The organism is Roseivirga sp. YIW32, from assembly GCF_057219245.1.
Window position 1 is genome coordinate 346029 of the sequence record NZ_JBXVVG010000002.1, and the last position, 57671, is coordinate 403699.

General features: G+C 43.7%; 56 protein-coding genes (2 of these 56 cut by a window edge). 21 read left to right on the forward strand and 35 right to left on the reverse strand.

Annotation, left to right across the window (positions count from 1 at the left end; genetic code table 11):
• A protein-coding gene (locus tag AC2D6U_RS10355; RefSeq protein ID WP_484720909.1) for a FeoA family protein crosses the window boundary here: on the forward strand, positions 1-178 show its 3' portion. The gene continues 44 nt to the left of window position 1, outside the view; the window shows 178 of its 222 coding nt (coding positions 45-222); the start codon falls outside the window, past its left edge; it ends in the stop codon at positions 176-178.
• 10 nt (positions 179-188) lie between these two features.
• A complete protein-coding gene (gene feoB / locus AC2D6U_RS10360) occupies positions 189-2288 on the forward strand; it encodes a ferrous iron transport protein B (protein WP_484720910.1) in 2100 nt (699 codons plus the stop codon).
• On the opposite strand, the gene AC2D6U_RS10365 is transcribed toward feoB, so the two are convergent.
• From AC2D6U_RS10365 to AC2D6U_RS10375, 3 genes are read right to left on the reverse strand one after another with little or no spacing between them, the layout of a single operon-like run.
• Positions 2279-3751, reverse strand: a complete 1473-nt coding sequence (locus tag AC2D6U_RS10365; protein WP_484720911.1) for a carboxypeptidase-like regulatory domain-containing protein — start codon at positions 3749-3751, stop codon at positions 2279-2281. The two genes, feoB and AC2D6U_RS10365, sit on opposite strands and share 10 nt — an antisense overlap.
• Before the next feature lie 8 nt (positions 3752-3759).
• Positions 3760-4731, reverse strand: coding sequence for a FecR family protein (locus AC2D6U_RS10370; protein ID WP_484720912.1), 972 nt, complete (start codon positions 4729-4731; stop codon positions 3760-3762).
• 50 nt (positions 4732-4781) lie between these two features.
• Positions 4782-5354: an RNA polymerase sigma-70 factor gene (locus tag AC2D6U_RS10375; RefSeq protein ID WP_484720913.1), complete on the reverse strand. Its 573-nt coding sequence runs from the start codon at positions 5352-5354 to the stop codon at positions 4782-4784.
• 116 nt (positions 5355-5470) lie between these two features.
• Here AC2D6U_RS10375 and AC2D6U_RS10380 point away from each other — a divergent pair, with 116 nt between their 5' ends.
• The 3 genes from AC2D6U_RS10380 to purE are packed head-to-tail and all read left to right on the forward strand — an operon-like array spanning position 5471 to position 8951.
• Positions 5471-7270 carry a MutS-related protein gene (locus AC2D6U_RS10380; protein ID WP_484720914.1) on the forward strand — a complete coding sequence of 600 codons (1800 nt, stop codon included), beginning with the start codon at positions 5471-5473 and terminating at the stop codon, positions 7268-7270.
• Positions 7271-7314: 44 nt separating this feature from the next.
• On the forward strand, positions 7315-8451 hold the full coding sequence (locus AC2D6U_RS10385) for a 5-(carboxyamino)imidazole ribonucleotide synthase (RefSeq protein WP_484721765.1): 1137 nt from the start codon (positions 7315-7317) through the stop codon (positions 8449-8451).
• Positions 8448-8951 (forward strand): 5-(carboxyamino)imidazole ribonucleotide mutase, encoded by a 504-nt coding sequence (gene purE / locus AC2D6U_RS10390; protein WP_484720915.1) that lies wholly within the window; start codon positions 8448-8450, stop codon positions 8949-8951. The genes AC2D6U_RS10385 and purE overlap by 4 nt, the downstream gene beginning before the upstream one ends.
• Here purE and AC2D6U_RS10395 read toward each other — a convergent pair whose 3' ends face one another.
• The 5 genes from AC2D6U_RS10395 to AC2D6U_RS10415 form a co-directional block, all read right to left on the reverse strand.
• Entirely contained in the window at positions 8952-9182 is a 231-nt protein-coding gene (locus AC2D6U_RS10395) for a hypothetical protein (protein WP_484720916.1), read from the reverse strand.
• 59 nt (positions 9183-9241) lie between these two features.
• The gene (locus AC2D6U_RS10400; RefSeq protein WP_484720917.1) at positions 9242-10639 is read right to left on the reverse strand and encodes a hypothetical protein; all 1398 of its coding nucleotides are present in this window, start codon (positions 10637-10639) and stop codon (positions 9242-9244) included.
• A 29-nt stretch (positions 10640-10668) separates the two neighbouring features.
• Positions 10669-11034 carry a hypothetical protein gene (locus tag AC2D6U_RS10405; RefSeq protein ID WP_484720918.1) on the reverse strand — a complete coding sequence of 122 codons (366 nt, stop codon included), beginning with the start codon at positions 11032-11034 and terminating at the stop codon, positions 10669-10671.
• Positions 11035-11106: 72 nt separating this feature from the next.
• On the reverse strand, positions 11107-11970 hold the full coding sequence (locus tag AC2D6U_RS10410; protein WP_484720919.1) for an AsmA family protein: 864 nt from the start codon (positions 11968-11970) through the stop codon (positions 11107-11109).
• 50 nt (positions 11971-12020) lie between these two features.
• The gene (locus AC2D6U_RS10415) at positions 12021-12554 is read right to left on the reverse strand and encodes a PepSY domain-containing protein (RefSeq protein WP_484720920.1); all 534 of its coding nucleotides are present in this window, start codon (positions 12552-12554) and stop codon (positions 12021-12023) included.
• Positions 12555-12758: 204 nt separating this feature from the next.
• Between AC2D6U_RS10415 and AC2D6U_RS10420 the strand changes: the two genes are divergently transcribed.
• The gene (locus tag AC2D6U_RS10420) at positions 12759-13628 is read left to right on the forward strand and encodes a hypothetical protein (protein WP_484720921.1); all 870 of its coding nucleotides are present in this window, start codon (positions 12759-12761) and stop codon (positions 13626-13628) included.
• On the opposite strand, the gene AC2D6U_RS10425 is transcribed toward AC2D6U_RS10420, so the two are convergent.
• From AC2D6U_RS10425 to tpiA, 8 genes are all read right to left on the reverse strand, one after another.
• A complete protein-coding gene (locus tag AC2D6U_RS10425; RefSeq protein WP_484720922.1) occupies positions 13609-15234 on the reverse strand; it encodes an OmpA family protein in 1626 nt (541 codons plus the stop codon). The genes AC2D6U_RS10420 and AC2D6U_RS10425 overlap by 20 nt on opposite strands.
• Positions 15235-15843 carry a hypothetical protein gene (locus AC2D6U_RS10430; RefSeq protein WP_484720923.1) on the reverse strand — a complete coding sequence of 203 codons (609 nt, stop codon included), beginning with the start codon at positions 15841-15843 and terminating at the stop codon, positions 15235-15237.
• Between the two features lie 90 nt (positions 15844-15933).
• Positions 15934-17217, reverse strand: a complete 1284-nt coding sequence (locus AC2D6U_RS10435; RefSeq protein ID WP_484720924.1) for a peptidoglycan DD-metalloendopeptidase family protein — start codon at positions 17215-17217, stop codon at positions 15934-15936.
• A 68-nt stretch (positions 17218-17285) separates the two neighbouring features.
• Positions 17286-19304 carry a protein-disulfide reductase DsbD family protein gene (locus AC2D6U_RS10440; protein ID WP_484720925.1) on the reverse strand — a complete coding sequence of 673 codons (2019 nt, stop codon included), beginning with the start codon at positions 19302-19304 and terminating at the stop codon, positions 17286-17288.
• 42 nt (positions 19305-19346) lie between these two features.
• Complete coding sequence (locus AC2D6U_RS10445; RefSeq protein WP_484720926.1) at positions 19347-20735, reverse strand: dipeptidase; 1389 nt, start codon at positions 20733-20735, stop codon at positions 19347-19349.
• A gap of 72 nt (positions 20736-20807) precedes the next feature.
• Complete coding sequence (locus tag AC2D6U_RS10450) at positions 20808-25451, reverse strand: hypothetical protein (protein ID WP_484720927.1); 4644 nt, start codon at positions 25449-25451, stop codon at positions 20808-20810.
• Between the two features lie 39 nt (positions 25452-25490).
• Positions 25491-26324, reverse strand: coding sequence for a 50S ribosomal protein L11 methyltransferase (prmA, locus tag AC2D6U_RS10455; protein ID WP_484720928.1), 834 nt, complete (start codon positions 26322-26324; stop codon positions 25491-25493).
• Positions 26324-27085: a triose-phosphate isomerase gene (gene tpiA, locus AC2D6U_RS10460; protein WP_484720929.1), complete on the reverse strand. Its 762-nt coding sequence runs from the start codon at positions 27083-27085 to the stop codon at positions 26324-26326. Before tpiA ends, prmA begins: the two co-directional genes overlap by 1 nt.
• Before the next feature lie 99 nt (positions 27086-27184).
• On the opposite strand from tpiA, the gene AC2D6U_RS10465 reads away from it, so the two are divergent.
• Positions 27185-27682, forward strand: coding sequence for a regulatory protein RecX (locus AC2D6U_RS10465; RefSeq protein ID WP_484720930.1), 498 nt, complete (start codon positions 27185-27187; stop codon positions 27680-27682).
• A 68-nt stretch (positions 27683-27750) separates the two neighbouring features.
• Here the strand turns inward: AC2D6U_RS10465 and AC2D6U_RS10470 are convergent, their stop codons facing one another.
• Positions 27751-28929, reverse strand: coding sequence for a lipoprotein N-acyltransferase Lnb domain-containing protein (locus AC2D6U_RS10470; RefSeq protein ID WP_484720931.1), 1179 nt, complete (start codon positions 28927-28929; stop codon positions 27751-27753).
• Between the two features lie 74 nt (positions 28930-29003).
• On the opposite strand from AC2D6U_RS10470, the gene AC2D6U_RS10475 reads away from it, so the two are divergent.
• Positions 29004-30026: an SPASM domain-containing protein gene (locus AC2D6U_RS10475; RefSeq protein ID WP_484720932.1), complete on the forward strand. Its 1023-nt coding sequence runs from the start codon at positions 29004-29006 to the stop codon at positions 30024-30026.
• Here the strand turns inward: AC2D6U_RS10475 and AC2D6U_RS10480 are convergent.
• From AC2D6U_RS10480 to AC2D6U_RS10535, 12 genes are all read right to left on the reverse strand, one after another.
• A complete protein-coding gene (locus tag AC2D6U_RS10480; RefSeq protein WP_484720933.1) occupies positions 30023-30190 on the reverse strand; it encodes a FeoB-associated Cys-rich membrane protein in 168 nt (55 codons plus the stop codon). The two genes, AC2D6U_RS10475 and AC2D6U_RS10480, sit on opposite strands and share 4 nt — an antisense overlap.
• A 74-nt stretch (positions 30191-30264) precedes the next feature.
• A complete protein-coding gene (locus AC2D6U_RS10485) occupies positions 30265-31050 on the reverse strand; it encodes an inositol monophosphatase family protein (protein ID WP_484720934.1) in 786 nt (261 codons plus the stop codon).
• Between the two features lie 13 nt (positions 31051-31063).
• A complete protein-coding gene (rsmI, locus tag AC2D6U_RS10490) occupies positions 31064-31738 on the reverse strand; it encodes a 16S rRNA (cytidine(1402)-2'-O)-methyltransferase (protein WP_484720935.1) in 675 nt (224 codons plus the stop codon).
• A complete protein-coding gene (locus tag AC2D6U_RS10495) occupies positions 31738-31968 on the reverse strand; it encodes a 4a-hydroxytetrahydrobiopterin dehydratase (RefSeq protein ID WP_484720936.1) in 231 nt (76 codons plus the stop codon). The genes rsmI and AC2D6U_RS10495 overlap by 1 nt, the downstream gene beginning before the upstream one ends.
• A gap of 2 nt (positions 31969-31970) precedes the next feature.
• Positions 31971-32642, reverse strand: a complete 672-nt coding sequence (locus AC2D6U_RS10500; protein WP_484720937.1) for a class I SAM-dependent methyltransferase — start codon at positions 32640-32642, stop codon at positions 31971-31973.
• Positions 32639-32902 carry a DUF493 domain-containing protein gene (locus AC2D6U_RS10505; RefSeq protein ID WP_484720938.1) on the reverse strand — a complete coding sequence of 88 codons (264 nt, stop codon included), beginning with the start codon at positions 32900-32902 and terminating at the stop codon, positions 32639-32641. Before AC2D6U_RS10505 ends, AC2D6U_RS10500 begins: the two co-directional genes overlap by 4 nt.
• A 55-nt stretch (positions 32903-32957) precedes the next feature.
• On the reverse strand, positions 32958-35060 hold the full coding sequence (locus AC2D6U_RS10510; RefSeq protein WP_484720939.1) for a peptidylprolyl isomerase: 2103 nt from the start codon (positions 35058-35060) through the stop codon (positions 32958-32960).
• Between the two features lie 82 nt (positions 35061-35142).
• On the reverse strand, positions 35143-36426 hold the full coding sequence (locus AC2D6U_RS10515) for a hemolysin family protein (protein WP_484720940.1): 1284 nt from the start codon (positions 36424-36426) through the stop codon (positions 35143-35145).
• A gap of 201 nt (positions 36427-36627) precedes the next feature.
• Positions 36628-37173, reverse strand: coding sequence for an LPS export ABC transporter periplasmic protein LptC (gene lptC, locus AC2D6U_RS10520; RefSeq protein WP_484720941.1), 546 nt, complete (start codon positions 37171-37173; stop codon positions 36628-36630).
• Between the two features lie 57 nt (positions 37174-37230).
• Positions 37231-38565, reverse strand: coding sequence for a tetratricopeptide repeat protein (locus AC2D6U_RS10525; RefSeq protein WP_484720942.1), 1335 nt, complete (start codon positions 38563-38565; stop codon positions 37231-37233).
• Between the two features lie 13 nt (positions 38566-38578).
• Entirely contained in the window at positions 38579-39856 is a 1278-nt protein-coding gene (bamG, locus tag AC2D6U_RS10530) for a BamG family beta-barrel-assembly machinery protein (RefSeq protein WP_484720943.1), read from the reverse strand.
• Entirely contained in the window at positions 39849-40559 is a 711-nt protein-coding gene (locus tag AC2D6U_RS10535; RefSeq protein WP_484720944.1) for a type III pantothenate kinase, read from the reverse strand. Before AC2D6U_RS10535 ends, bamG begins: the two co-directional genes overlap by 8 nt.
• Positions 40560-40576: 17 nt before the next feature.
• Between AC2D6U_RS10535 and AC2D6U_RS10540 the strand changes: the two genes are divergently transcribed.
• The 3 genes from AC2D6U_RS10540 (at position 40577) to AC2D6U_RS10550 (ending at position 43556) form a co-directional block, all read left to right on the forward strand.
• Entirely contained in the window at positions 40577-41653 is a 1077-nt protein-coding gene (locus AC2D6U_RS10540) for an anhydro-N-acetylmuramic acid kinase (RefSeq protein WP_484720945.1), read from the forward strand.
• Positions 41654-41794: 141 nt separating this feature from the next.
• A complete protein-coding gene (locus AC2D6U_RS10545) occupies positions 41795-43309 on the forward strand; it encodes a sodium:proton antiporter (protein ID WP_484720946.1) in 1515 nt (504 codons plus the stop codon).
• Between the two features lie 37 nt (positions 43310-43346).
• Positions 43347-43556, forward strand: coding sequence for a hypothetical protein (locus tag AC2D6U_RS10550; protein ID WP_484720947.1), 210 nt, complete (start codon positions 43347-43349; stop codon positions 43554-43556).
• Here AC2D6U_RS10550 and AC2D6U_RS10555 read toward each other — a convergent pair.
• The gene (locus AC2D6U_RS10555) at positions 43553-44059 is read right to left on the reverse strand and encodes a Fur family transcriptional regulator (protein WP_484720948.1); all 507 of its coding nucleotides are present in this window, start codon (positions 44057-44059) and stop codon (positions 43553-43555) included. The genes AC2D6U_RS10550 and AC2D6U_RS10555 overlap by 4 nt on opposite strands.
• Positions 44022-44357: a DUF6787 family protein gene (locus AC2D6U_RS10560; protein ID WP_484720949.1), complete on the reverse strand. Its 336-nt coding sequence runs from the start codon at positions 44355-44357 to the stop codon at positions 44022-44024. The genes AC2D6U_RS10555 and AC2D6U_RS10560 overlap by 38 nt, the downstream gene beginning before the upstream one ends.
• Before the next feature lie 139 nt (positions 44358-44496).
• Between AC2D6U_RS10560 and AC2D6U_RS10565 the strand changes: the two genes are divergently transcribed.
• Positions 44497-45423 carry a universal stress protein gene (locus tag AC2D6U_RS10565; protein WP_484720950.1) on the forward strand — a complete coding sequence of 309 codons (927 nt, stop codon included), beginning with the start codon at positions 44497-44499 and terminating at the stop codon, positions 45421-45423.
• Here AC2D6U_RS10565 and AC2D6U_RS10570 read toward each other — a convergent pair.
• Together AC2D6U_RS10570 and gpmI are read right to left on the reverse strand one after the other, a co-directional pair.
• The gene (locus AC2D6U_RS10570; protein WP_484720951.1) at positions 45420-46004 is read right to left on the reverse strand and encodes a hypothetical protein; all 585 of its coding nucleotides are present in this window, start codon (positions 46002-46004) and stop codon (positions 45420-45422) included. The genes AC2D6U_RS10565 and AC2D6U_RS10570 overlap by 4 nt on opposite strands.
• Complete coding sequence (gene gpmI / locus AC2D6U_RS10575) at positions 46001-47518, reverse strand: 2,3-bisphosphoglycerate-independent phosphoglycerate mutase (protein WP_484720952.1); 1518 nt, start codon at positions 47516-47518, stop codon at positions 46001-46003. Before gpmI ends, AC2D6U_RS10570 begins: the two co-directional genes overlap by 4 nt.
• 127 nt (positions 47519-47645) lie before the next feature.
• On the opposite strand from gpmI, the gene AC2D6U_RS10580 reads away from it, so the two are divergent.
• The 3 genes from AC2D6U_RS10580 (at position 47646) to AC2D6U_RS10590 (ending at position 49538) form a co-directional block, all read left to right on the forward strand.
• Positions 47646-48062, forward strand: coding sequence for a DUF4783 domain-containing protein (locus AC2D6U_RS10580; protein WP_484720953.1), 417 nt, complete (start codon positions 47646-47648; stop codon positions 48060-48062).
• A 34-nt stretch (positions 48063-48096) separates the two neighbouring features.
• Complete coding sequence (gene nadC, locus AC2D6U_RS10585; RefSeq protein WP_484720954.1) at positions 48097-48957, forward strand: carboxylating nicotinate-nucleotide diphosphorylase; 861 nt, start codon at positions 48097-48099, stop codon at positions 48955-48957.
• Between the two features lie 104 nt (positions 48958-49061).
• Entirely contained in the window at positions 49062-49538 is a 477-nt protein-coding gene (locus AC2D6U_RS10590; protein WP_484720955.1) for a YcxB family protein, read from the forward strand.
• Between the two features lie 32 nt (positions 49539-49570).
• Here the strand turns inward: AC2D6U_RS10590 and AC2D6U_RS10595 are convergent, their stop codons facing one another.
• Complete coding sequence (locus AC2D6U_RS10595) at positions 49571-50074, reverse strand: hypothetical protein (RefSeq protein ID WP_484720956.1); 504 nt, start codon at positions 50072-50074, stop codon at positions 49571-49573.
• A 40-nt stretch (positions 50075-50114) separates the two neighbouring features.
• Between AC2D6U_RS10595 and AC2D6U_RS10600 the strand changes: the two genes are divergently transcribed.
• A complete protein-coding gene (locus AC2D6U_RS10600) occupies positions 50115-50972 on the forward strand; it encodes a DMT family transporter (protein WP_484720957.1) in 858 nt (285 codons plus the stop codon).
• A 93-nt stretch (positions 50973-51065) separates the two neighbouring features.
• Here AC2D6U_RS10600 and uvrA read toward each other — a convergent pair whose 3' ends face one another.
• A complete protein-coding gene (gene uvrA / locus AC2D6U_RS10605) occupies positions 51066-53885 on the reverse strand; it encodes an excinuclease ABC subunit UvrA (RefSeq protein WP_484720958.1) in 2820 nt (939 codons plus the stop codon).
• A 275-nt stretch (positions 53886-54160) separates the two neighbouring features.
• On the opposite strand from uvrA, the gene AC2D6U_RS10610 reads away from it, so the two are divergent.
• The 5 genes from AC2D6U_RS10610 to AC2D6U_RS10630 form a co-directional block, all read left to right on the forward strand.
• Complete coding sequence (locus AC2D6U_RS10610) at positions 54161-54760, forward strand: RNA polymerase sigma factor (protein ID WP_484720959.1); 600 nt, start codon at positions 54161-54163, stop codon at positions 54758-54760.
• Entirely contained in the window at positions 54735-54968 is a 234-nt protein-coding gene (locus AC2D6U_RS10615) for a hypothetical protein (RefSeq protein WP_484720960.1), read from the forward strand. The genes AC2D6U_RS10610 and AC2D6U_RS10615 overlap by 26 nt, the downstream gene beginning before the upstream one ends.
• A gap of 165 nt (positions 54969-55133) precedes the next feature.
• Positions 55134-56171 (forward strand): fatty acid desaturase, encoded by a 1038-nt coding sequence (locus AC2D6U_RS10620; protein ID WP_484720961.1) that lies wholly within the window; start codon positions 55134-55136, stop codon positions 56169-56171.
• A 48-nt stretch (positions 56172-56219) separates the two neighbouring features.
• A complete protein-coding gene (nth, locus tag AC2D6U_RS10625; RefSeq protein WP_484720962.1) occupies positions 56220-56864 on the forward strand; it encodes an endonuclease III in 645 nt (214 codons plus the stop codon).
• Positions 56865-56874: 10 nt separating this feature from the next.
• A protein-coding gene (locus AC2D6U_RS10630) for a glycosyltransferase family 4 protein (protein WP_484720963.1) crosses the window boundary here: on the forward strand, positions 56875-57671 show its 5' portion. It continues 433 nt past the right edge of the window; only the first 797 of its 1230 coding nucleotides appear in the window; it begins with the start codon at positions 56875-56877; the stop codon falls past the right edge of the window.

Genomic DNA, 57671 nt, shown 5'->3' on the forward strand with positions numbered 1-57671 from the left:
CAAAGACTTTCTGGACAAAGACCTTTCCGTAAAGTTAATTGAGATGGGCTGTTTACCGGGAACTGAAATAAAAATCAGACTCATTGCGCCATTCGGCGATCCAATCGCTGTGAATGTAGCTGACTACTGCCTCTCCATTCGGAAGAGAGATGCCCGAAATGTTTTACTAGAAGACTAAAACCACAGTTTTGGCCGATCTTACCGTAGCGCTTGTTGGTAATCCAAATTCTGGTAAAACAACCATTTTCAATCTCCTGACAGGGTTAACACAGAAAACCGGTAATTTCCCCGGTGTTACTGTTGACAAGAAATCCGGTTCCTTCAAATTGGACGACGGAAGAAAGGTGGAATTGGTTGACCTTCCTGGATGTTACAGCATTTACCCAAAAACCTTGGACGAACAGGTCGTTCAAGAAGTGATCTTAAATGAAGATCACCCTCAGCATCCCGACCTTATTTTGGTCGTAGCCGACACAACCAACTTAAAAAGAAACCTTCTGCTCTTTACCCAAGTTCGAGACCTAGGCATTCCCTGTATCTTGATCTTAAACATGATCGATGTTGCGGAAAACCGCGGCTTACGAATTGATCTACGCAACCTACAAATTGACCTTGGGGTACAAATCATTACTGCAAATTCAAGAACAAAGGCAGGTGTAAAAAGCATCAAGGCGGCCATTGCTGAAGGAGGAAAAACGTCAAAGTCATTTTTCTATGACCCGACCGTTACGCACGGTGATCTTCTGAACGAAGTCATAGGCCTAGCAGATGAGCAAAATAGCTACAAAGCGCTTCAGTCAGTTCAACATTTAGACTACAGCTCCTACCTACCCGCGGCAAAGAAAAGCAACATCCAACAATTGGTTGAAAAACACTCATTCGATCGCAACGAAGCACAAAAAGAAGAAGCAAGCGCACGCTACACCAAGATCGAAAAGATCATCGAACGCAACCTGAAGGCTGACAAACCACGTGAAATGATCAATGAGCGATTGGATAAAGTACTCACTCATCCAATTGTGGGCTATCTAATCTTTTCGGTCATTATTATTTTGATCTTTCAAGCCATTTTTGCCTGGGCAGAATGGCCCATGACGCTCATTGAAAATGGGTTTGCAGACTTTGCCGATTGGACCAGGAAGACACTGCCCGATGGTGTTCTTAACGACCTCATCACGGATGGAATCATTGCCGGCCTAGCCGGAGTACTCGTGTTCATTCCCCAAATCGCTATTCTTTTTGCCTTTATTTCTCTTCTGGAAGAGACGGGCTACATGTCAAGAGCCGTATTTCTGATGGACAGGATCATGCGCAGTTTTGGACTGAGTGGAAAGAGTGTTGTGCCCTTAGTTTCCGGAATGGCCTGTGCCATACCTGCCATCATGTCCACTCGATCTATTGAGAGTTGGAAGGATAGGCTCATCACCATTTTCGTGACTCCCTTTATGTCTTGTTCGGCTCGGCTCCCGGTTTACACCATTCTGATTGGGCTAATTATCGAAGAAGATGCCAAGTTTGGCCCATTCAATATGCAAGGATTAGCCCTCACGGGCATGTATTTGCTTGGTTTTTTAGCGGCCATTGGCTCTGCGGCCTTTTTAAGGTTACTCATCAAAGCCAAACACAGCAATTACTTTGTCATGGAGTTGCCAGACTACAAATGGCCAAGTTTGAAAAACGTAGGACTTACCATTTATGATAAGACCTTAACCTTTGTCGTGGAAGCCGGAAAAGTGATCATTGCCATCTCCATCATCCTGTGGGCCATGGCTTCCTATGGTTTCAACGATAACTTTCAGAATGCGGATCGTATCGTAGAACAGCAGATGCCCCCTAATTACACCGAAGCGGACTATGAGAATCAGCTGGCTTCCTTTAAGCTGGAATACTCTTTGGCTGGTACTTTTGGTAAAAGTATTGAACCCTTGATCAAGCCTTTAGGCTATGATTGGAAAATTGGTATCGCACTGATCACCTCATTCGCCGCCAGAGAAGTCTTCGTCGGAACCATCAGCACAATCTATAGTATTGGTGCAAATGAGGAAGATGAGCTGACCATTCGGGAAAGGCTCAGAAATGAAGTGAATCCGGAAACTGGCGGCCCTGTGTATACACGGGCCGTGGGTATGTCGCTACTGGTCTTTTATGCCTTTGCAATGCAATGCATGAGTACACTTGCAGTGGTATACCGTGAAACGAAAGGTTGGAAATGGCCCTTATTACAATTGGCATATATGACCTTGGTTGCCTATGGTGCCGCCTATTTGGTCTATCAACTTTACTCTTGATCGGGGGCGTAATTTAATGGCACCATGTCTGAGAATGCACCCCAGCGCCACCAGCCACCAATGTAATAAGCACTGCCATCGGTAAACTGACCCGGGTAGAGGATCTTTAGCTCCTTCTTCTCAAAAAAGAGGATGGATTTCTGAAAGAGCTCCACTTCATCCAAGTCCAAACCCATCACCTGATAACTATTCACACTTTGGTTGCCAATAGCGATCTGCGACCGAGACTTCTTATCGGTATACTTGTAATTCCCGCTTTTAGAAGCGCTCCGATAAAGCTTTTTATACTTGTCGTCCTCATAGGCTTTTGTATAAGTAATTTCTATATCCGATGTCGTCTTAAAAAGGTAAACGAACGGATCTTCAGTAGGTGTAACCGAAATGATTGCATTCACTGGTGGCGGGTTCAACGGAGTGGTGTATTCTGAGGTAACGGAATCGTATTGAATCACGTTAACAAGAAACCCTTCCTGTTCTAGCTGTCCTTCTATCAAGGAATTTAAAAAGTGTTGCAGCGAACCATTATAGGCCTGCTCGCGGGCTTCTTTCCATCGCCGAAACTGCCTGCGAGAACCGGGTTCCATTTCCTCGAATTTAGCGTTACCAACCAACATCTTTTGTCCGTTGACGAAGCGAAATTCATCAAGCAAATAACCGATGCGATAGCCCAAGGCATTATTTTCTACATAAAGGATGTCCTCCGCAGTTACATAGTAATTGGAGGAGGAATCCAGCATCTGGACTTCGAGTACTTGAGGATTCACAATCAAACAATCATCGGCATTATCAGATCTGCCGATGAATTCATCTTTAAAGTTTCGAAACGACTGCCTCTCCTCACGAGACAGCCTTTTTCTGTTCTTTCCAACGACCTGAATGCTCTCCAAGGCAATGGCGTCCAGTTCGAGTTCTATGACCACTTCAGAGGTTCTCAGACCTTCCTCATAATCTACCCTGATCGATTTACTCTTATAACCCACGTATGACACCACCACCTCAACAGAACTATTGGGTACATTCTCTAGCATGAATTGACCGGCAGTATCCGTCGCATCACCAAGCGTGGAATTGTCAATAAAAACATTGGCAAAGGGCAGTGGTTCCTTGTTGTTACTATCGATCACCCGCCCCGTGATGGTACGGTCGCTGAATTCCTCTTTTAGAACAAAAATGGTGTTTCTAAACTCACGATAATAGAGATCTACTCCATCAAAAATATCATCAAGAATTTCCCTCACTGCCTTGTCGACATAGGCTTTGGTGAGCTTCCCATCCTTCGGAATCACTTTACTGTTGTAGGAAAAGCTGATCTTCGATTGCCTATTAAGTTGTCTTAATGCGGTAGGCAAATTGGCGTTGGTAAAATCAATAGTGATCTTTTTGTCTAAGACAGATGAGCTGTCTTGGGCGAATAGATAGAAGCAATTGACACAAAAAATGGAAATCAGAAATTTCCTCAGCATGTACCAATTTAATTCTTACACGCGGTTCCTTCTAATTTTATGAAAGAATCTTTGATCTCAATTTTCTCGATGTTCGGAAAGATGGTTTTAATTGCTTCAAGCGCCTCCGTTAAGGTGTAATTTTCCAAGATTGCTCCATAGATACAATTGGCAAGCGCTTGCTCGTATTGAATTTCTACATTGTAGGCCTTTTCTAAATCTGCAAACACTTCATTCAATGCGGCATCCTCGAAAACAAGTCGCCTAGTCCACCAAGCGGCATAGTTCTTATTTTTTTGAGCCGTCTTTGTCAGCACTTTACCGTCTGCTGTCAAAATGCCTCGATCGCCAGCTTCAAACAAATCTTGTTTTGCTGTGGTCTTTGAAGCAAATTTTACTTTTCCTTCGGCAACGTTCAATTCAATATCTTCTTGCGGATAGGCATTCACTTCGAACACCGTCCCCAACACTTCAACACTTCCGTTATGGGCGTTGATGACGAAGGGTAAAGAGGCATCTTTAGTCACTTCGAAATTGGCTGCACCCATAAGATTCACTTCTCGATTGCTAAGACCGAAACCCTCTGCCAATTCAAGCCTTGAATTGGAATTCAATCGAACTTGTGTTCCGTCACTCAATTGGAATACGTCGATTTGAGAAGTGGTCGAGTAGACGACCTCCTGCCCTTGACTGGATTGATTGACTGTTCTACTGATAAAATAACCAGCAGTCAATACAATGAGCAATGTGGCTGCAATTTTTAAAAAGCTAAAGTTTCTTTTTGGCGTCATTTCAACCACTTTAGTGGAAAGACTTGGCTCAATTCGTTTGAAGGCTTCTTTGGAATTAAAATCTGGCCCCTCGGAGGTTCGATTGAGTAGTTCTATTTGAGCAAATACCTCATTTTGAAGCGCAGCGTCCTCTACCAAAAAACGTTCGAAATCGAGTCTTTCGGTCTTACCCATCTCATTCGCCAAATAACTGGCTATCTTCTCATGCATTACTTTTGCCTTAACTTCTGTAAAATTAACAACCTACATACCTAAAACCCTTACAGCCAATAAAGGAATAAGAGAAATATCGATAAATAATCACTCAAAGAAGCCCTCAAGAGTTTGAGTGCTTTCCCCATGTGCACCTCCACGGTCTTCTTTGATATCCCCAATTCGTCTGCGATCTCGTGGTATTTTAATCCTTCCTCTCTGCTCATTTTAAACACGCGCTGGCATTGGGGAGGCAATTCTTCTAGCGCGTTTTTAATTCGTTTTTCCAATTCAAAATCAGGTTGACGACTGACGTAGCTCTCCTGGCTCACCGCAAAATTCTCTTGCTTCTTGTTCACATAATTCGCAACTACCTTCTGATGCTTTAGGTAATTCAATGCGGTATTATACGCTGATCTAAAGAGGTATGATTTGAAGGAAATCTCCTCATTGATCATTTCCCTTTTTTCCCAAATATTCACGAAGGTTGTTTGTACGATCTCTTCTGTTGTGTCGGTATCCTTTACCAATCGAATGACATAGCGGCACGCCTCTGCATAATGCAGATCAAAAAGTTTCCCGAAGGCTTCCCTATCCCCCTTTAAGAAATTCGCCAGTAACTTAGCTTCGATATCTATCACAAAACAAAAATCAGCCTATGTCGAAAGATATTAAAGATTATCCAAATTGCATGCTTCGGCGAAATGACTAGTTTCGCATTAGATCAAAAACAAGTCTAGTCCTAATTACCTTTTCATTGAAAGATATCTCCCGCCTTTTTGAGGAAAAAAGCGCTTACTATCAGCAGCGTGTTGAAGAGTTGAAGGCTTTATCAAAAAAACTGAGTCTTGTTCGAATTGTGAGCTTTTTGACAGCGTGCATTTTGATCATTCAATTAGCAAACAACAGACAAGGAAGTGTTGTAGGGCTTGTTGTTGTGTTGTTCTTGGTGATCTTCGTTTGGCTACTCAAATGGCACAATAGGGTACGCAACAACTTGAAAGAACAGCTTGCCTTACGTGACATCAATCAGGAGGAGTTACAGCGCTTGTCGCTGGATTTGTCTGGGCTGCCGGCCGGCGAAGCCTTTTATCAGGCCCAACACGCCTACCACGAAGACTTGGATGTATTCGGCAAACACTCGTTGTTTCAATTGATTGACCGCTCAAGTACGGAAGACGGGAAAAAAAGACTAGCCCTGTGGCTGAGTGTAGCGGCCTCTGAAGAAGTCATCATCAAACGACAACAGGCCGTCAAGGAGTTGAGCCAAAAAGTAGATTTTCGGCAAGCCTTTCAAGCGACCGGTCGAATACACAACGAGAAGGAAGGGAACAAGGAAGTCTTCATCCATTGGTTGGCAAGCGAATCACGCTTGCGAAAAAAGCGTATCCTTCAGTTGGCTTTGGTCACCTTACCATTACTGACGCTGGGCACCATGCTGGGAAGTAGCTTTGGCCCACTGGAAACAGGCTGGCCCCTTCTGGTCGTTGTGATCAATATGGCGATATTGGCCATGGCCTTTAAGCCTTTGGATGAGATCTGCAAACAAACTGAAAATGGTTACAAATCACTTGGTTCTCTTAAGGCGCTTCTTTTGCTCACTGAAGCAGAAGAATTTGAAAATACGCACCTCAAAGAACTGAAAGACAGAATTCATCAAGGCTCGAAAACGGCGGCTTCCACACTGTCTCAGCTTAAATTTCTGCTAGACACGATTCATAACCGATCGAATCTGATGTACATCGTTTTTGATTTACTCTTCATTTTAGACGTTTACTGGTTGCTCCGAATCGATCGATGGAAAGAAGCAAACAAGCTAGAGCTACAGCATTGGTTCGAAGTCATGGCAGAATTCGATGCCCTTAATTCGCTTGCAGGTCATGCTTTTGCCAACCCTGAATACAGCTTCCCTAAAATCTCCCAGACTCCATTCACCATAGAAGCAACGTCCTTGGGACACCCTCTGATCAACCGTGGCCATCGAGTAAGCAATGATTTCATCTTTCGTGGCCGAGGGGGTATTTGTTTAATCACAGGGTCAAACATGAGTGGCAAAAGCACTTTTTTGAGAACGCTTGGGATCAATATGGTCCTTGCTCAGGCAGGCGCTCCAGTTTGTGCCGCATCGATGACCTTTAGCCTATCGCAGGTGTTTACCAGTATGCGCACAAAGGATGAGTTAGAAGAAAAAGTTTCTTCTTTCTATGCCGAACTGAAAAGATTAAAAAAACTACTGGAACAAATCGACGAGAACAGACCGACATTATTCATGATTGACGAAGTCTTAAAAGGGACGAACTCTGAGGATCGACACAAAGGAGCAATCGCACTGATCAAACAGCTGAATGCAGCAAATGCATTTGGGTTGGTCTCTACACACGACCTTGTTTTAGGTTCATTGGCCAACCAACTTCAAGGAGTTAAAAACTATAGTTTCAACAGCACCATTAAGGGAGACGAGATCATCTTTGACTATACCCTCACGGAAGGAATCTGCAAAAGCTTTAATGCAACCAAGCTCATGCAAAACATGGGGATTGACATCCCCGAGGAGTGATGCATTTGAGAGAAAGTCCTACCTTTGGCGCAAGAAAAAGACTTATGGCCTTTGATTCAACGATTCGAATAGGAGTATTGGGCGGTGGGCAGCTAGGAAGAATGCTCATACAATCGGCAATTGATTTTAATCTAGACGTTCATTGTCTTGACCCAGACCCGAACGCTCCTTGTAAAGACATTTCCAGTTCCTTTACCGTCGGTCAATTGACAGACTACGAAACCGTAAAAGCCTTTGGCCAAGACAAGGACGTCATCACCATAGAGATCGAAAACGTTAACACTACCGCTTTAAAAGAGCTAGCGGCAGAAGGAAAACGGGTTTTTCCTCAACCCCACATCATTGAGCTTATTCAGAACAAATTACATCAAAAGCAATTCTATTTGGCCAATGGAATTCCTACAGCTGCATTTGAAGAAACTCAAAATGCCAAGGAAGTTCAAGAGAAAGTCACTTTCTTACCTTTTGTCAACAAGTTGGCCACCGAAGGTTACGACGGCAGAGGAGTTCAAGTGATGAGAACAGCAGCTGATTTGTCAAAGGCCTTTGATAAACCGGGGTTTGTTGAAAAACTCATTGACTTCGAAAAAGAACTAGCGGTCATTGTAGCTAAAAATGAAAACGGTGAAATTGTGACATTTCCTACTGTGGAGATGGTCTTTCATCCGGTTCATAATCTTGTAGAATATTTGATATCTCCAGCAAATATTTCACCGGATATAGAAGAAAAAGCGCAACAACTGGCAAAAGACGTGATCACCAAACTGGATATGGTCGGTTTACTCGCCATTGAAATGTTCTTGACAAAAGACGGCAATGTTTTGGTGAACGAGATAGCTCCTCGAACACACAACAGTGGGCACCAGACCATTGAGGGAAATATTACTTCTCAATTTGAGCAACACCTGCGTGCCCTATTGAACTGGCCACTCGGAGAGACATCAACGATTCGACCTGCCGCCATGGTCAACCTCCTCGGCGAAGAAGGCTTTACAGGCGAGGCTAAATACGAAGGAATGGATGAAGTGCTAGCCAAAGGAGGTGTCCATGTGCACCTTTATGGGAAGAAGCTCACCAAGCCCTTCCGAAAAATGGGACATGTTACCATCAGCGACACGAATATTGACCAGTTGAAAGAAAAAATTAAATTCGTTAAAGACACCTTAAAGATCAAAGCATGAGCAGTGCACAAGTAGGCATCATAATGGGTAGCAAATCTGATCTTCCGATCATGAAGCAAGCTGCCGAAGTTCTGGAAGAATTAGGAGTCTCGTGTGAAGTGACCATTGTTTCTGCACACCGCACCCCTGAACGAATGTTTAACTATGCCAAGGAAGCTAAAGCCAAAGGAATCAAAGTGATCATTGCGGGTGCAGGAGGTGCTGCGCACCTACCAGGAATGGTTGCCTCATTGACGCCCTTGCCAGTCATTGGCGTTCCGGTAAAATCAAGAAACTCTATTGATGGGTGGGATTCTGTGCTCTCGATCCTTCAAATGCCGGGGGGAGTTCCCGTTGCCACCGTAGCCTTGGATGGGGCACAGAATGCTGGCATCTTAGCCGCACAGATCATTGGTGCATTTGACGAAACCATTGGCGCCAACGTCAGTTCTTACAAATCGAGATTAAAAGACAAGGTGCTTGATGCAGTGGAAGACCTTGAGCAAAACGGCTGGAAATAATTAGAGCCCAAAATCCGGGTCTTGTCTTTCAGAACCTTGCCCGAAAAAATCGAACCAATATTCATATTCGCTGTATTGTATGGCATCATCAACCCGGCCCTCTTGGGTACGCAATGATATCAACGAGGTAGACGGTAGCCAAGACCGGATTTTTATCGCCTGATCAAACGGTAATTTGGACAACTGAACATAGCCGGTCTCAAGATCAATGTGTGGATTTACTTTCATCATTTCATATCAAAGGTATTGAGAAGACGAAGGAGAAGCCAGCTTGTTCTTTTAAGGATAGATTAATTTTTTATTGTGTCGTTCTTCTTTTTGTTTTTCCGTTTCAACAAGCCCTTTAACACATCTTTGGCCTTTTGCTTTACCTCCGAAACGGTTGAATCTTTGGCTGCCTTGCCGCCTAATTTTTCCAACAGCTCGTTCGTAAGACTATCGGTTTTGTTTTCGATCAATGAATCCAATTGCACTTCTCCCTGGGTAATTTTTTGATTAACCAGGGTATTGAGCGAGTCTTCGGCTTTTTTCATTTCTTCTTTGGCAACAGCCTCCAACTCCGCTTTTTTCGCCTGAATCTCCTCTTCTATTTTCTTAGTGACAAGATCGCCGGTAGAAACGCCATCTTTAGTCATGACGCTTTCCAGCTTGAACACAGGTTTTGCATAGTTACCCGTCATCGAAACATCAAATACGTAATCACTGCCACTTATTAATTGGTTTCCTAAAAACTGCTTGGCTAAATTATTCACTTGCTGTGTGATCCCTTTTGCCGGAACCGTAATCAGTAAGGTGTAATCAATCGATCCATCAATGCCTGTGCTCCCCCCTATGGTCGTACTGTAATTACCAAGTCTCGTATCGAATGGCTTAATGAAAAGGCGTCCATCTAATACATCCGCGCGCATCCTGACATTATCGATTACAGGATTTTCGATCTTAGCCACTTTCAAAGTAGAAGAAAGTCCTTGTGTTATTTCTGACCTTTCAAAACCTGCTTTGATCACTTGAATTAATCCTGCGCCTGAAAGAGAGGTATAATCCGGCATCATATCCTCACCAATAATTCCCGACAAGCTAAAATCGAAGCCTACATTACCCGTCATATTTTTGGCTACTGGCGCGAATTTTTGAACTGCAGTAAATTGGTCAAAACTCTTTGGTATTGAAACAGACTCTACTTTAAGGTCCATATTAAATAACGGCTCCTCCGGTCTAGAGTCATAAGATCCTTTTGCACTAAAAGAACCTTCAACCGCCTTAAAGCCTGAACGAGAAATCAGGAGCTGACCGTCAATCATTTCCATTTCCCCTTGTACGTCGTTAAGAATCAGCCCATCGTAGTCCAATTGGCCGAGCGCTGCTGCCATTTTGAATGAAATATTCCTTGGAATACGAACAACTTCCATGACTTGATTGCTGGAATCAACAGAGCTGTTTTCCTCTTGTTCCGTGCCTGCTTCGGGCATCCATTCTGAATAGATCAATTGATCTGCGGTAATGTTCAGCTCTCCTTTTAATGTTTCATTGCTCAATGCATAAGGAACAAAATCTTCAAGGCTTCCGGTCACTTGGAAAGAAGAGCTTCCTGCCTTTCCCTGAAATTGGGTAATGGCGATCCGGTCAGTTGAAAAGTCGGCATTGAGTTGTGAAATACTTAACCCTTGTGGAAACTCTTCTGTGATCAATTGAAAATTAGTAAGCGCTAAGTCTCCATTTACTGGCAGTGATCCATATTGTCCTGCTTCAAGAGCTTTCTGCCGGAAGAAGTAAAGTTGGTTTCAAGCTGTCCATTTAATGGATAAGAAGAGGGAATGAGTTGTGAAAGAGAATAGAGGTCAAGACTGCCCTTTGCTTGGAGCGTCCATTCAGGAGACTCAAAATTGGCGATGTCCATACGAGCACTAAAAGGATTGTCGGCTAGACGAAATTCGAGCTTGGACAGCTCCATTTTGCTATTGACCAGACTACCTTTTTCACTCTCCAACCGAAGTTCCATTTGTAGGTCGTTCATTTGGGCGGCAACTCCTTCATAACTAAAGTCTCCATCGACTACCCGAACTAATCCTTTGAAAGAAAGCATTTCCTGTTCAGCATATGTTCCACTGATCTCTCCCTCAAAGGTCAGGTTTGCATTCGCCGTGAGCTTTTCAAATCAATTTTGGTACATGCCAGGCACAAGAGATAACACGTTTTTTAATGTGCCATTCGGCGAATTAAAGGTAATGTCCATTCCATACGTTCCGTCGGGAAGCATGTCAAAGCTCCCATTAAGCTTAATTGGAAGGGTGTTAAGTAGAAACTCATTTTCTTTAAAAGAATAACGCGAATTGACTAAATCAGCCGAGATGGTCGCATCGATTCCTAATGATTTTTGAGACACTAAATAAAGGTCTTCATAGATTAGCTCAATATCTCCAATGGCGCCTGCCGTTTTAAGGTCAAAAACGTCATTCTGAAAAAGGGCATTGCTCGTAAGGTCAATAGATTCCAAGCTGAGCATCATGTTGATGCTTTGAACAAAATAGATGAGCTGTCCTTCAAGCAGCTCGATGCTTTCCAGGGCCATGGTCAAAGCAACTTCGTCACTCGCCTCTTCCTCTTTTTGCGTATCTTCTGTAGGACGCATGATATCATAATTTACCTCACCTCCTCGTAAGGTAATGAGCGTGATGCGCGGCTCGTCCAACATGATCTGCTTGATGTTCACCTTCTTGTCGACAAGAAGTGTCTTTAAGTCGATGGAGGCATGAAAAGAGCCGGCACTTAGTAATGTGTCTCCTTCGAAAAGAGCAGTCCCCACAATGCCAAAATCTTCAATTCCAAGGCCTAAGTCAGGAAAACTACGGAAGGCCGAAAGGTCAAATCGCTCATAATACAGCGTTGCCGTTGTGCGCTTGGCAAACTCATCCAATATGAGCTGCTTGATCATGTCCTTGAATAGCAGGGGAATCATTGCTAAGGCCAGAACACAAACGAAGAAAACTATCGCCAGTATTTTGAGAAACTTTTTCATCATGCGCATTGCCCATGAAATTTAGCGAAAAAGAAGAGGTAAAAGATAAATTCTTACTCTTGCTTGAGTCTTTTGATCTTCTTAGGCCCATACCACAGCCAAATGCCCGAGCCCAATAAAATGAGTAGGCCTAAGCCCAAGATGTTCATTGATGTTAATTTAAACCCCTCTGAAATGATAGAACCATCATGAATTTGTTCTATCCAGTCGGAATGTCGTTTAGCCACCGAAAGCACATCCAAAGAAGTGACATCAATTTGTACCTCCCAATTCCCCGTGTCAAAAATGGCCTTTGCTATTCCTTTCGTTGCTCGGTATTCCAATCTTTCTAGGTTTTTTTCAGTTAGCCCTAATGTATCGACTGCCAACACTACTCTTTTGACTACGTCTTCGACAGGGGCAAAATCAGCAGGGTTGGTGTTGACTCCTTTCAATGTACGCGGCTGAATGAGTGTCGATTGCTTTTTCCAAGCCAACAAAATACCGGTAAGGGAACTTACCAAAACCAGAACGGCAAGACCAAGCCCAAGATACTTGTGCAGAGATCGATAACTCCTCACGGATTTAGCAACTTTCCTTGTTTTCATAGACGAGCGCAATAAGCGGAAAAAAGAAGTTGTGCACAACCTCAAAGTATACATTACGTCATTGTTACCCTTCTGGTTCTAGGGCATTGAAACCTATCGTTTGTAGCCCGTTTATGAACATTTTTTGTTTAATGTTAACTTAATGTTAACTTAGTATTACCTAGATGCGTTTAGAACGTCGAACATCTGGAGAAATAAATTGCAATGAACGGCATAAAATACATTCAAAGACTATCCTTCCTGATCGCTATCCTTGCGCTCTCGAACGGTCTTTATGCCCAAGGTGCAGTGCTCCATGAGCGCATCGCAGCGTATTATTTTGAGCATGATAGCTCACCACAAGCCTCCGAATTTCGCAGGATTGAACAGTTAGTGAACCAACTTGAGCGTAAAAGGCAAAGACAGGCAAATGATGTTCAATTTTTGAAATCAGTATTTTACAGAACACATCATAAAGTGTTGAGAAAGTATAGTAGCCTAGCCTCGATGAACGAAACGGTAGAAAAGGGCTCCTATGGCTGTTTAACGGGTACTATTCTTTACGCTCTTTTGATGCAGCACTTTGGGTTTGATTACGAAGTAATTGAGTTGCCCAACCACGTCTTCCTAAAAGTTAAGCTGTCCGATCAAAACATTTACTTTGAATCTACTTTAGCCAATGAAGGCTTCATTACTAACCAAGACCATATCCAACTGAATCAAAAGGCCTCCTCGGCTAACAATATTAACTGGTTACAGGTGATCTCAGAAAGAACCGAAGGACCTAACACGAACAAACCTTTCAAAATTATTGGGTTAAAGGAGCTTAGTGCCCTCCAACACTTCAATGAGTCCGTGATCTTATATAAATCAAAATCCTACAAAGAGAGTATTGCACATGCGGTCGAGGCTTATTATTTATACCCAACAGAAAAGAATGAAATGCTCATGCAGCTTGTTCTTAACAAGATTCTTTCTGATAATTCCCTAAAAGGAAAGGAGAAAGAAGCCTTGGTCGAACAATACAAATCCACACGATGGAATGCTCAAGAGAAGCAACGCTTGTATGCTGAACTCACTCCAGCTTCAAAATAGTAAATTCAACTCGCCGGTTTAATGCCCTACCCGCTCTCGTTCGATTGGTCGCCATTGGAATGGTTTCACCATACCAAACAAATCGCAAACGGTCTTCATCAATTCCCAGCTGGACAATGGCTTTTTTTACTGCTTCTACCCTCCGCATAGAAAGGTCAACGTTGTATTCGTCTGTACCATAACTATCCGTATGTCCGGCAAGCTCAACAATGGCCTTAGGGTAATCGTTCATGAACTTGACCAAATTCCTGATCTCTATCCATGACTGCTCTTTCAGCAAGTCCTTATCAAAATCAAAGAATACATTTCTGATCACAAAACTCGCTCCAGCAGCCACAAAGATTATGGGTGGATTAACGTTGTTGATCACGGGTGAGTTCACTCCTCTGATCATTGAATTGGGGCTGATCGCGGGTAAACCTAGTTCTTGTCGTTTAGCATTCAACACAGCAAACGTGTCTCTTTTCAATTCTGGTAAAGCAATGGAAATAGCAACTGCCTTGACGACATCGGCAGGTACACCAATAGGCTCCCCATCCATATTCGTACTATCAATATCCAATCGATCGAGTGAAACAGCATAAACATTCAAATCATCAACATCTAATAGGTCAATGGTTGCCCCTACAGGAATATACCCTGGGATCTCTGCATTGTAGGAATAGATCTCATCAGCCGGAAGCTCTATGCAATAATTCCCTGCGGCATCTGTCCTTACTCGGCCTACTTCAACCCCATCTCGGAGTCTTGAAAAAACCACCTCAGCATCTAACGGTTGCAAAGTTTCTGGGTCTTCTATTTTACCACACAAGGTGACCAAACGAATCTGACGGGTTACGAGGGGAAGCGTGAAGGAGTGAATGTCAAGGTTATTACCCTCTACTTCTCTACAAAAATAACCGAAGGATCCGTCCAATGGAATGAAGAGAAACATATCATCGACTTCAGAATTAATGATAGGGCCTAGGTTCTCAGGTTCGCTCCAACTTTGCCATGTATTATCCAATCTTCTCGTCATGAACAGGTCTTTCCCGCCATAACCACTATGTCCGTTAGAGCTAAAAAACAACGTCTTCTTGTCCGGCATAAGAAAAGGGCTTTCTTCCTCTCCCGCTGTATTGATCGTCGTGTTCAAGTGCAGCGGTTCGGTCCACTGTCCATCCTTTTGAAGAAAGCTCACATAGAGATCGCGTAGGCCTTCCGTACCTCTTCCTTCTTCAGAAATGACCAGCACCTCATCGTCTCGCGTCAACCAAAAATTCACGGACTCATGCACATTCAAGTCATTGTAAATGTCCATGTTTTGAGGAAAGGTCCATGAATCTTCGCCAACCCGAAGACTTTTTGAGATTCCATACTTCATGCCTTGACCATCTGTCTTGTACTCATTTCCTAAAATGATATACTCCTGATCTTCCTGTAAAAAGGAACCGATGAAATTGGGGTCAGGATTATTCAAGGGCCTACCAATGTTTTTCGCCAAGCTCCAATCTTGGGTAGCGGAATCAAAATCAGTATACCAGATGTCTTCAAGGTCTTGCAACCCTCCGATATTCTCAGGATGGCCTCTCCTCGAGAAGTAGAGCGTTTGCCGGTCCTTAGTCAATTATGGCTTATTCTCCCGATACTCACTGTTCACGAGGTCGTTCAAGCGAAAAACCTGTATCCGTGTGTTGATGTTGGACATGAGATTGATCGCCGCTTCAATTGGCTCTACTGAATTTGAAACACCGATGCAGTCTATTTCTGAAAAGCCATCTACCTTACGCCCATCCAGTACGATTTTCAAGGATTTCAAGACGAAGGTATTCTCTTCAAGAAAAACCCTAAACATCCTACTCAAATCGCGAACAGGGCCAGGAGTTTTCTCATAAAGCACTCGTTCTGTGCCCTTCTCATCATAACCATAGATCTTCGCAACGGCTCCCGGATTATATGACTCACCAATGGCAATCTGCCTGATGGGCATCGCTAGGTCGAACGACACCTTAATAAATTCTACTTCACCGGGCTTGTAGGCACGCCAGGCATTTGGATTGCTTCCACCGGCTGGTAGCACATTGGGTTTGCCGAGCACTTGCCGAGCAGAGTGTTCAAGTTCTGTAAGCTCTGAGGAAACCTCCAAAACAGCAGATGCCCATTGAACAGTAGTCTGTGCAAACGACTGATTCAACAGGCACAACAAGATGATTAAAAAGGCAAACCTTAATTTCATTGGTGAAAGCCACTAATAAGGCTAAAAATAAGCAAAAAAGGCAAAGAAATGGTTTTGCAGGAGCGATTTAAGGGAGCACCCAAAAGAAAATCAATTCGAACTAGCCGAGTAGGTGTTATCTGCCGTGACGGCAGGCATATCACGGAGCTTTTTGTTGATCAGCTTCATTTGGGTTTCGAACGCCAGCATATGCTCAGTAGCCAAGGGCTCTTCTGCGGGCAGCTTCTCCCTCAGGAAGTCAACTTGTACGCCACGTTTCCAAAAACGGAAACAAAGATGATAGCCCGTTGCCAATCCGGTTTTTCCTACGTAGCCTATGATATCTCCCTTTTTCACACGCTGCCCATTTTTAAACTTTCCAAAACGGCTCATGTGTAAGTACCCTGTGGTATAGGTTCCGTTATGCTTGATCTTAATGTAATTTCCATTCCCATTTGTCCACCCTCTGGCGACGATGACACCATCACCTGCCGCTTTAATAGGCGTACCTCTGCTTGCCGCATAATCGGTGCCCAAATGAGGTCGTGTTCTCTTCAGCACTGGATGGAATCTTCTTGGGTTATACCTTGACGAAATGCGAGAATATTCTACCGGGTAGCGCAAAAATGCCTTTTGCATACTTTCTCCTGTTTCATCATAGAAATTGATGCCATTTCCATCATCATAGCTATAGGCCATGTACGAATTGTTCATGTGATTAAATTCAGCACCGATGATCTCACCAATTCCTATGAACTCCCCATCTACCTGCATTTCTTCATAGATCAGCTTGAACCAATCTCCCTTTCTGAGGGTCCTCATGTCCATTTGCCAACCAAACAGGTCAGCCATGGCATTGACAAGAGCAGCAGACCCGCCCTGCTCTCGAATAGCCTGATCAAGCGATTCCGTGATCGTCCCCATCATCATTTTTTCCATCACTTGAACGTCTCGTTCCTTTCGATAAACGGCTAAGGTATCTTCGATCTGATAGACGATGTATTCTGTTGGATTGGGTTCATATACAAAATAGGAAGCTTTTTCAATGGAGTCTGCTCTGTAAAAGATCGTGTACTCCTTGCTTGGCACCAATTTTCTCACGCTATGGACCTGCTCCGATATGCGGTCAATGGTGAAAATATCTTGAAGGCTAACATTGAATGGGTTGACGAGGTCAGCAAAGGTCTGATTTCGTTTGATCTTTCCTTGAACCACCTGATAATCGTCTAAGGACAGGCCGAATAAATATTCTGGCTCAGGCTCCTCAACGATTACTTCCTCCATTGGAGGCATTACCTCGTCTGTTGCCTCTGCTACCTTCGTATTAAAGTAAGCGATGATGAGGACAGCCGAGCATAGAATGGAAATGGCAATCGTGACGAGTTTCTTATTCATAAATTTCAGTGTCCAGCAGTGGCAAAAATAATCCTTTCGACAACAAGTATTTCATATTGATGCCTCCTTTAACTCCTTGATTTAAAAGCTTTCAACGATTCACTTAAAAAAGCCAAGAATACATCTGCATCAGGTTCATAAGCAACAGGTTCGTGAAGCAATTGTTCCTCATTGTCCAAAAGCACGTAATACGGTTGCGCATTCCCGTTGAATTTGACAATCTGAAAATCAAAATTTTGCTTCCCGACCGTTTTCTTCACGCGTCCATCAAAAGTGGAAGTATACCAATCTTCTTCGGGCAATTCGGTTTTATCGTCGATATACAAGGCAACAATTACAAACTCATTGCGAAGCAGGTTGAGCACGCGAGGGTCTGACCAAACATTCTGCTCCATCTTCCGGCAATTCACGCAACCATGTCCTGTAAAATCAATGAACAGTGGCTTCTCCACCTGCTTGGCAAAAGACAGTGCTTGGTCGTAATCAAAAAAGCCTTTTAAATCGTGTGGCAGTTCTAGAAAATCTGCATGCTTAACCACGCCATTGAAGGCCTCGGGTGCAACTTTAGCCCTTTCTGGTGGGTCTTCTAATCCTAAGGCTACCTGAAAGGAAAAATCAGTCTGCTTGATGGGAGGAAGATAACCCGCTAAGGCATTCAAATTAGCGCCTGCTAATCCTGTGAACAAGTAGACGGAAAAAGCCAGAGCACTTACCCCAAGACCCAACCTTCCTATGCCTAAGCTTGCCTTTTTGTCATCATGAGGAAAACGGATCAAACCGAACAGATAGAGGGCAAGCCCTAGGGCTAACAAGAACCAAATGGCGATGAAGATCTCTCGGTCTAATATGCCCCAATGGTACGCTTGGTCTGCAATACTTAAAAACTTAAACCCAAGGGCCAATTCTATAAATCCTAACACAACTTTTACCGTGTTCAACCAACCGCCAGACTTCGGTAGGCTTTTTAAGAGTCCTGGGAAAAAGGCAAAAACAGTAAAAGGAATTGCAAATGCAGATGAGAAGCCAAGCATGCCCACCACTGGCTTCATGACCTCGCCTTGAAATGATTGAATGAGAACAGTTCCTACAATGGGACCAGTACATGAAAAGCTCACCAACACCAAGGTAAAGGCCATAAAAAACACCCCTAGTAGACCTCCTTTTTCGGCCTTTCGGTCCATTTTATTGATGAATCCATTGGGTAGATTGATCTCAAAATAGCCAAAGAAGGAAATCGCAAAGATTAAAAAGACCGTAAAAAAGATGATATTGGGAATAGCCCCTGTAGCCAGTTCATTTGCCAATCCTACACCGAAAAAGCTGGTGAAAACCAGCCCAATTAGAATGTAAATGGCAATGATTGAGAATCCATAAAAAAGTGCTTTTACTCGGGCTTCGCCCCTCGACTGCTTATCGTTGGTGAAAAAAGCCACTGTCATTGGAATCATCGGAAAAACACAAGGGGTCAAAAGTGCCGCCAAGCCAAATAAAAAGGCCCCTAAAAAGAAGGCCCATAATGACTCCCCACTGTTTGTGGATTTTACACTCTTATCGAAAGTAGCCCCTTCATCGGATTCCTCTTGGGCAGGTCGTTGTTCCTGACCTGACTTATCGCCACCTTCCACCTGGATCATATCGAAGCGGATGTCGTCTTCATAGAGGATGCACAAGCCTGTGACGTCCGAACACGTCTGGTATTCCAGGGTGCCGGAGATGTCGAGCGTAGGTTTTAACACTTTGATGGTTTGACGAAACTGACCAGAAGTTTTGAAATACTGCACCGTATCGCCCCAGATGTCATCAAATTTACTTTTTGGGTCAACCGCATAAAATTCACCCACCAACTCATAGCTGTCGTTGGTATCGAAATAGGGAGTGGCCGGAATGGCCATCACACTTTCCTTTTGTTCATTGGTGTAGATGTACCAATCCTTAATGATGCTGACATTAAAAATGAGTTCCACCTCGTCTCCTACCGCTACCGTCTTCGGCAATGCATCGTAGGTCCAGCTTGTGGTGGTCTTTACCTGAGCTTGCAAGGCCGAGGACACCAGCAAAAGAATCAAAAAGTGCAGTATTCTATCCATTGTGACCTTTCAACGCAAAAAACTGACAAATGATTGCATCTATTATTTAGACATGTCCGCAAAATTCTTGAAGAAATGCGGAATGGTTTCTATCCCTTTGAAGTAATTAAACACTCCGTAATGCTCATTTGGCGAGTGGATGGCATCAGTATCCAATCCAAAGCCCATGAGCACTGTTTTACATCCTAAAACTTCTTCAAACAAGGCGACGATAGGAATACTCCCTCCCCCTCTGAAAGGAATCGGTTCCTTCCCAAAGGTGGTTTTAATGGCTTTAGCGGCTGCCTGGTAAGCAACAGAATCTGTTGGTGTTACTGCCGGTTGCCCTCCATGATGAGGAGTTACTTTCACTTTGACCGATTTTGGAGCGATCGACTCGAAGTGTTGTTGGAATAACTTCGTGATCTTGTCAGGATTTTGATTGGGAACAAGTCGCATGGAGATCTTTGCATAGGCTTTGGATGCAATGACTGTTTTGGCGCCTTCACCTGTATAACCACCCCAAATTCCGTTCACATCAAGTGTTGGGCGAATAGACGTTCTTTCAAGAACGGTAAATCCCTCTTCCCCTTCAACATCAGAGAGCCCAATGGCTTTTTTATAGGCCTCTAATTCAAAGGGGGCCTTGTTCAGGTCAACGCGCTCTGCAGGGCTTAATTCAACGACATCATTATAGAATCCCGGGATGTTGATCCTTTGCTTCTCGTCTTTCAAAGAGGCGATCATCTCGGCCAAAATATTGATTGGATTGGGCACTCCACCACCGTAAAGGCCTGAATGGAGGTCACGATTAGGCCCGGTCACCTCCACTTGTACATAGCTCAAACCACGGAGCCCCACAGTGATCGAGGGGTGCTCGTTGCTCACCATGTCCGTATCTGAGACCAACACAATATCTGCCTTCAACATTTCCTTATGTTCAGATAAAAAGTTATCTAAGTTATCTGAACCGACCTCTTCTTCTCCCTCAATGATGAACTTCACATTACAGGGCACTTCCCCGGAATTGACCATGGCCTCAAACGCTTTTACATGCATGTACATTTGGCCCTTATCGTCGGCGGCACCACGTGCAAAAATCGCTCCTTCCGGATGCAATTCGGTTTTCTTAATGACTGGTTCAAAAGGCGGTGAATCCCAAAGATTTATAGGGTCGGGTGGCTGCACATCATAATGCCCATAAACAAGTACGGTAGGCAAATGATCTCCAATCAATTTTTCTCCATAAACAATCGGATGCCCCTTGGTTTCGCAGATTTCAACACGGTCTGCCCCTGCTTCGACAAGCTTGGTTTGCAAAAAATCTGCAGCTTTGCGAACGTCCTGCTGATACTGACTGTCTGCACTTACTGAAGGAATCTTCAGCAAATCAAAAAGCTCTGCTAAAAACCTGTCTTTATTGGATGCGATGAATTGATCGATTTTGCTCATAGGTTCTGATTTGCGACGAATTTAACGGTTTAAACGGCAAAGAAAAAGAGAGCTCACGCGAATTGAAATCGCTTAGAATCCATCTCCTTCAACAGTCCCTTTCTTTTTGAGTGTTTGTTGCGAATCCCCAGCCATTAAAAGGCGATAGGGCTCATCTATACCGTAGTAAAGTTTACGAAAATCAGTCACCCATTGGATAACCTCTGTCTGACTGATCAATAAGGGGTTAAAATTACCCACTTTGTATTTTCCGGTGTTGAACGTGTTCACGAGCGCGTTGAATGCTTCATTCGATGAAAACATTGCCAAGGTGTATCCATCGTAGTTGAAATAATACCAAGTACCATCCGTCAACTCCAACAACAAGGTAAAGATATCTCCTTCAGGCGTTTTTCTAATCTCTATGTATCCATCCACTTCTTGGTCAAGGTTAACATTGGAGACGTTCGACAAGCCGATCTTTCCTTTGCTAAAAAACGCATTATTCTGCTTAGACCAGGTGAGGTCTACATCTGAGATCACAATGTCTTTTTGAAGCAATGGAGATACAGAGAACAAAGGAATAGGCACTGTTCTGTACGAATTGTCCCATTTCTTTGTGGCTTCGTCACCAATAAATTCAGCCACTCTATAGATCAATTCGGAGCGATCGTCCAAGGCTTTAGGAACACCGACATTCTCACCGATCTTTTTCATATCACCAGCCATTGCACCTAAGCCTTCTGGCGAGAGCCCAAAAGAGATCGCAAACATGGCGCTGACATCAAATTTGGCAGAATCCAAAAAGCCTTTCCCTTTACCTGCCGACTCAATATTATCTCCTCGGTTTCCACCGAGAAAATCGAGTTTCCCCTCAAAGGTTACCGCCTGTTCAAATTCGTTGTAGGAAAACATACTGCCTGAGAAAAAACTAGAAGGGTCTTTTAATTTATTCGGATTATCAATTCTAAACGACCCATCCTTTGGTTCAAAATAGAGATCACCTCCTTTGGGAACGAAAAAGTCATAATCCATATAGTCTCTCTTTTCCGTAATGAAGGACATGTAAATATCTCCTTTGGCGTCAAAATGAAGCCCTGCATTTAAGGGTTGCCCTTGCCTGGTTAGTGCCTGGTCAAAAGGAACAATCACTTCGGTTATGTCATCATTCGATTGATACTCTATCCAAATATTTCGTTCTTTTAAGCCCGCCAAATCCAGTTTTACTGCACCATTCAAATCCAAAGCCTCCTTGTAGGCATACATGGTAATGTCTCCTTCAAAGATGAACCCTGACGAAACTTTTACGCCTCTGTCTCCGCTGACGTAACCACTGGCTCTCGTATGTGCCTTGGTATCGTCGGTCTCCGGAATTAATTCAAAATCATTAAACTCAATGGCAAAAGTATCCTGCAAGGCATTCACCAACTCATAGGTTGCCCGACCCACGAAGCGAGTTCTTGAAAGGATGTCGATCTCAGCATCAAAGAGACGATGATAGATACTTGCTGTATCGAAATAGATGGTTGCCTTCGTGAAACTCTCCAAAACCGAGTTCTCGAGCACAGTCAGGGAATCTCCCTGAGGTATGATTTGGGCATCGGCAACCTGTATGTATGGAACCCCTTTTATCGTCAGCTCACTGGTTTCTAGGTCGTAATAGGCCTCACTTCCATTGAAAACCAATGAATCAAGGGCCGTATTGGTCGAATAGAAGAAAGAGTTATCCAAAGGTGTTGAATCTGGTTTCGACATCACAATTGTCCGTGCTTCAATGTCCCATTTGGCGGTAGGTATAGACGTTTTGAACTGGGCATAAGGAAATTCTATGGCCGCACGTCCTGCAACTTCAGGTTCAATGGTGGCCACCTGAACTTCTAGATCATAATTCACATATACATCGCTTGAACTTAAAATCGGTCGTGATGACTGATCCGCATTAAGGGTAAAATCTGCATGTCGTGATTGAAAACTCAATTCTTGAAATTTGATAGAATCGGAACGCAGCTTACTGGCATCGAGCTGCATATCGCCAGCACCCGAGAGACCCTCGGCACCCAAAACCACATTTCCCCTTAGCAGGGCCTGATTACTAAAGAGCTTAAAGGGTTTTTGATCATTCTTATTGGTCAAGATCATGGAATCCTTTTTGGCCAACCAGTTCATGGCAAACTCTTCAATTGAAAGGTCAGGGAACTGGACGCCCTCACTATTTTGCGCCTTGATGGTTGCACGCAATCCATTTTCGGCCACTAGGGAATCGAGAAAGAAGGTTGACTTTTCTAATTCAAAACGCCCTGTTAGGTATTCGATGACACCGGTACTTGTTAAACCCGCTTTATCCAATCGGATATCGCCAATTATTCGTCCATTGGTTTGATAGACGCTAAAGCCTGAATCCGGCGGGGTGACTTTGATAAAACCAAAACTGTTATCGGGCATCACCTTTAAGTCAGCTTCAAACTCCGGCAGCATGCCATTGGAGTAAAAGGTGCCCGCAAACGCATATTTCGTTGGATCCGCATCCGCGACACTATCCAATTCGAATGGAGACACATCAAAATACACTGTACTGTCATAGGCCCCATCCAAGACATCTTCCTTGTCAAAAGCGACCTTTGCCTTCTGATCTGTCTTGAATATTGGGAAAGTAGGATTCGCTTTAAGAGCTGACTTATTACCTGGTTCATTGATGCGAAGTACACCACTTGTATTGACCAATTGATTACTCAAGGCTTGCCTTTGCCCCTTTTCCAATTCCACCTTGAGTTCAATGGAATTGATTTGATTCAACTCAACGCGGAAACTATCATACCTAAAGACAGAACGTGTTCCATTAAACTTAAAATTACCTGCATTCAAAGCTCCATCAAAAGCAATATCTCGGTTTTCTAGTATCCTGATCTCGCCATTTTGAGGCATTATAACCACATCCAACGAGTCACTGATGACAAATTGGTCTACCCCCCGAACAGTCATGGAGCTGTCCTTGAAACTAACCGTTGCATTGGGTTTGGTTCCGATAATGGAAGGGATCAACAGGTCGTCATAGTCGTAGCCAGAAGGGTTAAGCTGGGTGACGTAGGAATTATAGAAGTGCGCAGCCTTGGGAAGAATGGTAACTCGACCGATGTCTTCATCAAATTCGATAAACCCCTGTGCCTTTAAAAAGCGCATTGTACGCTCAACCAACTTCTCGTTCAATCGATATTTATCAGCGATCTGAGGGATGAACAGCTGATCTCCAACATTGGGAGCCATTTGCATGGCTAAGGTTAGCGGGTGAAAACCGAAGATCTGAGCCAAACTTTGGTACCTACTCTTGCTAAAGTAGTCTTTGGACTCGATGATCAGTGGAATCTCCCGTTTTGCTGCGACAATGGTCATGTCCAATGAGTCCACTCCTAGATCCCATGTCAACCTATCGCCGACAACCTCGATATCGAAAAAGGATGAACGGAAGGGGGTGTTTTCGTAGCCTTCTACTTTGGTCTCAGCTGTAAGCACCTCTGTTTCATAATTGAAGGAGAACTCGACCGCAGAATTCACTATTGAATCATTATTGTGGTATACGATGACGCTGGCATTTTGCGCTTTGGCTGTATTCCCTTTTTTATCAAAAACGAAATTCTTGCTGCTTACCTTGAACTTCTGATCACCCTCTTTGCTACCAATCAGTGTACTTTGCTCACCGTATTTGGTGTCGGTCAGCACTTCGTTCCCTTTCAAATGAAAGCCTCCAATGAAGGAAAGGTTATCATTCCCCAATCCTTTTACCCGGTTATTGGCGACATACGAAATGAACTCTGGGTATTGGGATAGCGCTAGCCGTGAAGGAGATAATGCCAATTTAATGTCTCCATTGGCGGGCTCTTCCAAATGACCGGCATCCTTTAACCAAACATTTTCAAAAACAAATTCTCTGCTGTTCTTCGGAAACCTATACTGCGACAATCGTGCGAAACGCTCCTCTGCTGCCACTCCTCTGTTTTCCCAGGTCAATCGGCCATCTTGACCACTAAAAACGTTCTCCGTTAAATTATAAAACCCTTCCGTTTCACGTATCACAAAAGTATCCAGATGATTCGCGATCAACAGATCCGCTTTCCTGATCTTGACCACAACGCCATATTCTTCGAGTATGGGAGCTAATGGCGCATCGAGCGGGCCTGTCGCAACAGGTGCTGAATTGTTGCTGGACGAGGCGTTCATCTGAGATGAACTAAAGACCTGCGTCTGACTAAAATCGGGTGGTTTGTTAAAGAGAATGTCAAAATCTGCATTCTTTAAGATCATGGAAGCCGACCGATCATTGGAAATGATTCCCTCCAACAGAAGACTTAACTGATTTAAATACCCATCAAAGGCCCTTCGGTCATTGTCAACTCCAAGTTTACCGATCACTTGTACCAATTGATCTAACTTATCATAAGTGTACTTCTGATCATCCTTTGCCTTGGTCAACAATTCAAAAACACCTTTGAAGTCATACACCGGACGAAATCCTTGGCGTTCAAGAGAGCTCAGCATAGTCAATAAGGTGTCATACGCAGCAGGCGGTAGGTTTTTCGCTTCTTGAAAAAAGAATTGGTAGGAAGGAGCAAAACGGGTCTGGTCTTGCGCTTCAATAAGCTCTTGAACCCCGGCTGTGACCCTTATTGAATCGGCTTGCTGCTGTGCTTTGGCTGAAAGCAGCAGAAAGACGAGCATCGTACATATCAGTAGTGGCCTTGGCATGGACTTATATAACGTACTAAAATCCGTTTTCTTGAACAATTAGCGTGCTTTTTCTAAAACAACAGCACACCATTTGTTCTTTTCCGAAGCGGTTACCTCCTTCAATCCTAGCGATTGCGCTTTTTCGATGATCTTAGGTTTATCAAAATCATAAAACCCACTGAGGAAAAGTGTTGCCTCTTTCGACATCAGAGCGACATAGTCCTCCATTTCTTCTAACAGGATGTTCGTATTGATATTTGCCAACACAATGTCGTAACTCTCTTGAATATCAAGGGCTTTGATCACTCCTTTGCTAACAAATTGAGGGATGACCTGGTTCAGTTCAAAGTTTTCCGTTGCATTGTCAATGCACCAATCGTCAATATCCGTTGCAGCCACGGTTGCAGCGCCCAGCTTAGACGCCATGATGGCTAAAATCCCTGTTCCACTTCCAATGTCGATCACTTTTTTCCCTTGATGATCTACACCTAATTGCAACGCAAGCATTTGTGCGGTCGTTTCATGATGACCTGTACCAAATGACATTTTTGGGTTAATGACGATCTCATAAGGAAATGAAGGATCCGAGGGATGAAAAGTAGCCCTCACATGTATCTCTTCACCCACTTTGATGGGGTCATAATTTTTCTCCCATTCTTCATTCCAATTTTCTTTTTTGATCTTTTTGAGCTCATACCAGATCCGCGTTTGGTCACGGTAATCATTAAAAAGGACTTGTAGAGCGGGATGATCAAAATGTTCTTCAGAGATATAGGCTTCGAAACCCACCTCTGTTTCGACAAATGAATCAAAATCAAGTAAGCCCATTTCGGCGATCAGAATATCCCTAAATGGCTCATCGCAATGAACATTGATGAGAATATAATCCATCAGTAGGATTTTGCAATTTCAACAAAGTCTCTCGACTTCAGGGAAGCTCCACCGATCAGGCCTCCATCAACATCAGGTTGCGCCAATAGTTCCTTAGCATTGGCAGGTTTCATGCTTCCACCATAAAGAATAGGGACTTCTTGCGCTACCTCGGTGCCAAAATGACCTGCAATTGACGACCGAATACTAGCATGCATCTCTTGTGCTTGCTCCGATGAAGCTGTAACTCCCGTACCAATAGCCCAGATCGGCTCATAAGCGATCACCACTTGTTGCATCTCGGCAGCGGAAAGACCAAAAAGGCTTTCTTCCAATTGTTTGTTGACAAAATCCACGTGTTCATTTGCTTCTCTCACGTCCAATGCCTCACCACAGCAAAAAATAGGTGTTAAGCCTTTGGCAAGTGCCAGTTTCACACGGCTAGCCAGTTGTTCGTTGGTTTCGAAATGATACTCCCTTCTTTCGCTATGGCCTAAAATGACATAATCGGCACCGCAAGATATCGCCATCTCAGCAGAGATATCTCCTGTGTATGCACCTGATTCATGCTCCGAAATGTTCTGCGCTCCAAGAGCAACCTTATCGGCACTTTTGATCAGGGAGGACACTGCACTTAAGTGAATGGCAGGTGTACACAACACAAGCTGCACGTCGTCATTCAGCTCATCGTTTACGATATGCACAACTTCAGAGGCCAGGGCTTTGCCTGCTGAAAGGTGAAGGTTCATTTTCCAGTTTCCGGCTATGATCTTCTTTCTCATTATCATCTTTTTGGTCAATCAAATATACTTGTATCCTGCGATTCTTCATGATTTGAGTTGAATAAAGCCTTGCAAACGATGTATGATTATCTTTGAGCAATGGCCTTTGAACATTCAAAAAAGAAACGCGCGCCTTTAGACTATAAATCGGCTTTGCAAAAAGCGGCAGATTACTGTGCCTATCAAGAGCGATCTCAACAGCAGGTGCGTGACAAATTATATGACTATGGCCTGCATCAGGATCAGGTTGAAGAAGCCTTATCTGAGCTGATCGTTCAAGGGTTCATCAATGAAGAGCGCTTTGCCAAGGCTTTCGTTGGAGGCAAGTTTCGAATGAAAGGTTGGGGCAAAAGAAAAATCGCTATGGCCCTCAAACAACACAAGATTTCAGACTATTGCATTCGCAAAGGAATGGAAGAGATCGACCCGGACGACTATTATCATACCTTATTGAAGCTTGCCGAGAAAAAGCTAGCGAGCATCAATAGTGATTCCGACTACATTCGGAAAGGCAAAACGACACAGTACTTAATGGGTAGAGGTTTTGAGCCAGATCTTGTGCGCGACGCCATTGAAGAAGCTTTACATACAAGTTGACCTTACGCTTAGTTGAATGTGCATCTCAGCAACTGCCAACGGTTTGCGTCCTTGTCCGTGAACATATGTCAAGCAGTTTTCACCAAGCCCTTCTGCCATAAGAAAACATAACGGAAACCCAACATGATCATGAAAGGTAGCACGGCGATGTTATACACTTGAAATCTTGTTACCCAAACAATAAGCATCAAAATCAGTAAAATGACCAAAAATCGTGCATAGACCCTTGTCCATCGCGGAGGATTCTTTTTCAACAAGTAAAAGGCCACGGCCAGATTTGGGAAAAAGGCCCATAAGACATTTAAGTTGTTAATGGTTGTGCTGTGATGAGTTCCGAACCAAAGAAAAACAAGCAATAGACCGATCAAGCCAGTGAAAAGAAAGAGGGCAAAATCTATGCCTCGAGAACGCTTTTTCTGCTGGTAATCCTTGTAGGTAAACACCATGACCATCACTGCGATCACGCTAAAGATCATCCAAGGTTGAATTTTCTCAACGGGTTGTTCCCAATAATCGGTTACCACCAAATCGCGTGTTTCCTTAACGGCAGGCATTTCAACTCCCTCTCGGATGATGGACGCATTCGCATAACCACTAAATACATAATCCGGAAGGTACATGTGCTCCTCTAATGTGGCTTTTCGGTCAATCAAATTGCCTAGGGCAATATCGATACCCAGATCGATCCAAGGATGATTAAAGGAATTCTGATCGACCATTTCTCGCATGGTATAAAAACGCTCCAAATGATCAGACTTAAAAACGAGCGTTTCGCCGAGCACCTCTTTGGGCACATCGCGTAGCTTGGTGGCGCAATTATCGAAGAACTGGTCATATCGATAATATGCATTTTCCGGCTTTGCATTCTCTTCCAAAAACTCAAAGATCTCTTGTACCTCCTGCTCTTCTAAATTAAGGATCTGCTCTTTTACCCACCGATTCTGGCGTTGATAGGCAGCCAAAAAGCGATTAAAATCAGCTTTTGCCACTTTATAATCTGCTGTTCCAAGGGTAAAATCATAATAGAATCCGTCCTCAAAAGAATCGTAAGACCCGTAATTGTAGACGCGGTCAAGACCAATGGTGGGATCTTTCACGCGAAAGGCGCTATGACCAAAAGCATCGTACAAATACTTGCCAGGCCCGATGGTAAGCAAGCTAACTTCAGCCTCTGTACTTAACCTGGGGTATTGGGCCACTAATTGGGCAGAAACGAACAATAAAACGACCAGTAGCCTAAACTTCATGGACTAAAACTAGGTATTTCTAAAAACAGTCGGTTAAAATATGATTCAAATTTCAGGCAGATTAATTTAACCCTGTGAATCGAAATTGGAACGATGGCCTGAATTACCTCAGCAAACTCAACATGCGGAGAGTTTGGAATATGCTCCAGCTAACTGGGAGCTACCTGCTATCAAAAGCCATGAAAAAACCCATTCACTGGGGGCTTCCAACAAGCGTTTCCATAGAGCCGACCACCAGTTGTAATCTGAGGTGCCCAGAATGTCCCAGTGGCTTACGTAGTTTTACACGCCCAACGGGCATGCTCACCGACCATACCTATCAACAGGTGATCGATGAACTTGCCCCTTCATTGACCTATCTGCTCTTCTATTTTCAGGGAGAACCTTATTTGAATCCCAAGTTCTTGGATCAGGTCAATTATGCAGCCAGTAAGAACATTTATACCGCTACCTCTACCAATGCCCATTACTTAAAAGATGCCATGGCTGAGAAAACAGTCCGTTCTGGACTCGACCGGCTGATCATCTCAATCGATGGGACCACTCAAGAAACTTTTGAACAGTACCGTGTTGGTGGCAAGCTTGACAAAGTGATCGAAGGCACAAAAAATATTGTGAAATGGAAACGTGCACTGAAGTCGAAAACGCCTCATGTCATCTTTCAATTCTTAGTGGTTAAACCTAATGAACATCAGCTGGAGGAAGTCCAAACGCTAGCCAAAGAACTCGGAGTCGATGAAGTAGCTTTCAAAACTGCCCAGATCTATGATTATGAAAACGGGTCGAAACTGATCCCAACGCAAGAAAAGTACAGTCGCTACAAGCAGTTAACCAATGGAAAATGGGCCATTAAAAATAAGCTCGTGAATCACTGCTGGAAGATGTGGCACTCCTGTGTGATCACATGGGACGGCAAGGTGGTCCCTTGTTGCTTTGATAAGGATGCTCATTACCAATTGGGTGAAATGGACAATGAATCCTTTGCCTCCATTTGGCATGGCAAAATCTATCAACAGTTCAGATCCAGCCTGATCCGTTCGCGCAGTGAAATCGAAATGTGTAAAAATTGCTCTGAAGGCACAAAAGTTTGGGCTTAACCCTTCAAATGCCCAGGTAACTCAAAATCTTTCTTGGATGTGGTGGCACATGCATTACAGCCTGCCGTTTCGCAGCCCGTTCCTACTTTATACTGCTTGTAGATCTTTCTTCCCATAAAAAAGGCAGCAGCGGCCACTAAAACGATGACAATGAAAATCTGCATATTTCTCTAACTCATTCGAGCCATTCAAAGTTCGGTAAATATCGGGAGATTCCCATTTGCTCAGGACTGACTTTCTAATTTTTCCAATGCTGCTGAATCAGTTGGAGCATTTCAGGTTGCACTGCATTTCCGGCAATGATCTCTCTTCCAAACAGAAAGTCACTTCCTCCTTTGAAATCTGTAACGATACCGCCAGCTTCTTGTACGATCAAAGCCCCTGCAGCCACATCCCAAGCATTGAGATTGTACTCGAAAAATCCTTCAAAACGTCCACATGCCGTATTCACAAGATCAATGGCCGCACTGCCCATTCGACGTAGGCCATGGGTCTGTTGCATAAAGTCATTGAGAATACTCAAATAAGCATTCATTTGCTCAAAGTCATAATAAGGAAAGCCTGTGGCCAAGAGCGCTTTATCGAGCGTCTTTACTTTCGATACCTCGATGGGCATGTGATTCAAAAACGCGCCTTGTCCTTTGGCTGCGTGAAAGCACTCATCACGCATGACATCATAGACCACACCCAAACTCAATTCCTTTCTTTTGATCAAGGCAACAGAGATGGCAAATATCGGCAGACCATGGGTAAAATTTGTGGTTCCGTCCAAGGGGTCAATGATCCAATTATAGGTATCTGATCTGTGGGTGGATGTGCCTTCCTCAGCAATAAATCCCGAACCCGGAAGCAGCTCCGCCAGTCCCATGACCAAACGCTTCTCCGCTTCCTTGTCCACATAAGACACTAAGTCGTTCTTCCCTTTGTATTGGATCTTTGATTCATCGAAGCTTTGTGCCTCCGTTCTGATAAAATCCCCAACCTCTTTGACTAAGACAATGACTTCTTGTAGGAGTTGCTGCATTCAACAAAGATAATTAGCTTTTACCGGCAAGTACGACCACAAACTCTCCTTTAATTCCCTTTTCTGAAAAATAGGCGATCACTTCAGACAAAGAACCGCGCACTGTTTCTTCAAACATTTTAGTAAGCTCTCGAGAGACAGAGACCTGACGGTCGCCACAAAACTCTTTGAGTTGCTCTAAGCATTTGATGAGGCGATGTGGTGATTCATAAAGAATGATGGTTCGCTCTTCTTCTGCCAGCACCTTCAACCTTGTTTGCCTCCCTTTTTTATGCGGCAAAAACCCTTCAAAAACGAACTTATCTGACGGCAGACCTGAATTCACCAAGGCAGGTACGAAGGCCGTAGCTCCTGGTAAGCAATCCACATTGATGCCCGCAGCAATTGCTTCCCGAACCAATAAAAAGCCCGGATCAGAAATAGCAGGTGTCCCTGCATCTGAGATCAAGGCAAAAGTCTCGCCTTGCCCCATGCGCTGAACCAAATGCTCTACGTTCTTATGTTCGTTATGAATGTGATAGCTCTGTAAGGGCTTATTGATGTGATGATGCTTGAGCAACTTGCCTGAGGTTCGGGTATCTTCTGCCAGGATCACATCTACTGCCTGCAATACCTTGATTGCCCTCAAGGTAATGTCCTCAAGGTTGCCAATGGGAGTTGGCACAAGATACAATCGACAGTTATCCATTAGATCAACTCATTAATTTTTGCAGCCAAGTCTCTATCTTTCTGGGTGATCGTGTTCCCTGCATCATGGGTGGTCAACTCTATGTTGACCGTGTTCCATACATTCGACCAATTGGGATGGTGATTCATTTTTTCCGCATGAATCGCCACTTTCGTCATAAAAGCAAAGGCCTCCGTAAAATCCTTGAACTGAAACTCTCTTACCAATCTGTTATTCTCTTCCTTCCACATGATCATTTCTTTTTTGCTGTTACAATGAATTGATAAGATAACTCATCTATGTCTATTTTGATTTCATCGAATCCTGCCGCCCTTAATTCTTTGCGGACGGTTCTGGGTGAAACCTTAAATTCATCTGATGGGCCCACTGGAATCTCGCCTAACTTAAAATCAACAATCACCAGAAGTGCCCCATTTTTCATCCCATCGAGCAACCGTAGTAAATACTGTGTTCGGCTAGGAAGTAAGGAATAGGTATTGACGATAAGTACTTTGTCCACCTCATTGCCCAGCAGATTCGGTACATCAGGAGGAGTCAGTCGTGCCTCAATGTTTTTGGTCCAATTTCCGAGAACGACTTTTTGTTCGTTAATGTATTCCAAGGCATTCGGATCAACCTCCAGAGCGATCACTTTTTCTGCCTCAACGGCCAATTTGAAAGTAAAATAACCCGAGCCAGCTCCGATATCGAGTACCGTCTCCCCGCTAATATCACCCAAAAGTGAAATGACCAAGTCAGGATTTTGCCATTCTCTTCGCAGTGTATCAGGACTTACTTCGGTACTGAGCTGTTCTGGAGCAGCTTGGGTCGCTTTAGGGCTCACCGACCTAGTGTTCTCTCTCTGCTCAGCACAACCGAGTACAATGGAGATGAGCGCAAAAAAGGCAATACTTCGCCAAATCATAAGGCAATCAAGCCTTCAATACTGCTTGCCTTTTGATAGATCTCAATCACACGATCACTGCTGGGCATCATTACTTTTGCCGTTACGCTGGTGTACTTTCCCTTACTAGAAGGTTTCAGTTGCAATTCTTTTTGAGGAAAAAGGGCCTTGACATCCTCCAATTTATCTTCTGTGACAATGAACTTGAACATGTACAGCGTTGGGAATTGATGTACATCGTCCAGCTTATCTTTGAATTCTGCTGTGGTAAACTTGCTCATCTTTATCGATTAAAGATTAAGATAAAAAAAAATCGGCCGTATGGCCGATTTCAAATTAATAGTATTTGTAGCGCTCATCCGTTATCTCCACTTTATCGATAACCGACTGGCTCAATGTCGTATTCGCCTTGGTCGTGGCATCTCGGATGATCTGATTCTCATAACTTGAGTAGTCACCAATTTCGGCAGCTTCAGATCTTGATTTCATTTGAATCATAACAACGCCTTTCTCGTCCACCACATAGGGTGCTGTCCAATCGCCCTGATTTTGTAAGGCGAAGGCTGCACCAATGGCTTCAGGAGCATTGCCGCCCGCAATCTGTACATCACCCAATTTCAAGGATGAAACATTTTGTTGCTGCGCTTCCACTCCGTAAGCAGAGGCCACTTGGCTGGCATCGCCTGATAGTGAAGACAGCTTCGATTTGATAAACTCGGCTTTCTTTTGATTTCTCAGAATACCCTCAATTTCAGATCTCACGGTAGCCATTGACTGAACACCAGCCTCTGTTCGATCAGAATAGACAGCAACTACGTACTCATCACCTAGTTCAAAATCCTTTACATCTCCCATAGTCGCTTCTCCATATAACCAAGAAACTACTTGTCTTGCTTCGGTTAAACGACCAATGGTCACTGCATTCTTGTCAATGTCTGAACCTGAGAAAACAGCATAGCCTGCTTCTCCTGCCTTATTTCTAAATTCATCCGGGCCGTACACTGTAGACGCAAACTCAGCAGCTTCCAAGTAGGCAGCATTTTGGGTCTCAAAAGATGGAATCATTTCGACAACTACCTGAGCGACAGTATATCTATTGCTGATCTTTGCCTCATCGACGCGCACAATGTAAATGTTGTTGTCGGTCTCTATCAATTTATTGATCAAGCCTTTTCTTGTTCTGGCAAAAACATCAGAAGCGAAATCTGCGACGTTTGAATCTTCATTGCTTACCCAGCCCATGTCACCACCAGCATTCGCATAAGCACCTTCTGAATTCTCTCTTGCCAATTCGGCAAAATCTCCACCATTTCTTAGCTGACGAAGAACGCCATTCGCTTTGGTTCTTTTCGCTGCAACATCCGCAGCGGCTAAACCTGCTTTGCTAAAAGAGATCATGCTCACTTTGGCAAACTGTCGATCTGTAGGGACAACGTCCACCACTTTATGTACGGAATAAATACCTTCTGACAGGTCCGGTCCGATCACCTGGCCAGCTTGCACATCTGGCAGTAATTCAAGCACGGCCGTTGGCAATGCAGTTGGATCGTAAGTAGAATAGCCAAGCCCCTGCTCAGTCATGCTCATGGCATAAGTAGAGTCATTATTCTCCGGATCGTTGAATCTTCTGACCACATCTTCCATTTGTGCTTGATAGGATGCAGAATCAGTAGCAGATGCCACTACAGGAAATGAGATGTAATCGATAGAACGCGTTTCTTCAACCGTGTACTTATCTTCGTTAGCACTCAGGTAAGCGCTGATCTCAGCATCAGTGATCTCACCGATCTGCTCATTTGTTACTGTTGAGAAAGGCACGTAAACGTAGTCTACATTCAAGAAAGCCAATTGCTCCCTGTATCGTCTCTTCGCTTCTTCCAAGGTGGCATATTCTGTCTTTGAGATCAGGTTGGTGAATTTTTGCATTCTCCTGCTCACCATGGCTTGCTGCTCAGCATTCGCAAAAATGAACTGCTCATTCGGATCAAAATCCAAGGATTGAAGGTATCCTTTGATCGTATTGATGTCCGTGGTACCCAATCTCTGCATAAAGAAATTCTGAATTGTCGGCGATAAGTTCTTTCCCTGAACCATGTCGATTCGTTCGTTCGTACTGATTTCTAAGCCCAGTTCTTCTAATTTCTTCGAGAACGCAATATCACGCACCAACTGATCCCACGCCTGGTCTCTAACAAATTGCATGGTGCTCTCATTAGAGGTTGAAATGCCGTAATAGCGCTTCAAGTTATCGACGATGATCGCGTACTCTTCCTGAGAGATGGATTCTCCATCTATTTCTCCTACTTCTCTTTTATTGGTTCCTAAGATTGATGATTGCGGCCCTAAAAGGTCACCGGCAACAAAGGCTAATATTGATAAACCCACTACGACTACCACTAGTCGTCCCATCTTTTCACGCAGCGTATTGATAATTGCCATCTATACAAATTTTAAATAGGCGCAAACATACTTTAATTATCCACTAAAATCAAAGGAAAAATGAGACAAAACTGCCTTAAAATCAGTCTTCTTGCCTTTGTGCAATGGTGAACATGACATTGTCGATCTTGGTGTCTTCCATTGTCATAATTTTCATGCTATAGGGAGGTGACTCTACCACTTCATGAACTTCTGGAATATCCTCCGTTATAGACAAAATGAACCCGCCTAAGGTATCGTATTCGCCTTCAGGAATTTGCCAGCCATAGGTGTCGTTCAGGTAGTCGATCTCATGCCGTGCACTTAATATGTAATTGTGCTCATCTATTTTTTGCTCCACCCAATCCTCGTCATCGTCGTGCTCGTCCTGGATCTCACCAAAGATCTCCTCGATCACATCTTCCATGCTGACGATACCACTGGTGCCCCCAAACTCATCGACAACCAAGGCCAAACTCTTTCGCTCCTGAATGAACTGAATCAACAACTCATTGGCCAAAACAGTCTCGGGTACAATAATGATGGGCTTCAGGAGGTCTGAAATCTGTTCCGGTTTTTTAAAAAGGTCCTGAATATGACAAAAACCGATCACGTCATCGATGGTTTCCCGGTAAACCAAGACCTTGGAGTGACCACTCTCGATCACTTCTTCTTTCAATTCTTCGATAGAGTCTTCTATGTCAACAGCCGAAATCTCTGTTCTTGGAATCATGCACTCGCGAACTTTGATGGTTTTAAATTCTAAGGCATTGTTAAAGATCTTTGTATCGAGTTCTACCTTGGCTTCTTTCACATTGGCCTCATCATTTCTGTTGATGTAGTTGCCAAGATCGGTAAGTCCGAAGACCTGCTTGTCTTCTGAGTAGGGTTGACGAAGTACGAAGATGATGATGAATTTGGACATCTGCTCGATTAGCCACACCAATGGAAACATCACCACAAAAACCACCATGATCGGAATGGACAAGAAATTGAGCAAGTTGTTCGGGTTGATGAGGAAGATGCTCTTTGGTGTAAACTCCGCCGTGATCAACACAATGATCGTAGAGATCACCGTCTGCAAGAGCACTACCGAAGTTCCGCTATTGATGGCTTCCGGCAATTTAGCCGCGATCAGGGGTTCCAAGAAAAAAGCCATGTAAATACCGTAGATCACGAGAGCAATGGTGTTTCCCACCAATGCTGTATTGATGAGTCGAGAAGGCTTTTGGGTAAAGAAAGACATGATTCGTCCTCCCAGCTTCCCTTGTTGGTTTTCTAGTTCTACTTGAAGTTTATTGGCAGAGATGAAAGCGATCTCTGTACCTGAAAAAAAAGCTGAAAAGCCTAGTGTAACGAGTATAATGCTCAGATTGTATGGGTCCATTAACGTTTTCGCTTGCGGGCTTTTGGTTTTGCTTGTTGCTCGGCCTCTTTTCTTTTGGCGCGTCTATACCTTACTAAAAATAACATACTCAGCGATACCATGAAAAAGAAATAGGAATAAGTGATTCCCCAAGTCATGGTCAAGTGAACGCCGACAACAAAAAAGACGACGCATAATGAAAAAAGTATGGTGTCTCCTAAATTATTCATTTTCTCTAATTATGATTTCACTATCCCGTGGGTTGATCAATTCGTAGGTGGAAAAATCTTGAGGCGCCTTTAGACCTTCGGCTAAGACCAACTCCTCCGGGGTTTCAATCGTAACAAACTTATCTGTATAGATCAGTTGTTTTTCCGGGTCCCAAAATAACTCCTCAGAGCTTAGGTTCTTGTTTTCCACAAGGTCGCGGACCAGCACATCGCCTCTCGCACGATAGATGTTATCTTCCGCTGCTTTGAATCCTTCGCGCGCGGTGATCTCTGAAATGGCAATCCCCAACTTACTGTAAAAGATCACCTTGATCCCTTCTGGAAATTCCAAATCTCCATTTTGATGTTGGATCTGTCGAGCGCCGGTCAATCGTACCTTCAGGATAGTCGAGTCACTCATCAACACTTCAACACCGGTTGATTCAAAAGCCGGACCTTGGTATTCTTCCATTTCCGCCAGCTTGGTTTCTTCAGTGCTACATGCTGAGGAAAAAACCAAGGTCAGGAAAAGCCCAATATTTAGTAGTGCTCTGTTCATAAAAAAACGGTCTTCTCCGATAACGAAGAAGACCACTTTATGGATTTATTTTTATTCCTACTCAGTAGGACGCTTTTTCAGCGCAACTGTTTTCTGAATCCAACAGCCCACTTTAATGGATTGCCCTTCTTCCTTGTTCACTGTGAATATATCCCCAATTGTTGGGAACTGCTGCATGGCAGAGTTTTGCTTCAATTTGGCCACAGGTCCGTTTCCTGCCATTAGGTAATAGTCGTAAGCAGCGATGAATCGCGCCCTGTCATCTACCTGACTCACTCGTCCATCACATTCCGATGAACCAAAGACCATGTCACCAATCATGATGTACATGTCTTCTTTCAAGGTCGGATCAACTTCTGCAGCTTGGATCGCATACTTTCTCGCTTCCGCTTTTTCCCCTTGAATTCTGAAGGTAGTTGCCAATTGCTTCAAGGCTTTTCCTTTGTCTGTATTATCATCTGTCAATTCAATAGACTTCATGAAATACTCTTTAGACTTTTCAAATTCCTTGTCAGCACCAAACTTTGTCCCTAACATGTACCCTACGCCATAGTTCGGGTTACTGTCAAATACCACTTCCGCCGCCTTGGTAAACCATTCGGCATCTGTGCATCCTCCATCGAATGCAAAAACGAAGATCTTATTGGCCAATTCAGCGTCTGCTGGATTTGCTTCAAATTCCGGTACTAGTTTCTCAACGATAAATTCACAGTCGATCAAGCCTAGATCAGCCAATTTTTCGTCAATAAACTCTTTGATCTGGTCGTATCTCTTCGTCGACTTTCCAGCACTTTTCGCCTTAGCGATCTGGTAGTCGATATGCTCCGTACAACGGTCATAGATTTTTAGGATCTCATCATCAGAGATGCCGATGTTCCGTGCATAACCGATCACCGCCATGTTCATATTGTATCGACCAAGACTATAAATGGCCTCATTACCCATTAAGGCATAGGCCTCATCAAATAGGTCAAGGATGTAACGTGTCTTGTCAGATTCCTTATAATAGAACATGAAGGCATCATTCGCTTGTCTATCGATTACCTCGGCCTTAGAATTGGGGTATTGTGCATACCTCATTCCATACAGATCCATCACCTTTTGGGCATTGGCCATCTGCTCGGCTTCGTCTTTTGTATTCTTAAAAGACTCCTTATACACTTTGATCGCGTTGATGTATAATGATTCGCTAATCGATGGATACTTTTCAAGTAGCATCTCTAGTCTTGATTTAGCGGCATCAAAGTTTCCTTGTTTGTAGCTGTCATCAAACAAGGTCCACAGCTCCTGTGCGTCACTTCTCTGCTCTGGATCTTCTGGCCAAGTAAATTGTGCCGAAGCGCCAAATCCTACTACCATCATCATCACAATGAATAGAGCTTTTAGTCTCATAATTATCGTAGTTTTAGTTAAATCTTGTTCTAGAGAACCAGGTTACATCCTGTAAACTGAATCCCAAATATACTTTTATATATCTTTCTCTGACCAAATCGCCAGAAATCGAGCCTCTTTGGCCTAAGGTGCCTCCTAAGGTGACATGACTCAGACCCCAAACGGCATTCAATGGTAAAGATGCTCCAAAACTTATGCCAATATCGTCAACAGTTGAATTAGAGATCAGATAAGGCGTTTGTTCGTAATGAAAGCCGAATCTATAAGTAATTCTTTTGATTTTACTTGTAGATTGAAAATCCGGTAATAATTCTCCACCAACGGCAATTCTGAAGCTTTCTCCTAAATTTTCGTTTGGTTGTCCGTCCGATCTTCTATACTGCGTCCAATCTTGGGTATGAAAGTCTATCCCAACGGCGATCTTACGTGCAATTTCATAACTGACTCCTAAACCAATGCGCTGCGGTATAGCAAGTTGCGTCTCCACATTGTTTAGCAAGGTATCTGTACTGAAAACACCACCATTGTTGGTTTGGTTTTCAAGTGTGACAAAAGATCGCTGCCTTAAATTGTAGCTTGGCTGGTAATATCCTCCAAAGTTGATGTACTTGAATTCCCCAATCAACATTTTATAAACAGCTCCTAGTGAGCCAGTTACCTGACTAAATGTCGCCGTTCCGTTCACCACTGAATTGCTAAACGCCGTTTGAGGTAATCCTTGTAAAAAAAATCGATCTTCTTCTTGAATCGACCCAAAAATGTAGTCCAATCGTAGGCCTAGCAACAGGTTACCAAAACGAACAGCGTTGTTCAAACTCACCTGATCGATCCCTCCGCCACCGGTTACTTCCGTTATTGCGGTGCTATTTTCAGGGCCTGCTTCTGAAACAGTAAAACCATAGCCTACATTCGTATACGGCTGGAGACTTAGGCCCATGTTCCATCGACCCAACACAATAGGTGCGTTTACACCGAAATCTTTTAGTCCTCCTGTAGCCCGGGTATATGATTGCGTTCCTTTTGTATGCGTGCGAATGTCTCCGGCCGATCCGATCTGAAAGACCGCTTCCAAATTTGTAGCCCCAAGTGCGGGGTTGATGTTGTTTAAAAAATGGCGGGCATTATACGTCACACCGAAACCACCCATACTGGTATTGTGAGAATAACCTCCCCAGTTCACATCTCCCAAACCGAAGATGGAATAGGCAGACTGCGCATTTTGGGCAGTTGATGGTTTATAGATAAAAATGCCCATTAAAAGGGCAAAAATGAAGACTAATTTGTTATGCATTGTATGTCGATACCCCATTCATTCCAACCAGCACTATTTCAGGGGCTACAAAGATGTCAGATTTTATTTTAGATTCAAATAATTGAGCATCTCCGCCTGTCATAATGACCTTTAAATCAGGAATTTTTAACATTAATTGAGAGATATGGTGCTCTATTTCCCCCACAATGCCAAACAACACACCATTGTTCATATTTTCCATCGTAGACTTGCCAATCATTTCTGTTGATTCGGAAGGCGTTAGCAATGGTAAATTAGCCGTAAATTCATTCAGGGCACGAAACCTCATTTGAAGGCCAGGAGAGATCATGCCTCCTTGAAAGGTTGCCTCATGTACTAAGTCATAAGTGATGCAGGTTCCCAAGTCAATGATCAATGCACTTTGATCTGGGTAAAGGACATGCGCCCCGATGGCAGCGGCAAGCCGATCCATGCCGAGGGTATTCGGCGTAGTATACGACAGCTTTATGGGTATCAGACTGTCGGCGTTCAGGAATAGCGCTCCGGCGAGACTGCTGACCTTGGCCAGTAATTCCTGCTTACTTTGCTTGACCGAACAAACCGAGATACGTTCAAAGGTCTTGCTTTTGATCAAAGACTCAAGTGCAGATAGATCACTCAACCGATAGAGCTCGACCAGTTGCCCTTTTTGAAAAGTTGCTGCCTTGATGCTTGTATTCCCTATATCTATCGCTAAGTTCATTCCTTAATTTTGTCATTATGCCTAAAGCAAAGGTAACATCTAAATTTAGCGTTCTTGGTGTCATGTCAGGTACTTCTTTAGATGGTCTTGACCTGGCACTCACCACCTTTATCGAAGAGCAGGGTCAGTGGCACTATGTTCTTGATAAGGCAACCTGCATAGGCTATCAGCCTACTTTAAGGAGGGCCTTGGAGCAATCCATCGAGATAGATGCCGCTGCTTTGTGCCAGTTGGACAAAAAGCTTGGTCGATACATTGGGGAACAAATCAAAGAATATTTCAGTGGAGCATCGATCGATTTTATTGCCTCGCATGGTCACACGATCTTTCATCAGCCGCAAAAAGGCATCACGTTGCAGATCGGATGTGGCCATGAGATCTATAAGGTAACCGGTATACCGGTGATCTATGATTTTAGGAACAGAGATGTTCAACTGGGTGGGCAAGGAGCTCCACTTGTTCCAATTGGCGATGAATTACTCTTTGGGGATTTTGCCGCTTGCCTTAATCTTGGTGGCATAGCCAACTTGTCATTTCGACAAAAGGAACTACGCGTAGCCTTCGACCTGATGCCATTTAACAAGGCCTTGAACTCTTTGGCAAAAGAGGTAGGGAAGGCCTACGATGAGAATGGCCAACTTGCCCGAACCGGCTGCTTGAATGAAACGCTGATGCGTAGCCTAGACGCCATACCTTATTACCAAAAAGAAATACCAAAGTCTTTGGGTATTGAGGACTTTCAGAACAACTGGTTTTCATTGATCAATCATGAAAATATTTCACTTGAAGACCGCCTCCACACCTATGTTTTACACGCGGCCAAACAAATTGGCCATGTCTTCAATCAACACCTCAAAGAGGAAGACAAAGTATTGGTTACAGGGGGAGGCAGTTACCATACATTCTTTATTGAATCGTTAAAAAGAACATTTCATGGAAGCCTTTCCATTCCCTCTTCTGAACTTATTGACTACAAAGAAGCCCTGATCTTTGCCTTTATGGGACTCATGAAACGGCTCGGAAAAACGAACTGTTTGGCTTCCGTTACAGGTGCAAGTAGCGATTCAAGTGCTGGGAAAATGGTTGGTTTTTAATGAAAAGTTAATCCTCGCTTGGCCGTTGATATCAATCGATTGCTTATCATTGTGCCTGCTATCCTCATTTTCAGCCTTGGATATCATTGGCAATTTGGTAAATTAAGCGAGGGATCTATTTTAGCGCCACTTCAATACTACATGAGACGCAGCTTTTCATTACTCTTCATGCTCACCACCTTTTGGCTTGCCCATCTACCACAGGCAAAAGCGTCGGTAATTGCTGATGGTTATCCTGAAATCGAGTGGCAAGAAAATCATTCGTCAGAAGATGAGGGCCATGGAGATAGCGGTCATGGCGATCAAGCGGCGGATGAAGAAGAGCACGGACATGCACCTCCCGGATGGACGGTCATCCCGTTTTTGCTTTTATTGGGCATGATTGCCACTGGGCCTTTATTTTATGAACACTTCTGGCATAAAAACTACCCCCTAATTGCTGTTGTTCTAGCCTGTATTGTCGTTCTCTATTACCTTTTTGTATTACAAGATACGCATGCTCCTGTGCACGCTTTAGCCGAATATGTGCAGTTCATCGCATTACTGAGTTCATTGTACATCGCTTCCGGCGGTATTATGATCAATGTAGATAAGCAAGCAACGCCAATGGCCAATATTACGCTATTGCTGATCGGAGCGGTAGTTTCAAACTTTATCGGAACCACCGGAGCCTCCATGCTGCTTATCAGACCTTTCATTCGACTCAATAAGGGACGGATTCAACCTTACCACATCATCTTTTTTATTTTCATGGTAAGTAATATTGGAGGTGCGCTGACTCCCATTGGAGACCCCCCACTCTTCTTAGGCTTTTTAAAAGGCGTTCCTTTTGAGTGGACCCTAGTGCATAATCTGTTGCCGTGGGCCTTTGCATTGATCCTTTTAGCTGTCATTTTCTATTACTTCGACAAACGCAATAAGGACTTGGACTACCTTGATGAGGTTCCGGTATACACCAACAAAACCACACTGATCGGAAGCAAGAACTTTTTATGGCTGGGGATCATTATCATTTCTGTATTCATTGACCCTAACGTGATCGATGGCGTGCCTGCCATAGAATACGATGGCATGAAGTTCTCCTTTATCCGCGAGCTGATCATGTTTTCCGTAGGGTTCTTGTCATTTAGGTTTGCGAATAAAAAGGCCTTGAGCGGAAATGAATTCAATTTTGAACCCATCCGCGAAGTGGCTTTCATTTTCATTGGTATTTTCGGCACCATGATGCCCGCGTTGGCGTTAGTCAGTGAGTTTGCACAATCGGAAACGGGTGCGGCAATGATCGGAGCCAACTCTCTTTATTGGGGGACAGGATTCCTTTCCGGCTTCCTGGATAATGCACCGACATACTTGAACTTCCTGGCTGCAGCATTGGCTTCACAGGGAGGAAGCATCAATGTCATAACCGACGTGCAAGCCTATGCTGCGGGAGGCACGTACACCGACTCTGTGATCAACCTTACCGCTATTGCTGTAGGTGCAGTATTCTTTGGGGCAATGACCTATATCGGCAATGGGCCCAACTTCATGGTCAAGTCGATCGCGGAGCAGACAGGCATCCATATGCCTTCATTCTTTGGCTATATCTTAAGGTATTCCATTCCCATTTTGATTCCTATTTTCATTCTGGTCTGGCTGCTCTTCTTTGTAATCTAGCCGAACAATTCATCTACATTCTTTGTATATTAACTACATGAAGAGTTTCTACTGGGACATTTTTCTAATGGTTTTGACCTATGGAATCCTCTCCTATTTGAGCATTCGCCTGATGAAGCGTAAGCGCAGAAACACGAATGGCAATAATGATGGTGGCATGAAAAGACCTGAGCGGCCGATTATACCGGACTTGCCCGATGGTGTAGTTTGGCCAGATGATGTGTCAGAAGAGGAACTTGTGTCTTAAGCCTTATTACACTTTTTACAAACCCCACTGATCAAATAATTCGCTTCGTTGAAGCTAAAGCCATTCGGAAGTCGAACATCTGGAATTTGTACATGATCCAAGCAGGTGGTCTCACCGCAAGAAGTACATTTGAAATGAATATGATCGTGATGGTGTCCTGTTGTGGTACAGGCATCATCACATAAGGCATAATGCATGACCCCGCTATCGTCGAGCACTTTGTGGATCAAGCCTTTATCCAAGAATGATTTGAGTGTTCTGTAAATGGTTACCCGGTCGTACTTTCCATCCAACTCGGATTCAATATCGCCATGTGCAATGGCAACGGAGTGATTCAAAAAGATGGACACCACGTCTGCCCTGCTTTGCGTTAACCGCAGCGCATGATCTTGCAACAATTGTTTGATGTGATTATTCACTGCCCAAATATAAGGCAGCCCTTGAAACTGGCAAAAAGCCCTGTCTTTAGTTTTTAGGCTTTTGATCTCCTCCGGATCTGCCAATAATTCTTTCCATCATCTTTTTCTCAAAAGCCCAGAAAAACTTGAATTGTCCGAAGCACCAACCGATCAAAGGTAAGGTCAATTGGTAGACCGGGAAAATCAATAAGATCCTTACCGGCCAGTAAATGAATGCATTGGTATCGCCTCGTTCCAAGCCAATAAAGCTGGTGACCGGGTTGGCTACCCAAGCAGCAAATGATCCGTTGATCGCAAATACAATGAGAATGGCCAAGAGATCAATATTGGATTGAATCTTCCATTTTTCTTTCAACCGATCCAGCATTTTTTGTTTTTCCAATACCCTGATTTTGCGGCAAAGGTAATAAGCAAATGACTTTTGAAAAGAAATCCCTTAAATAACCGCTCATTAAAAAGTTGATTAGTCTATGGGTTCAACTCATAGAATTCGATATCTTCATAACACAACAGGAAGAACCATGAATAAGATTGAGAATTATAAACGCATGCTCGTCGGTCTGGACTTGACCGAAATGGACGAACATGTAGTCCGTTATGCCTGTCAAGTGGCTCATGCTTTTAAAATAGAAGCGATCTACTTTTTTCATGTAACTTCTACCCTTGAGCTTCCAGATGATGTTATCGAGAAATATGGTGATGTCGTAGCGCCTGTTGATGAAACCTTGGAAAAAGAAATGGAAGAAACCGTTGGCAAGTGCTTCCAACCCATTGAAGGACTGAGCATGGAGATAGAAGCTCATGCCGGTCAAGTCACAGAAGAAATATTAAAATGGGCAAAAGTAAAACGCGTCGACCTGATCGTACTGGGCCGAAAAAATGTTTTATCAGGTTCGGGACTCAATTCCAAAAAAGTAGCCAAAGCCTCCTCTTGCTCGGTCTTATTCGTCCCTGAAAAACCAACAGATAAATTAGAGTCAATTTTAGTACCTGTCGATTACTCAAAATATGCCGAAATGGCCTTCAATCTGGCCATTTCTATCCAAAAAAGTACAGGGGCAAAAATTCTGAGCAATCATGTCTACAAAGTGCCAAAAGGATATTACAAATCAGGGAAGTCATACGAAGAGTTTGCAGAGATCATGCTCGAAAACACCAAGAAAGAGTGTAAAAAATTCTTTCGGCAGTTTGATCTAGATGGCGTTGATTTTGAAAACACCTTTGCTTTGGACGACGACATACATCCAGCAGATAAAATTTACATTACGGCAAAAGAAAAGGATGTCGACTTGATCATTCTGGGGTCAAAAGGGCGTTCTGGTGCTACGGCACTACTGATCGGTAGCGTAGCTGAAAAACTAGTCATGGAAGACAGTGACATTCCTCTTTTCCTTGTTAAAAAAGGTAATGAGAATGTGAGTTTACTCGAGGCTCTTTTTAGACTTTAAGGTAAAACTACCTCTGCTTCCACCTTAACGTCCAAATCCTTTTTGAGAATCATCTTTTTTCTCGTATAAATGGAAAAGTGATCGAGAGCCAGTTTACGCTTGAAGTGGTTGAAATGTAGGGTCAGTTCATTGTTGATTTGATACACCATGTTTTCATCGGAAGAGATGATGCGCACTACGAAGAGCTTTCCATCTCGAAAACTACATTCCATCGACTTCACAAAATCATCTTTCTTATTGGTGGTGTACACGACCTTTTCAATCCCATCAAACGCCTGCAAGGTATCTATGTCATAGCTGTTGAGAAGTCCCACTTTGTTGATGTCAGATTGATAGAAAACCTCAAGTTGCAACTTCCATGCGGCCATGGAATCTAATGTCAACACGACAGTTTCTGAATCGTCATTGATCACCGTTTTCTTTTCCAATTTTGCTTTTTGCCCAATGAGGTCCTCTAGGACTTGATCCAAGGTACCTTCAAGATCAAAATACGCGTTGACCTTTGCCTTCTCCTCCAGCTCTTCTGTGGAACAGGCCGAAAGGAAGATCAAGAACCCTAAAAGAGAGATCAGTTTCTTCATAGCAATTCGTCGCCTGTCATTTCTTTTGGTTTATCGATCCCCATCAATTTAAGGATAGTCGGAGCCAAATCACCTAGCTTGCCATCTTTGAGCTGTGGTCTCAAGGTATGGTCCACTACAATCAAGGGGACAAGGTTAGTCGTATGTGCCGTATTTGGCGAGCCATCAGGATTGATCATGATATCCGAATTGCCATGATCTGCGATCACAAGGGTTACATAGTCATTTGCAAGTGCCTCATCGATCACCTGCTTCGCACAAGCATCTACAGTTTCACAGGCCTTTACTGCTGCATCAAAATCACCGGTATGTCCTACCATGTCGGCATTGGCAAAATTGAGACAAGTAAAATCTACTTCGCCCTTTCTCAATTCCGGAATAATGGCATCGCAGATGTCTTGCGCACTCATCTCCGGTTGCAGATCGTACGTGGCTACCTTTGGCGATGGACACAGCAATCGTTTCTCTCCATCAAAGACGGTTTCCCTTCCTCCACTAAAGAAGAACGTTACATGCGGGTATTTTTCTGTTTCGGCGATCCTGATTTGCTGCTTACCAGCCATGGACAGCACCTCTCCCAAGGTCATTTCCAAGTTATCCTTATCAAAGATCACCTGAACGTCATCAAAGGTGTCATCATAGTTGGTCATGGTGACATAATTGAGGTCGAGCTTGTGCATCCCCTCTTCAGGAACATCCATTTGTGTTAACACTTGTGTGATCTGGCGGCCGCGGTCCGTTCTGAAATTAAAGCAGATCACGACATCATCGGATTCGATCCTGGCCAAAGGCTCTCCCTCATGTGTAGCAATGATGGGCTTAATGAACTCATCCGTAACACCTGCCTGGTACGAAGCCTCTACTGCAGCCAGCACATCCGTTGTTTCTTGTCCTTTGCCATTGACCATGGCATCATAAGCCAATTTCACGCGCTCCCATCGTTTATCACGGTCCATCGCAAAATAACGGCCCGTCACAGAAGCTAATCGCACACCACTTTTTGTCTCAAGGTCTTTTACTTCTTTTAAAAAACCCAATCCGCTTTTCGGGTCTGTATCTCTTCCGTCGGTAAAAGCATGAACATAGGCTTTGGGCACCTCCAGGTCATGACAGATCTTCATTAGGCCAATCAAATGGTCGATATGGGAATGCACCCCGCCGTCTGAAACCAAGCCCATGAGATGGACCTTTTTGTCATTTGATTTGGCATAATTCAAGGCTCCCAATAGTGTAGGGTTTTGAGCCAATTCTCCGCTTTCAACCGCTTTATTGATCTTGACCAAGTCCTGATACACTACACGGCCAGCTCCAATATTCATATGGCCTACTTCTGAGTTCCCCATTTGTCCTTCAGGAAGCCCCACAGCCAAGCCTGAAGCTTCTAACTTGCTATGGCTATACTGCTTGTATAAACTATCAACAAATGGTGTGTTGGCTTTGTCGATGGCAGAAACAGTTTTGTCTTTCGCTAAACCCCAGCCATCTAGGATCATCAGAAGTACTTTTTTGTTCATGTCCCAAATATAAATATTATGAGATGGTTTGCCCCTGCCGAGCAATTGTATTAATTTGAAGTTCAACAAATCGAAAAGTCGCTGATTTTGGCACCATTTTCGTTTAGCCACTAGCACGCTTCATCAAATGCATTCTTCAAAGACCATATTCATCCTACTGCTGGTATTGTCAAGCTTCTCGAATGCACTCGGACAAGAAGAACTGAATTACAAGGCATACTTTCAAGAGATAGAAGAGATCGTGCGCGCCAATAGTTCACGAGCCTTGGCCGAGCACCTGTTCGACAAGGTGGAGATCAAAATTGATGGCAACCGGAAAGAATACAGCAAAAGCCAAGCGGAAGCGGTATTAAAGAATTTCTTTCAAGACAACAGCGCCACAACCTTCGATTTTGTCCATGACGGAAAAAATAGTGGAAGAGACCTGATCTACGCTATTGGAGATTTTGTGACCACCTCCTCCACCTATCGCTTGGTAATGCGCGCAAAAAAATTCGAAGAAAGCTACAAGATCTTTCGAATTGAGTTCACCAAAGAACGGTAGCCTTAAAATCACTTCTTCGTTGTACTTTTGAACCATGCGACCTCCTTACGTTACTGACAAGGCGATCAATGAATTGATTGACCGTGCATTGGAAGAAGACCTCGGCTCTGGCGATCACTCTACCCTAGCGGCTATTCCAGCCGCTTCGCAGCAAGAGGCTTACCTAATCATGAAAGAAGATGGCGTCATCGCTGGACTGGAATTGGCCAAGCCCATCTTTCAAAAACTTGATCCAGCGATGAACATCGAGCAACTCGTTGAAGATGGCGCTTTTGTAAAAAAGGGCGATGTGATCATGCGATTGAAGGGAAAAGTTCATGCCATTTTGAGTGGTGAGCGCCTTTTTTTGAATTGCATTCAACGGATGAGCGGCATTGCTACTCAAACGCATCAGCTGAATCAATTGATCAAACACACTAAAGCCAAGCTGCTCGATACGCGAAAGACCACACCCACCTTTCGGATGCTAGAAAAGTGGGCCGTCACCATAGGTGGAGGAGTCAATCATCGCTATGGTCTTTACGACATGATCATGCTCAAAGACAATCATAACGACTTTGCAGGAGGAATCACGGCAGCGGTGAGCGCGACAAAACGTTACCTTGGCGAAAAGGGGCTGACCCTAAAGATCGAAGTAGAAACACGTAATTTGGAAGAGGTCAGGGAAGCCATAGCGGTTGGTGGAGTAGACCGTATCATGCTCGACAACATGAGTCCAGAGGAAATGAGAGCAGCTGTTGCGTTTATCGCGGGCCGTTCAGAAACCGAGGCATCCGGTGGCATTACCGAGAAAACCATTAAAGCAGTAGCAGAAACCGGAGTAGATTATATTTCCGTTGGTGCACTTACCCATTCCATCAAAAGTTTGGACATCAGTTTAAAAGCAACAAGTTAATTGGCGAAGAACAAACGCAATTTTTTAGTACTCATAGTGGAAGCCTTCATTTTGATCATTATGTTTGTGTTCCTTTTTAGACACTGTGCTTAGGAAGACGAATTATGATAGTAAAAACGAAGAAATACGCGCTAGACAAGAAGGCTTACATGAAGGCCGGTTTGAAGAATGTCTTGAGAGATCAGTGGTGGGTATTTCTAATTGCTGCAGCAATTTCTGCGATGACTTTTGTCGTGCCTTCGAATTGGTGGTGGATCGGTGCATTGATCGCCTTGTCGCTCTATATTCTTTTTTGGGTCATTCAATTTGCAGGAGTTACCCAATTGGAGCAAAGCAAGCAATTATTCGAAAAACTATCCTACGAAATTGATAGTCGCCAGATCTTGATCAAGATCAATTCAAAGCAAGGCATGCCCCTAAAATGGGATCAGGTAAAGAGGGCTTGGGTTGATAAGCACCAGTTTGTATTAGTGATCAGCAAGGCGCAACTCATGCTTTTTCCACACAATGTTTTCAAAACGCAGAATGAGGTCAAATTCATCGAGACAATTCTCAAGAGAAAAGGTTTGATCAAAGAATAGAAGAAGAAAACGGGGATACTAAACACCCTATTTTAGAATTCCATTGAAACTACGGCGGATGTCCTTGTCCATTTCCCTTCTTCCTGAATGCACTTGATTACATAGGTTTTGCCTGAGCCTTTCAGCATTCCTTGCCAAGTAAATTCAAATTGTGCTGTGTCTGATTTGACGATCGGAAGTGTAAAATAAATTATCACCTCTTTTTCAGGCTTTAACTGCCTCAGCTCATACCAAAAATCGCTATTGCTTTGTGTTATTCCTTTGATAGAGTCAAACGTTTCTTTTCTCAACAGATTTGATTCCTCTAGGAAGTTCAAGCTGAGCTTGTTTTGAACTGTATCCGTGAATTTGTCTAAAAAAAGCATTTGACTCAACATGTAAGGATTCATTGTCTTTGAATCCCCCGTAAGAAGGTCCTTTATACCAGCACTTATTATTTCGGAATAATCAGGAATATTGGTACTTACTTCCCTTTGATTTACAGGGTTACAGGAGTTCACCAAAAGGACCAAGAAGACACCTATAATTTGCCTCATGTGTAATTAAAACTAGTTAAAATCCACCACCTTTGTCGCGGTGAATTCTCGTTATTACATTGAAGGTCTTCTAGCGGTTTGCCTGTTTGGCATCACACCGCTTTTCATCAAGGAAGTAAGTGCCAATGCCATCACCATTGGGCTTGTACGCCTGACCATCGGAGGTGCTTTTCTTTACCTTTTGGCGAGCCATCAAAAGCTAAAAAAACTCAATACAACGGAATGGAAAGCCCTGGCTTTGATCGGCATTTTGTTCGGTTTGCATTGGATCACCTACTTCATTAGTGTGAAGTTGTCAACACCATCCATGGCCATACTTTCGGTTTCTTCCTATGGCATCCATATGATCTACATGAACTGGATTTACAATAAGCAAAAACCGCAATTGCTTAGTGTGTTGCCTGTCTTCATCGCGCTTTGTGGCATTTACCTCATCGTTCCCGAATTCTCGTTAGACAATGACTTGACTACGGGCATTCTTGTAGGTCTTGTCAGTGCATTCTTTTTTGCCTTGTTGCCCTTTCAGCAGCAGAAACACAGAGAAATCAACTCCATGGTGAGGGCCTTTGGTCAGTATGCCTTTGCATTGCCCATCTTTTTGCTTTTTGCATCAGAGTCTAATTGGAACTTGAGCGATCAGGATTGGTGGTATCTTGCTATTCTGGGAATTGTCTGTACGGTAGGGGCGCACACCTTGTGGCTTCGAGCCACAACGCATTTAGACTCTACCAATACCAGTTTGATCTTTTATCTCGGGACACCCATTGCCATGACAACCAGCTATTTCTTTTTGAATGAAGAGATGAGTGCAAATAAGCTCATTGGGGCAGGACTTATTATCTCTGCTAATGTTTTCGGAGTGTTGATAAGGAATTCCCATAAAAGAACGTCATCCTGAACCTTTCTGCCGACGGGCAGGTTTATTTCAGGATCTGTCTGAAGGAGATACTGAAACCTCCCGATAGCTATCGGGAGAGCATGACGAAAAAGGTCATAGTACTTCAGCCAAATACTTCGCTGTGTAATTCGTGTCTTTCTCTTTGACCATGTCTTCTGGTGTTCCTTCAAAACATAAGGTTCCACCATGGGCTCCTCCTTCAGGGCCCAAATCAATGATCCAATCTGCCATTTTGATCACTTCCGTGTTGTGTTCTATGATCACCACCGAGTTGCCTTGTTCAATCAAGGCATTGATCGAGCGCATCAGTTTTGCGATGTCATGGAAATGAAGTCCAGTCGTTGGCTCGTCAAAAATGAATAGGATGTGATCTTTATTACTGCTCTTCCCCTTTCCCAAGAAGTACGCCAACTTGACCCGTTGTGCTTCACCTCCACTGAGTGAGTTTGAAGATTGTCCCAGACGAATGTAGCCCAGACCAACTTCTTGTAAGGGGAGCAATTTATTGATGACCGCTTTCTCATCGGCGAAAAAATCGATGGCATCATCGATGGTCAGGTCTAAGACCTCGGAAATGTTCTTTTCCCTGTAAGTGACCTCTAAAATTTCTTGCTTAAAACGGGCACCCTTACAACTCTCACAGGTCAATTGAATATCTGCCATGAACTGCATCTCGATCTTGACCACACCTTCTCCCTGGCAGGTCTCGCATCGACCACCGTCTACATTGAAAGAAAAGAAAGCCGGCTTATATCCACGTTGCTTGGCTAGCGGTTGATCGGTGAAGAGCGCTCGAATGGCGTCATAGGCTTTGACATAGGTCACCGGGTTCGAGCGAGAAGACTTCCCAATGGGATTCTGGTCCACGAACTCGACTTGTGTAATGCTTTTGTAGTTTCCTCCCAAGCCAGCCATTTTACCTGTCTGTTCCCCAACCGTACCTAATAGCTTACCCACGGAGGGGTAGAGTAAACGCTTGATCAGCGTTGACTTCCCGGATCCACTGACACCCGTCACCACGGAGAGCACTCCTAAAGGAAACTTGACATCAATGTTTTGCAAGTTGTTTTCTCGAGCACCTTCGATCAAGACATGTTCTTTCCATTTTCTTCGATGGGCAGGCACAGCCAATTTCTCTGTTCCATTCAAGTATTTTGCCGTATAGGTATTGCCTGATTTTAGCATTTCAGATAAAGTCCCCTGAAAAACGAGTTCTCCACCATGGGAGCCTGCATCCGGCCCAATGTCGATGATCTGGTCTGCTGCACGCATCACTTTTTCCTCATGCTCTACCACCACAACCGTGTTCCCCAAGTCTCTTAACGATTCCAATACGGAGATGAGTCGGTCGGTATCCCTTGGGTGCAAGCCAATGCTGGGTTCATCCAGTATGTACATGGAACCCACCAAAGCCGAACCTAGTGAAGTCGACAGTTTGATGCGCTGATATTCCCCGCCAGACAACGTGTTGGTCAACCGATTCAAGGTCAGGTAACCGAGCCCCACCCTAGTCAGGTATTCCAAACGGTTTTTGATCTCTTTCACCAATCGGCCAGCCACTTTTTCTTCGTGTTCGGAAAGGTTCAATTCGCTAAAGAAGTCATGGACATGATCTACTGACATCAAGACAATATCAGTGATCGATCGCCCATTAATTTTAACGTAGGAAGCATCTCCCCGTAAACGGGTTCCTTTGCATTCTGGACAATCGGTTCTTCCGCGGTACCTCGACAGCATGACGCGGTATTGAATTTTATGCGTTTTTGATTCTAAGAATTGGAAAAATTTATCAAGCCCTTTGAAGTACTTATTACCGGTCCATAGCACAGCCTTTTCTTCCTCATTCAAGTCCTCATAAGCTCGATGAATGGGGAAATCGAATTCAATGCCGTGTTTCAATAAAGGAGTCAACCACTTGCGCATGGTTTCGCTGCGCCAAGGAGCAATGGCCCCTTCATAAACTGACAAGGATTTATCAGGAATCACCAAATCAGGGTCTATCCCGAGGATCTTTCCAAATCCCTCACAGCGCTTGCAGGCCCCGTAAGGATTATTGAACGTGAATAGATTGACCGAAGGTTCTTCGAAAAGTATTCCGTCCGCCTCGAAACGGTCCGAAAAACTAAAGCGTCCTTCTCCTGGAATATCAATGATGCAATCCCCTTCTCCTTCAAACAGTGCCGTTTGGACAGAATCGCCAAAGCGGAATTGCGAGTCCTCATCGTGTTGCACCACACCTCTATCGATCAATATCTCAATCTTTCCCTCTGTCGGATGCTCCCCCTCTTTGAGCAACTCCTCAATAAAAAATGGTTGTTCATCAACCAATACCCGTGTGTATCCTTTTTGAAGTAAGATGTTCAGCTCCTGTTCGAAGGTGCGCTCTTCTTTTTGAATCAAGGGGCATAGGATCATCATTCGGGTGCCTTCCTCTTTTTCCATGATGAAATCGACTATGCCGGTTACGCTATCGCGCTGGACTTCCTTGCCTGAAACGGGAGAGATCGTTCTTCCAATTCTCGCAAACAGCAACTTGAGGTAATCATAGATCTCGGTACTTGTCCCTACCGTTGAGCGGGGGTTTCGGGTACTTACCTTTTGTTCGATGGCAATGGCCGGAGAAACGCCTTTGATATAATCTACCTCCGGTTTTTCCATTCTACCCAAAAACTGACGAGCGTAAGAGCTCAGACTTTCCACATACATACGCTGTCCTTCAGCAAAAAGGGTATCAAAAGCCAAAGACGATTTACCAGATCCTGATAAGCCGGTTACCACTACCAATTTATTCCGTGGAATGGCAACACTAAGACTTTTTAGGTTATTGACCTTAGCGCCTTTAATGATGATGTATTCCTTGGGATCAAGGTCATCAATTGAGTTCTGGTGAGAAAGTGTAGATGTGGTAGACATAAGCTTGCAAAGATAACGGGCCTTCCACTCAATTGTTAATTTTGTTCAACCTGAATTTTACAATGCCTATAAGGGATAACTGGCATTAAAATTGTTGTTCTACTGGAAAGTGCAGCATAATGAATGGCTTGAATCGGGAAAACCCTATTTTCATTTTGAATTATTTGGTTTAGTGAACAGAAAGCCTACATTTGAATGTACAGTAAGTAAAACAAAGTCTAATCCTAACCAGCACAATATGATATAAACCTCTACGTTAACCTAACATAACTTACATGAGGAAATACGAGGTGAGCGATTCAAAATTGATTTCGCTCTATAAAAACGGTAACGAAGAGGCATTCTCTACGCTGGTCAATCGTCACAAGAAAAAAATCTATACCACCATTTATTTGATCGTAAAGGATCAATACTTGGCGGAAGATCTAATGCAAGACGCACTTGTTAAAGTGGTGAAAACCATCAAGAGTGGCCGCTACAATGAAGAAGGTAAGTTTTTACCCTGGGTATCCAGAATCGCTCATAATTTGGCAATAGATCATTTTAGAAGGGCCAAGCGATACCCAACTATAGTCATGGAAGATGGCTCAAACGTATTCAATACGCTGGAGTTCTCAGAACACTCGATTGAATCGAAGCAAATACAAGAAGACACTCATGCCTTGCTGAGAGACCTCATCAGAGAGCTCCCAGATTCGCAACGAGAGGTCTTGATGATGAGGCACTACATGCAGATGAGCTTTCAGGAAATTGCTGATGCCACAGGTGTGAGCATCAATACTGCCCTGGGCCGTATGCGTTATGCACTCATCAACTTGAGAAAAAAGATGGACAAAAAGAATATTGCCTATGACCAAAACCTTTACCCAAGATGATCTCGTACGCTACATTTACAGGGAGACCACAGAAGAAGAAAATATCGAAATAGAAAAAGCGTTGCTTTTTGACGAGCAATTGGCTGATGATTACACTGAGCTTAATTCAGTGGTTTCAGCAATGGACGAGTGTCAAAAAGAACCTTCAACACAATTGATCGATACTATTCTCAGTTACTCCAAGTCGTTTCATTTGCATACAGCTTAATTAGAGCTGTAGATGTTAGGCTGATTTGTGCAACTCAGATCAAAACCATCAATGGATGGACAAACGTATAGAAGCAACTCTTGAAGAGTTGCTTCGTTTTTTCTATTAAGTTCAAGTATTCTCTTTAGCTTTAAGGGATAACCTAAAAAGGCAATTCATCTTTCAATGAAATTAACTACTCCAGAAAAAATTGTGATTGGAAAAGACAAAATCCAGCAACTCAGAAAATATACTGAAAAGCATACCTCAAAAGCGGTTATTCAGCTCATCAACTCCTTTGGTCCTTTTATTGCCCTGTGGACATTGATGTACCTGACATTAGACATTAGCTATTGGCTTACCTTGGCTTTGGGTGTCCTAAACGCCTTTTTCTTAGTCCGAATTTTTATCATTCAACACGATTGCGGTCATCAGTCCTTCCTTAACAATAGAAAGGCACAAAAGATCATCGGTGAGATCTGCAGCTACGTGTCAGCCATTCCTTTCAAGTATTGGGCACAGTCGCACAATGTACATCATAAGGTCAATGGACAACTAGAACTCAGAGATATTGGGGACGTTACCACCTATACTGTTGAAGAATTCAAGAATTTTAGTCGAATGAAGCGTTTTACGTACCGACTGTACCGCTCTCCTCTTGTGATGTTTTTGATCGGTCCGGTATACTACATTTTCGTTCACAATCGCTTAGCCAAGATCAAATACCCTTCGTTTCAAAAACTAAAGAGCAGCGTGACCAAAAGTAACCTTGTGCTGTTGGGACTTTATGGCCTGTTGGGCTTCACCCTTGGGTGGAAGGAGTTCCTGATCGTTCAGTTGACCACATTAACGCTATTCTCTGTGATCGCCATTTGGTTCTTCTATGTGCAGCATCAACATGAGTACGGTTACAAACACTGGAAAAAGAATTGGGATTATGTGACCTCTGCACTGAAAGGAAGTACCTATTACAAAGTACCTAAACCCATCAACTGGTTGACTGGAAACATTGGCATTCATCATGTCCATCATTTGAATCCGGCCATACCAAACTACAATTTGCGTAAATGCATCAAAGAAAATCCTTGGCTAAATCAATTCCCAACCGTCATCGGCTTGCGCGAAAGTTTTTCGCTCATTTCAAATAAACTCTGGGACGAAACCCAAGAGCGCATGATCAGCTTTCGGGAGTTTTACCGCATGCAAAAGATCGGGTTGATATAAATATGCGGCTGCAAGGCCAAAATTCGTATTAGGTCGTATTTTAGCAATATGACACGGAAAGAGCGGTATAAAGCATTTGTAGCTTATTTCAGCGAAAAGCAACCTCAGGCTGAAACGGAGCTGAATTTCGGTAACCCTTTTGAACTACTTGTGGCGGTGGTCCTTTCCGCTCAATGCACTGACGTGCGGATCAATAAGGTTACACCCAAGCTTTTTCAAGACTTTCCGACTCCTGAACATCTTGCCAATACGCATTTCGACGAGCTCTTTCCGTACATCAAAACTGTTTCTTACCCGAATAATAAAACCAAGCACCTGATCGGCTTGGGTAAAATGCTCGTAGAAGAATTCGATTCTAAATTACCGGCCACAGTGGCCGAATTGCAGCGCTTGCCGGGCGTCGGTCGAAAAACGGCTAATGTCGTTACTTCTGTCGTTTGGAATCAGCCCAGCATGGCGGTAGACACCCATGTGTTTAGGGTTTCGAAGCGTTTAGGGTTAGTAAACCAAAATGCATCAACGCCATTGGCTGTTGAAAAACAGCTTGTGAAGCACTTGAGCAAAGAGGTTATTCCGTTGGCACATCACTGGTTGATCTTGCATGGACGATACACCTGTCTGGCAAGAAGGTCAAAATGTGAAGAATGCCAGATCACGCATTTTTGTCGTTATTACGAAAAGAAACACTTGTAACCGTTCGGACTTGAAGGCTAAGCTCCTTTACATACATCAGTACTTCAAAACCCCTAAAGAAGGTCGGGCCATTCGCTCCTATTACCTAGCCAAAGGTTTGGTCGATAGGGGTTTTGACGTGGAAATGATCACCAGCCATAACGAACATTACTATGGCGAGCGCATGGTCGATGGTATCAAAGTCCACTACTTACCTGTGCCCTATCGCAATGAAATGGGCACATTTACAAGAATTCGATCCTTTCTGACATTTGTCAAACTCGCGAAAAAGTTAGCCATGCAACTCGGTCCTTTCGAGAAGGCATACATTACCTCCACGCCATTGACAGTGGGTAGCATTGGGTTATTCCTAAAAAAGAAAAAATCACTACCCTATATCTTCGAGGTCAGAGATCTATGGCCAAAAGCACCGATCGAAATGGGTGTCTTTCAAAACAAACTGATCCAAGGCTACTTGTATCGTTATGAAAAAAAGATCTACCAAGGAGCGGAACAAGTGGTTGCCTTATCCCCTGGCATGCGCCAATGGATCGAAAAGGTAGTCCCCAATAAACAGATCCATACCATTCCAAACATGGCCGACTGCGAGTTCTTTGGACAAGAGCAAAAGGACCCTAAACTATTAGGTTTTTACCATGTATCACAACCTTTCGTGATCACCTATTTTGGCAGCATCGGACAAACGAACCATTTGGAGTTTCTTTTGGCGATTGCCGAGCTTGCCAAAAAGGAGCAACTACCGATTGACTTTAAGATCGTTGGTCAGGGCAGCCGATACAGTGCCATTAAAAACTTGATCGACCAGAA

What these genes read in the sequence shown, in the direction of transcription:
- AC2D6U_RS10395 (WP_484720916.1), bottom strand. Translation starts at nt 9,182, where the DNA reads ATGATGAAAGTAAATCCACACATTGATCTTGAGACCGGCTATGTTCAG.
- AC2D6U_RS10610 (WP_484720959.1), top strand. Translation starts at nt 54,161, where the DNA reads ATGAGGAAATACGAGGTGAGCGATTCAAAATTGATTTCGCTCTATAAA.
- AC2D6U_RS10565 (WP_484720950.1), top strand. Translation starts at nt 44,497, where the DNA reads ATGAATAAGATTGAGAATTATAAACGCATGCTCGTCGGTCTGGACTTG.
- AC2D6U_RS10370 (WP_484720912.1), bottom strand. Translation starts at nt 4,731, where the DNA reads ATGCATGAGAAGATAGCCAGTTATTTGGCGAATGAGATGGGTAAGACC.
- AC2D6U_RS10445 (WP_484720926.1), bottom strand. Translation starts at nt 20,735, where the DNA reads ATGAGCAAAATCGATCAATTCATCGCATCCAATAAAGACAGGTTTTTA.
- AC2D6U_RS10435 (WP_484720924.1), bottom strand. Translation starts at nt 17,217, where the DNA reads ATGAATAAGAAACTCGTCACGATTGCCATTTCCATTCTATGCTCGGCT.
- AC2D6U_RS10535 (WP_484720944.1), bottom strand. Translation starts at nt 40,559, where the DNA reads ATGAACTTAGCGATAGATATAGGGAATACAAGCATCAAGGCAGCAACT.
- AC2D6U_RS10480 (WP_484720933.1), bottom strand. Translation starts at nt 30,190, where the DNA reads ATGCAGATTTTCATTGTCATCGTTTTAGTGGCCGCTGCTGCCTTTTTT.
- AC2D6U_RS10365 (WP_484720911.1), bottom strand. Translation starts at nt 3,751, where the DNA reads ATGCTGAGGAAATTTCTGATTTCCATTTTTTGTGTCAATTGCTTCTAT.
- nth (WP_484720962.1), top strand. Translation starts at nt 56,220, where the DNA reads ATGACACGGAAAGAGCGGTATAAAGCATTTGTAGCTTATTTCAGCGAA.
- tpiA (WP_484720929.1), bottom strand. Translation starts at nt 27,085, where the DNA reads ATGAGAAAGAAGATCATAGCCGGAAACTGGAAAATGAACCTTCACCTT.
- AC2D6U_RS10485 (WP_484720934.1), bottom strand. Translation starts at nt 31,050, where the DNA reads ATGCAGCAACTCCTACAAGAAGTCATTGTCTTAGTCAAAGAGGTTGGG.
- AC2D6U_RS10620 (WP_484720961.1), top strand. Translation starts at nt 55,134, where the DNA reads ATGAAATTAACTACTCCAGAAAAAATTGTGATTGGAAAAGACAAAATC.
- AC2D6U_RS10545 (WP_484720946.1), top strand. Translation starts at nt 41,795, where the DNA reads ATGAGACGCAGCTTTTCATTACTCTTCATGCTCACCACCTTTTGGCTT.
- AC2D6U_RS10580 (WP_484720953.1), top strand. Translation starts at nt 47,646, where the DNA reads ATGCATTCTTCAAAGACCATATTCATCCTACTGCTGGTATTGTCAAGC.
- AC2D6U_RS10450 (WP_484720927.1), bottom strand. Translation starts at nt 25,451, where the DNA reads ATGCCAAGGCCACTACTGATATGTACGATGCTCGTCTTTCTGCTGCTT.
- nadC (WP_484720954.1), top strand. Translation starts at nt 48,097, where the DNA reads ATGCGACCTCCTTACGTTACTGACAAGGCGATCAATGAATTGATTGAC.
- AC2D6U_RS10465 (WP_484720930.1), top strand. Translation starts at nt 27,185, where the DNA reads ATGGCCTTTGAACATTCAAAAAAGAAACGCGCGCCTTTAGACTATAAA.
- AC2D6U_RS10550 (WP_484720947.1), top strand. Translation starts at nt 43,347, where the DNA reads ATGAAGAGTTTCTACTGGGACATTTTTCTAATGGTTTTGACCTATGGA.
- AC2D6U_RS10505 (WP_484720938.1), bottom strand. Translation starts at nt 32,902, where the DNA reads ATGAGCAAGTTTACCACAGCAGAATTCAAAGATAAGCTGGACGATGTA.
- purE (WP_484720915.1), top strand. Translation starts at nt 8,448, where the DNA reads ATGAGCAGTGCACAAGTAGGCATCATAATGGGTAGCAAATCTGATCTT.
- AC2D6U_RS10410 (WP_484720919.1), bottom strand. Translation starts at nt 11,970, where the DNA reads ATGATGAAAAAGTTTCTCAAAATACTGGCGATAGTTTTCTTCGTTTGT.
- AC2D6U_RS10510 (WP_484720939.1), bottom strand. Translation starts at nt 35,060, where the DNA reads ATGGCAATTATCAATACGCTGCGTGAAAAGATGGGACGACTAGTGGTA.
- AC2D6U_RS10440 (WP_484720925.1), bottom strand. Translation starts at nt 19,304, where the DNA reads ATGGATAGAATACTGCACTTTTTGATTCTTTTGCTGGTGTCCTCGGCC.
- gpmI (WP_484720952.1), bottom strand. Translation starts at nt 47,518, where the DNA reads ATGAACAAAAAAGTACTTCTGATGATCCTAGATGGCTGGGGTTTAGCG.
- rsmI (WP_484720935.1), bottom strand. Translation starts at nt 31,738, where the DNA reads ATGGATAACTGTCGATTGTATCTTGTGCCAACTCCCATTGGCAACCTT.
- AC2D6U_RS10500 (WP_484720937.1), bottom strand. Translation starts at nt 32,642, where the DNA reads ATGATTTGGCGAAGTATTGCCTTTTTTGCGCTCATCTCCATTGTACTC.
- AC2D6U_RS10615 (WP_484720960.1), top strand. Translation starts at nt 54,735, where the DNA reads ATGACCAAAACCTTTACCCAAGATGATCTCGTACGCTACATTTACAGG.
- AC2D6U_RS10525 (WP_484720942.1), bottom strand. Translation starts at nt 38,565, where the DNA reads ATGAGACTAAAAGCTCTATTCATTGTGATGATGATGGTAGTAGGATTT.
- AC2D6U_RS10385 (WP_484721765.1), top strand. Translation starts at nt 7,315, where the DNA reads ATGGCCTTTGATTCAACGATTCGAATAGGAGTATTGGGCGGTGGGCAG.
- AC2D6U_RS10590 (WP_484720955.1), top strand. Translation starts at nt 49,062, where the DNA reads ATGATAGTAAAAACGAAGAAATACGCGCTAGACAAGAAGGCTTACATG.
- AC2D6U_RS10470 (WP_484720931.1), bottom strand. Translation starts at nt 28,929, where the DNA reads ATGAAGTTTAGGCTACTGGTCGTTTTATTGTTCGTTTCTGCCCAATTA.
- uvrA (WP_484720958.1), bottom strand. Translation starts at nt 53,885, where the DNA reads ATGTCTACCACATCTACACTTTCTCACCAGAACTCAATTGATGACCTT.
- AC2D6U_RS10495 (WP_484720936.1), bottom strand. Translation starts at nt 31,968, where the DNA reads ATGTGGAAGGAAGAGAATAACAGATTGGTAAGAGAGTTTCAGTTCAAG.
- AC2D6U_RS10595 (WP_484720956.1), bottom strand. Translation starts at nt 50,074, where the DNA reads ATGAGGCAAATTATAGGTGTCTTCTTGGTCCTTTTGGTGAACTCCTGT.
- prmA (WP_484720928.1), bottom strand. Translation starts at nt 26,324, where the DNA reads ATGGATTATATTCTCATCAATGTTCATTGCGATGAGCCATTTAGGGAT.
- bamG (WP_484720943.1), bottom strand. Translation starts at nt 39,856, where the DNA reads ATGCATAACAAATTAGTCTTCATTTTTGCCCTTTTAATGGGCATTTTT.
- AC2D6U_RS10540 (WP_484720945.1), top strand. Translation starts at nt 40,577, where the DNA reads ATGCCTAAAGCAAAGGTAACATCTAAATTTAGCGTTCTTGGTGTCATG.
- AC2D6U_RS10415 (WP_484720920.1), bottom strand. Translation starts at nt 12,554, where the DNA reads ATGAAAACAAGGAAAGTTGCTAAATCCGTGAGGAGTTATCGATCTCTG.
- AC2D6U_RS10515 (WP_484720940.1), bottom strand. Translation starts at nt 36,426, where the DNA reads ATGGACCCATACAATCTGAGCATTATACTCGTTACACTAGGCTTTTCA.
- lptC (WP_484720941.1), bottom strand. Translation starts at nt 37,173, where the DNA reads ATGAACAGAGCACTACTAAATATTGGGCTTTTCCTGACCTTGGTTTTT.
- AC2D6U_RS10430 (WP_484720923.1), bottom strand. Translation starts at nt 15,843, where the DNA reads ATGAAATTAAGGTTTGCCTTTTTAATCATCTTGTTGTGCCTGTTGAAT.
- AC2D6U_RS10405 (WP_484720918.1), bottom strand. Translation starts at nt 11,034, where the DNA reads ATGCTTTCTTTCAAAGGATTAGTTCGGGTAGTCGATGGAGACTTTAGT.
- AC2D6U_RS10420 (WP_484720921.1), top strand. Translation starts at nt 12,759, where the DNA reads ATGAACGGCATAAAATACATTCAAAGACTATCCTTCCTGATCGCTATC.
- AC2D6U_RS10570 (WP_484720951.1), bottom strand. Translation starts at nt 46,004, where the DNA reads ATGAAGAAACTGATCTCTCTTTTAGGGTTCTTGATCTTCCTTTCGGCC.